Raw genomic sequence first — 57671 nt, forward strand, 5'->3', positions numbered from 1 at the left:
CAGGTCATTGCGGTAAAGGGTAACTTTGATGATGCCCAGACCGGTGTAAAGAAGATATTTAAAAACGATGTTTTTGTAAAGCAGCTTGAGACAAAAGGAACAAAGCTGTCCAGTGCAAACTCCATAAACTGGGGACGTCTTGTTCCGCAGATTGTTTATTATTTCAGTGCTTATGCGGATATGTGCAAAAGCGGAACAATTAAATCAGGTGATACCATAAACTTCACTGTCCCGACAGGAAACTTTGGCAATATTCTTGCCGGTTTCTATGCACGGCAGATGGGCCTGCCGATTGGTCATCTTGTCTGCGCCTCCAATCAGAATAATGTTCTTACTGATTTTCTGCAGACAGGATATTATGACCGCAACCGTCCGTTTGCAAAAACAATTTCGCCGTCAATGGATATCCTGATATCGAGCAATCTTGAACGTCTGCTCTATCATCTTACAGGCGATACTATGCGCGTTAACGGATGGATGGAAATGCTGGCAGCGGATGGACTTTATGATGTAGGAGTTGGAATGCTGCAGCGTGTACAGAACTATTTCTGGGCGGACTGGTCTGATGATGAAAAGACAAAGGAAACCATCAGGGAAGTGTATGATAAGACGCATTATGTGCTTGATCCCCACACTGCGGTCGCATGGGCAGCGGCTGACGCGTACCGCCGCAAGACTGATGATATGCGCCCGATGTTGATTGTTTCTACAGCAAGTCCGTATAAGTTTAATGACAGCGTGCTGGAGGCACTTGGCGAAGCTGCAGAAGGAAAAAATCCTTTTGAACTTCTCGATGCTCTTGAGGCAAAAAATGAAGTCAAAGCTCCGAAAGGACTGACAATGTTAAAGGATGCGAAAGTGCTGCATGAAACATGCTGTGAAAAAGATGGTATGGAGAATGTTGTTTTTGACTTCGCGAAAGGGTAAGCTTTCAGTATTCTGAACACAAAATCATTGAAATCGTTGGATTTTATTCTAAAATTCAACGATTTTTTATTTTTTCAAAAAAAGAAATGAAAAAAATAAATTTTGTTTAGCATGAATTTTTCGTTTGGTGTATAATAGACATTAGTTGCGATTCGATTAGAATTTTCTGTATCGTAAAAATTTTGAAAAAAAGAGGTAGACAATCACATGGCAGACATCGATTTGACACAGTATGGAATTACCGGAACGACAGAGATTTTGTATAATCCGTCATACGAAGCTCTCTTTGATGAGGAAATGCAGCCGGGTCTTACGGGTTATGAAAAAGGTCAGATGACAGAACTGGATGCGGTAAATGTCATGACCGGAGAATTTACGGGCCGCTCACCTAAGGATAAATTCATCGTGGAAGATGATGTATCACGTGATACGGTATGGTGGACCTCTGATGAGTATCCGAACGACAACCATCGTGCAAGTCAGAAGGCGTGGGAAGGCGTTATTGATATTGCAAAGAAAGAGCTCTCCAACAAAAAGCTGTATGTGGTTGACGGCTTCTGCGGAGCAAATAAAGATACGCGTATGGCTGTGCGTTTCATCATGGAGGTTGCATGGCAGGCACATTTCGTCCGCAACATGTTCATTAAACCGACACCGGAGGAAGAAAAGAACTTTAAGCCCGATTTCGTTGTCTACAATGCTTCAAAGGCAAAAGTAACGAATTATAAAGAGCTTGGACTTCGCTCGGAGACAGCGATTGTATTCAATCTCACGAGCCGTGAGCAGGTAATCATCAACACCTGGTACGGCGGAGAAATGAAAAAAGGCATGTTCTCCATGATGAACTATTTCCTTCCGCTCAAGGGCATCGCTGCAATGCACTGCTCCGCAAATACGGACATGGATGGAAAGAATACGGCAATTTTCTTCGGACTTTCCGGAACAGGAAAGACGACACTTTCCACGGATCCGAAACGCAAGCTCGTTGGTGATGATGAGCACGGCTGGGATGATAACGGCGTCTTCAACTTTGAGGGCGGCTGCTACGCAAAGGTTATAAATCTTGATAAGGAATCTGAGCCTGACATTTACAATGCAATCAAACGCAATGCGCTTTTGGAAAATGTTACTGTTTCAGAGGACGGAAAGATTGATTTCGACGATAAGAGTGTCACGGAGAATACACGCGTTTCTTATCCTATCCAGCACATCAACAACATTGTTAAACCGATTTCCTCTGCTCCTGCCGCAAAGAATGTTATCTTCCTTTCGGCTGATGCCTTCGGTGTTCTGCCTCCTGTTTCCGTGCTCACTCCTGAGCAGGCTGAATATTATTTCCTTTCCGGATTCACCGCAAAGGTTGCAGGTACAGAGCGCGGCATTACTGAACCGACTCCGACGTTCTCGGCATGCTTCGGTCAGGCATTCCTTGAGCTTCATCCTACCAAATATGCTGAGGAGCTTGTCAGAAAGATGAAGATAAGCGGAGCCAAGGCATATCTCGTAAACACGGGCTGGAATGGAACAGGAAAGCGTATTTCCATCAAGGATACCCGCGGAATAATTGATGCTATTCTTAATGGTGCTATCACGAAGGCTCCTACGAAGGAACTGCCGATTTTTGGCCTGGAAATTCCGACAGAGCTTGAAGGCGTAGATACAAAGGTTCTTGACCCGCGCGATACATATGCTGACCCGAAGGAATGGGAAGAAAAGGCAGTTACGCTGGCAGGGCTGTTTAACAAGAACTTTGTCAAATACACGACAAATGAAATTGGTAAAGCCCTTGTTGCTGCAGGTCCGAAGCTTTAAGAAAAAGATTCCTTATGAGTAAAAAATTCCCCTGTTCGTTAGATATACTAATGAACAGGGGATTCTTGTTATTCAGCGGCATCTTTGTTTGTTACTGTAAATACATATCCGACCTCCGGGACAGCCGCGAAGTGGAATTTAAAATTATCATGCACAGCGGAGTTGTTTGCGTTTCTGATATCTCCGCCCTGCTTGAAGCCCATCTCGCCGAGCACGGTGTCGCGCATGCGGTTGGCATCTGATGGGTAAAGGGATTCAACGATTACACCGATGGCTGTGAGCATCTTGATGGATTCATCTCTGTTGGTCGGTTTTGCGATAATCTGCAGCTTCGTAACTTCCTTTGAACCCGGGTCAACGCTTCCCGAAAGAAGAATCGATTTATCAAGATTATAGCTGAAGTCTCCGTTTGTGACGTTTTTCATGAGTATGTCCTGCTTTTTTACATTTACGTTGTCGTTAAAGCGCTCATGAAGAAGCGTGTAAGTAATGCCGATGGTTTTTCCTGCAGGGGCAGAGTTCTTGTTTACTGCACTGTTAACGGCGCTGGTCGTTGCGGAATTGCTGCTCATGATCATGCCGACTGTCGTAACGATGAAGATAATTGCAATTGCTGCGATACCGACGGCAAGCCAGCGGCTTTTTTTCTTTTTGGCGATTGTCTCGGGATTATCCTCGTTAACAGGATGATTACAGTGTGGACAGATTTTTTCTGCTACACTTACATCTGCGTTGCAGTATTTACATTTCATTTGTACAAGTCTCCTTTCATAAATCAAATATTATTATAATGCCTGCAATCAAAGTTTGCCATAGGCAAACTTTCCTCTGCGGCATTTCAACGAGGCATGAATTTTGCCGAGTTATAACGCATTCGTTCCGGTTTTGCCAAAGGCAAAACTTCCTCTGTCAGCGTTTCAACGAGGCATGTATTTTGCTGAGTTATAAGACTATTGTGCATAGTTTTCCATAGGCAAAATTTGCATAATAGTCTTATAATATTTTTGTAGATTAATCAGGAGGTGCGCCTATGGCAGATTATATAGATTGTATTCTTGGACGCTCAGGGACAGGAAAAACGCATGAATGCTATGAAGAAATAAGAAAAAGAATTGAGGCTGAGCCGCTTGGAAAACCTCTTATACTTCTTGTGCCGGAGCATAGAACCTATGCCGCGGAAAAGGAGCTTTTGGAGCATCTGACATCAAAGAGCGACATGCGAACGACTGTGACAGGCTTCCGTCGTTTGGCATGGCGTGTTCTGAAGGACAGAAAAAATGCTCTGCTTCCCGGCATAAGCAGACTCGGAAAACGTCTGCTTCTGAAAAAAATTCTGTTAAGAAGGGAAAAGGAGCTTGAGGTGCTTGGACGTGCCGCTGCACAGCGGCGTTTTACCGAGCCATTGGAAGCGCTGTTCGAGGAATTCAAAAGCTATGATGTTTCTCCGGAAAGCCTGCGCAGCGCCGGCAGAGATGACGAAGACAGCATTTTTTCGCAAAAGCTGGAGGAAATTGCACTTCTCTATGAGGAGTATCTGAAGGAAACACAGGGGAAATATCAGGACTCCGATGACCGTATGAAGGAGCTTGCATGTGCGGTTTCAGGTTCATCGCTTTTTGAAGGCGCAGAGGTATGGATTGACGGTTTCCTGTTTTTTAATCCTAATGAACGGATTGTGCTGGGAGAAATTTTTAGGACGGCCAAGGAAGTTCACATCACGTTTGCTTTGGACAGGGATATTCCTTTCCGAACAGAAATCCCTGCATCGGAGCTGTTTTACCGATTGGCAGGTACGCTGCAGAGTGTAAAGGAGATAGCGGCAGGTCTGAAAATTCCCTTTAAGGTCCGTGTTCTGAAGGAAAGCCGCCGATTCAAAAGCAGAGGCCTTAATATCATAGAACAGCGTCTTTTTGATTATGGTACATATAAGCCTGAGAATGGGGACGGAGTGAAGCTTACGGAGGCAGCTACCCGGCGTCTTGAAGCAGAGGCGGCCGTTGCTGATATCGTAAAGCAGTGCCGCGAGCGCGGATGGCGGTGGAATGATTTTGGTATTTTGCTACGGGATGAGGAAAACTATCTGAACATTGTTGAAGAGCTGCTTACGGATTATGATGTTCCTTTCTATACCGACTGGAAGCGGGCGGCTGTGCATCATCCGCTTGCAGAGCTTATACGTTCCGCGCTGGAGTCTGTTACCCAGGGGTGGCGGTATGAAACGGTATTCCGATATGTCAAAACAGGGCTGCTGCCACTGTCTCCGGATAACGCGGACGAGCTCGAAAATTATGTGCTCGCATCAGGTATACGTGGAGAAAAGGCATGGGGTACTGTCTGGACATATCGCCGTAAGCGTGCCGGAGAGAACGAAGATACAGGTATTGAAATACTCGAAAGAATCAATAAGGAACGGGAAGCTGTCTATACCGCACTGCATGAGTTTTCGGAGGAGCTTCGCGGGGCGGAGTGTGTACGTGAGCTTGTAAGGGCTGTCTACGGCCTTTTGGAGCGGCTTCGGGTACGGGAAAGCTTATCTTCCTGGGCTGTTGAGGCCGAAAAGAACGGAGACCTTGATGAGGCCGAAGAGCATCGCAGAATATGGGTATCTGTAATGGAGCTTTTGGATGAGCTTGTTACCATTACAGGGGATGAAAAGCTGAAGCCTGAGGAGTTTTCGGACATTGTATGTGACGGACTTGATACAATGGAGATTGCGCTTGTACCTCCAGGGAATGATGCGGTTACTATTGCCTCGTTTGACCAAAACAGCATTGATAATATCAAAGCAGTTTATATTTTGGGAGCAAATGAAGGCGTTATGCCAAGGCGCAGTGCTGAAAAGGGGATTCTGACGGATGCTGACCGCAGCCGTATTGAAGTGGTTACGTCAGGAAAAATAGAGCTTGCCCCGTCCCGTACACAGGAAAGCGCAAATGAAAATTATCTTTTATATCACGGATTTACGGAAGCACGGGAGTATCTCTGGGTATCGTGGGCTCTTTCTGACAGCGAGGGAAGCGGACTTAACAGAGCTGCTGTCGTAAGAAAGCTGCATTCCATTCTTCTGAATCCTATTGATACAATTCCTCTGGAGGGTGCCGACTGCAGAGATGAGTTTCAGTTTACACAGCCGAAGCGTTCTGTCGGACGGCTGGCATCCGCACTGCGTTCCTATTTCTCGGATGACAATGGGAATCAGGATTGGACGTCAGTATATAATTGGGCAGCAGAGCATGACCCGGAGAGGCTTTCACTGCTGTGCAGAGGCGCAGTGGCGCGGGCCGGGGATGAAGCTATCCCACCGAAGCTTGCTGCAAGAATCTTTGCCGCCCAAAAAAGGATGGAAGGCAGTGTTTCGCAGTTTGAGACCTTCGGTCAGTGTCCATTTAAATATTTCGCCCAGTACGGCCTGCATCTTGAGGAACGCAATGAATTTTCGTTCAGGGCGCTTGATTATGGCAATCTGATGCATAACATAATGTGCAGCTTTGGTGAACGCCTGAGCAGGGAAAACAAAAGCTGGGGTTCTGTTACCCCGGATGAACAGAAACAAATATGCCATGAGCTCATGATGGCAGAGGCACCGATGGTTCAGAATGAGATTTTGTACTCTACTGAGCAGTATAAGAACGTAATGGCACGTATTGAAGAAACCCTGCAGGAGTCCATCGCAAGAGCCGTGGGATTTGCCAAGGCTTCATCGTTTCAGCCCCGTATGTTTGAAAAATCCTTTGGACGTACCGCGCAGGAGGGTTCAGTTATTACATATCCTTTGTCAAATGATATTACGCTGGATATTAAAGGTAAAATTGACCGTATTGATGTAGGGGAGCTTCAAAATCAGGAAACCGGAGAGAATGAGCCGTATTATCTTGTTATCGACTATAAGACAGGAAATGCGGGGCTTTCGATGCTTGATGTATATACAGGACTCAGGCTGCAGCTTCTGACATATGTCATGGCGGCAGGACGCATTCTTGCCGCTAACGGAGAGAAGCGCCGCCCGGCAGGACTCTTTTACTGCTACCTCAAGAATCCGGTGATAGAGATGAAAAACAGAGGAGATACGGTAAAGGCAATGGATGAGCTTGCCGAAAAGCTGCGCTGCTATGGCTGGGTGTTGGAAACACCTGAGCTTATAAAGGCTATTGATAACTCGAACAAATACCTCTGTGTGACGCTCAAGAGTGATGGAAGCTTGGGAAAAGGTAAAAATAATGTAAAGACTGAAGACAATTTGAAGGTCATTCTTGATTATACGGAGGCCTGTCTCAAGAATACTGCAGAATCAATATTAGGTGGAGAGATACGCGTCCGCCCGTACAAGCATAAATCGGAAAATGCGTGTAAATATTGTTCGTATAAAGCAGTGTGCGGATTTGACGTGAAGATTGGAAACAGCTGGCACATTATTGAAGATATGGAAAATGAGGAAATTCTGGAGAAAATGAAGAAATTGGGGAAGAAAGGAGAGGCTGTAGAAAATGACTGATATGAAAAAGAAAAAGGACACACCGTCGCCCGACCAGGATAAGGCGATTCATTTGAACGGTACTTCACTGCTTGTGTCAGCGGCTGCAGGCTCAGGAAAAACCTTTACCCTTGTGGAACGTATCGTGGACAGCATAATAAGCGGCCGGTATAACGTAGATGAACTTCTTGTTGTTACCTTTACAAATGCTGCCGCTTCTGAAATGAAGGAACGCGTGGAGAAAAAGCTTTTGGAGGCTTCAAAAACACACAAGGAGCTTCTTCAGCAGCTTGTCCGTCTTCCAAACGCTTCGATTTCCACATTGCACTCTTTTTGCCAGTCATTAATCCGTCAAAACTTCACACAGCTTGACCTTGATCCGAAATTCAGACTCGGAGGAGAGCAGGAAATCGGACTTATGAAGGAAAGCGTAGTTGAAGAACTTTTTGAGGAAAAATACTCGGAGGGAAACAAGGATTTCCTGAGCTTTGTACAGCAGTACGGCTCAGACCGTGACGATGAAGAGCTTTATGCTATGATTCTTCGCCTTTATGAATTTTCGCGCAGTCAGCCTGAACCTGATAAATGGCTTGACGGGCTGTCGGAGCGTTTTGATGTGAAGGATGACACTTCCTTGAAGGATACACCATGGTATGAAGAAGTGTGCGATGATATCAGACGTGTCTTAAGAGGTGCGGCTGATAAAGCAGAATATCTGGCACAACGTTCCGTTGAAAACGGCTGTGAGCCTTATAAGGAAACACTTGAAGAAGATAAGGCCCGAACGGAAAAGCTCATAGAAATGCTTGAGAACGGAACGTGGGATGAGCTTCAGGCAGGAATCAATGTAAGCTTCCCACGTATAAAAACTATTCGCGGCGGAGATGATGTCGCGAAGAAAGAAATAAAGGACGGACGCGATGAAATAAAGGATGCTTACAAAAAGCTTAAGGAATTCTATTTTTTCGCTTCTGAGGAAGATATTATTGAAGATTTGCGCGCTGTCCGCCCGTTTGCGGAAACCCTGTGCCGCACTGTTAAGGATTTCGGCAAAGCATTTCAGAGAGCAAAGAAGAAAAAATCCATGTTGGATTTCAATGACCTGGAGCATTACGCATTACAGCTTCTATTGGAAAAGGATGCCGCAACCGGACGTTTTACAGGACGTGTGACAGATACCGCGCAAAAGCTCCGACAGAAATATAAAGAGGTCATGGTTGACGAATATCAGGATACTAACGGAGTGCAGGAGGCTATTCTGCAATGTATTCAAAACGGAAGCAACATGTTTGCCGTCGGTGATGTTAAGCAGAGTATCTATAGATTCCGTTTGGCCGACCCTATGCTGTTCCTGAAAAAGCAGGAGGAAGCCTTGAAGCATCCTGATGACATGAAGGCACTTTTTTTGAAGGAAAATTACCGAAGCCGCAAAGAGGTGCTGGGTGTTGTTAACTTTCTTTTCTCGCAGTTCATGATTAAACCCGAAATGGAGCTTGATTATGATGCGGATGCCGCCCTGTATGCGAAAGCGGATTACGGCAATCCACCTGAAAACAGCTTTGACGAGGCTCCGGCAGAGCTGGTTTTGGTTAATATGGACGACAAGAATGATGACGAAGAAGAAGACTTGGAGGGACTGGAGCTTGAGGCGCATGTAATAGCGAAGCGGCTGCTGGAGCTGAAGGAAGAAAACCGTCAGGTGTTTGATAAGGAAACGAAGCAGTACCGCCCGATATGCTGGCGTGATATGGCGGTGCTTATGCGTTCGGTCAGCGGAAAAGCCCAGACAATCGTAGAGGTGCTGAGAAGCCGCGGTGTACCGGCATACGCGTCGCTTGATGCCGGCTATTTTGAGGAAGTCGAAGTACGTCTCATGCTTTCACTGCTGGCTGTTATCGACAACGCTCATCAGGATATTCCGTTGGCGGCGGTGCTTCATTCACCGATAGTCGGAATGGATGCCGCGGAGCTGGCAGAGCTTCGCGCCGGGAGTAATGATGGCGATTTGTATGATGCTCTTGCCGTGTCAGATAATAAGAAGGCTGTCAAATTCCGTGAAAAGCTTGTGGATTGGCGGCGCATATCAAGACGGGCAGGAGTACCGGAGCTTCTTCATACACTGTATCTTGATACCGGATATTACGATTACGTCGGAGCGCAGCCCGGTGGAATCCTGAGACAGGCCAACCTCCGTATGCTCAGCGACCGTGCCTTTGACTACGAGAAAACAAGCTTCCGTGGACTTTTCCGTTTTTTACAGTTCATTCGGAACATGCAGAAACGAAAAACGGACCTTTCCTCTGCGCGAACCCTTGGTGAAAATGAAGATGTTGTCCGTATAATGAGTGTTCACATGAGCAAGGGACTGGAGTTTCCTGTAGTTGTCATTGCCAACATAGGAAAGAAATTTAACACGAAGGATACAAGTGAAACTCTTTTGATGCACAGAGAGCTGGGTATCGGGCCGTACTGCACGCGTACAGACGGGCCTCTCAAATGGCGTTATCCGACATTTGCAAGACAGGCTGTATCGATGAGGCTTATGCGTGAATGCAAGGCCGAGGAAATGCGTATTCTGTATGTTGCAATGACAAGGGCCAGAGAAAAACTCATTATGACAGGAAATGTTGGCGGCCTTGGCAAAAAAGTGTTAAAGTGGTGCCGCGTGCTGCAAAATTCTGATGCTGCAATTCCGGGGTACGTCGTCATGGAAGCGAATAGCTGGCTGGATTGGATTGCACCTGCAGTAATGCGTGATGAGGAATGCGGAGAACGACTCAGAGGATTTGCCGATTATGCCGGCGGTGTGACGGAATTTGGCTATGACAGCGAAAGCCTCGGCACGTTCAGCATGAGTGTGTCAATCACTCCCGCAGTAGCGGACAAGGTAACGGAGCAGGAGCATTCAGCGCCGGAGTGGGAGGAACGCATAAGAAAACAGCTGCCGCTGCCGGAGACGGAGAGCGGAAAAGCAAAAAAATCAATCCTGGACTGGGTATATCCTTTTGCTATAGACACTCCTTCAAAATTTACGGTTACTGAAATCAAGGAACGTGTGCATGCAGTACATAGTGATGAGCAGGAGGAACCGCTGATGCTGCCCGGTATCGTAAATAAGAATGAGGAGCAGGATTTTCCTATGCCGGATTTTATGCGCGAACCATCGGAAAAATCTGCAGATACATTCACCGGAGCGGATTATGGTACACTTATGCACCGTGTGCTTGAAAAAATAAAGGATTATCCGAAAGGAATAGAAAGCGTAGAAAAATCTGTGGATGCTCTGGCGGAGTCAGGGATTTTGACAGAGGAGGAACGGCAGGCCGTTAACATTTCCGCGTTGAATGCCTTCTTTGAATCTGAGATTGGAAAGCGCATGCAAAAAGCAAGAGCGGTTTATCGTGAGCAGTCCTTCAGCATGCTTGTTGATGCATCGCGGTTTGGATACGAAAAGAGCAGGGAATCCGAGAATATGATTTTCCTTCAGGGTGTTGTAGATCTTTTCTTTGAGGAAGATGACGGAAATATCGTTCTCGTTGATTATAAAACCGACAGAAACACAACCCCCGACAGCATACGGGAGCGTTACGCTGTCCAGCTTGCGCTTTATCGTGAAGCTGTTGAACGCAGTACGAAGAAGAAAGTAAAGGAATGCTATATTTACCGTCTGTCCGACCATGATGCTGTAAAGGTAGAGACTGATATACCCGTGCATGTAGATTCGCTATAGTCTTCAACCTTATTGCTGTATAACTTGTTAAACTCGTTGAAACGCTGTCAGAGGAAGTTTTTTCCTTGGCAAAACTCGAACGAATGCGTTATAACTCGTTCTACTCGTTGAAACGCTGTCAGAGGAAGTTTTGCCCTTGGCAAAACTTGAACGAATGCGTTATAATATTACGTGGTTTTAATTTAACAGAATATACGGCAATCAGGTGCAAAAGCTTAATAGGGAAGTCCGGTCCGATTCCGGCGCGGTCCCGCCACTGTATGAAGGAGCATTTTCTGTATGCCACTGGCATGTGCCGGGAAGGCTGAAGATGTGATGAATTTAGCCAGGAGACCTGCCTGATTGCAGCACCGTACTGCGTATGCAGGCGGCCTACGGCTGATAGGCGGGGTGGAAGTGATTCGAGTTTAACGGTATCTCCCTGTCTGTTGACGGACAGGGGGATTTTTTTTGGCGAAGGAACTGCGCGGAGGTTATACAACCGGGGCATGTATGGCTGCGGGAGTTAAGGCAGCGCTTTTGTATGAAAAGGGCGAAAAATGTGATACTCTCGAACTGAAAGCACTTGATGATACAATTTTGACAATTCCCGTTAAGGCTGTAAGACGGACAGAAGAGGGAATATGTGCAGAGATAATTAAGGATGCCGGAGACGACCCGGATATAACGAACGGTGTCTCTGTATTTACAACAGTACGGCATCTGCCACAGGGAAGCGGTTTAGTATTTCGTGCAGGAGAAGGAATCGGCACTGTAACAAAGCCGGGATTATCCGTACCTGTCGGAGAGCCGTCAATCAATCCCGGACCTAGGAAGCTCACCCAAAATGTCGTGGAAGAAGTTTTGGGTGTCGGAGCAGACCTTGAGGTAACAGTTTCTATCCCTGCCGGCAAAGAGCTTTGCAAGCAGACATTGAATCCTGTGCTTGGTGTTGTCGGAGGAATATCTGTTGTCGGTACAACGGGCGTTCTCAGGCCTATGTCAGAGGAAGGGTTCAAAAACTCCCTGGTTCCGCAGATTGATGTGGCACTTGCGGCAGGACTTGATACGCAGGTATTCGTTCCCGGCAAAATCGGAGAGACACTTGCTGTGAAGCATGGCATTCCGAAGGAAGCCATCGTACAGACCAGCAATTTCATCGGATTTATGCTGGAGGCTGCGGCAGAACGCGGAGTCAAGCGTGTTTTGCTGTTTGGACATATAGGAAAACTCGCAAAGGTTGCCGCAGGTGTGTTTTATACACACAACCGTATAGGCGATGCACGGCTTGAAGCTATCGGCGCATACGCGGCAGCGGCAGGAATGCCTGCTGAGGGAATACAAAGAATTTTAAATGCTACCACAACAGAGGATGCATTGACTGTTCTTGAAGAATATAAATATATGCACGTGTGCAATACACTTGCGGAACGTGCCAGCGCCCGCGCTGAACGGTTTATTTTCAACAAGCTGACTGTCGGTACGGTACTTGCTACCATGCAGGGGACGATTCTCGGTATGGATGAGCACGCCAAAGAGATGGGAAGGGATTTTCATTGGGATATAGAATAATAGTGGCAGGTATAGGACCGGGAAATCCCAAATACGTGCTGCCTGCTGCGGCAGAGGTAATAAAAAACGCAGATGTTCTTGTAGGCGGAAGCCGTGCGCTTGCCGATTTTGCAGGAAACGGACAGAAGACAATGGCTATACGGGGAGATATCCCGGCGGTCATGAGCTTTATCCGAGAAAATCTGGAATCATCGGATGTAGTCGTTATGGTCTCAGGCGACCCGGGGTATTATTCCCTGCTGGACGCGCTGCGCCGTGAGTTTCCGGAGGATGTGCTGGAGGTTATTCCCGGAATCAGCTCAGTGCAGTACGCTTTTTCGAAGCTTGCGCTTCCCTGGCATGATGCACTGCTTTTAAGCTTTCACGGACGTGTTCCTGACGATGTATCACTGCGTTATGAGAAGGGAAAGCTTCTGGGGCTTTTAACAGATGCCAAATACAGTTCCAAAACTATACCGGAGGTCCTTATAAAACGCGGTTGGCCAAAGGATGCGCGGCTTGCCATCTGCTCGCGGCTGTCGTATGAGGATGAGGAAATTGTTCGTACGACACTGGGTGAGGCTGCCGATGAAAAGGAACAGACACATTGCATATTGGTGGTGGAAGGATAAATGGCATTTTTAGGCATACCTGATGAAGAATTCATACGCGGCAAGGTTCCTATGACAAAACAGGAAATCCGTGTTCTGACAATGGTAAAGGCGCAGATTTCAAAAAATGATATTGTATGGGATATCGGAGCCGGAACAGGTTCTCTTTCGATAGAGGCGGCAAGGCTCGCCGAAAACGGGCATGTATACGCAATAGAGAGAAATCACGAAGGAATTGAGCTAATAAAGAAAAATGCCGAGAAATTCGGCGTATCGAACTTAACCGTTATTGAAGCGGAGGCACCGGCAGGAATGGAAAATATGCCTGACTGTGATGCCGTAATCATCGGAGGCAGCGGAAAGCAGCTGGACCCGATACTTGATGTCATAAATGCGCATCTTAAGGTTGGCGGAAATATTGTTTTGAACTGCATAACAATACAGACGCTTTCATCTTGTCTGGCGTATATGAGGAGTCATAAGGAAGAATTCAAATATGAAGCAATACAGGTGCAGGTCAATCGACTTGAAGCAGTCGGTCCTTATGATATGGCAAAAGCCATAAATCCAATTTACATAGTAACCTGTAAAAAGATAAAATAGGGGGATTTTTTCATGCAGAAGGTTTCAATCGTAGGCGCGGGTCCTGGAGATCCGGAGCTCATAACTGTCAAAGGACAGCGTCTTTTGAAGGAAGCGGATGTCGTTATTTATGCGGGTTCGCTTGTTAATCCAAGGATTCTTGAGGTCTGCAGGAAGAATGCCGAAATATTTAACTCTGCTTCAATGACTCTGCCGGATGTTGTAAATAAAATTGAAGAATCAGTTAAGGCGGATAAAAAAGTTGTCCGCCTCCACACAGGAGATCCTGCAATCTATGGTGCGATTCAGGAGCAGATGGATGAATTCAAAAAACGCGGTATCGAATACGAAGTAATTCCGGGCGTCAGCTCGTTCCTTGCAACAGCTGCGGCATTGAAGCAGGAATATACGCTTCCTAATATTTCACAGACTGTAATTGTTACGCGCGGCGCAGGCCGCACTCCTGTTCCTGACCGTGAGAGCCTCAAAAGCCTCGCACAGCATCAGGCAACGATGTGCATATTCCTCAGCATCCAGATGCTTGATAAGGTAGTTGAGGAGCTTGAGGCCGGCGGATACCCCGAGGATACACCTATTGCCATTGTACATCGCGCATCCTGGCCTGAGCAGAAAATCGTCCGTGCAACACTCAAGGACGTAGTTGAGAAGGTCAAAGAAGCCGATATACCGCGGCAGGCTATGATTGTTGTAGGGCGTGTTCTTGATACGGAGTATGATTTGTCACGCCTTTATGCGCCTGAGTTTGCGCATATGTTCCGTCAGGCATCAAAATGAGATGCGCTGTTTTTTCTGTTACGTCAAACGGAATAGCTCTTGCTGAAAAGCTGATTAAAGGCTGTCCACGGCACAGCTTTGATGTTTACGTAAAGGAAGGGCGGGAAGCCGGGGAAGGCGTGTTCCGCTACAGTACGCTGAAGGATGCTGTCGCTGAATGCTTTGAAAAATATGATGCGCTGATATTCTTTTCGGCAATTGGGATTGCTGTGCGCATGATTGCGCCGCATTTGGAAAGCAAGCTCAAAGACCCGGCTGTTATCGTTGTTGATGAGGCAGGCAGGCACGCGATAAGTGTGCTTTCAGGTCATGTTGGCGGAGCGAATGAGCTTACAGAGGAAGCTGCGGCGGTTCTTGGGGCAGAGCCTGTAATTACCACGGCGACAGACGTAAATGAAATAAAGGCACCCGATGCATTGGCTTCAAAGCTTGGAATGCGTCCGGTGCCCAAAAGCGAAATACAAACGCTTAACGGTACCCTGGTTGAAGGAAAAGAAATAAAATGGGCAGTTGATACTTTGCTTGAAAATGCTGAATTTTATGAGCAGAAGCTTGAAAAATACGGCATCCATGCGGAGAAAATCTCTGCTGATGAGATTTTTAAGAGTGAAGCTCCCACAGTATTTCTTACTAAGTCGGAAGGAAAGCATAGAAAGGGCCTCTTGTATCTGATACCGCAAAGGCTGATTGCAGGTATAGGCTGCAGGCGCGGTGTGTCTTCTGAGCTGATTCGTGACGCACTGGAAAAAGCGTGCGCGCAAATAGGCCAGGACATTACACGGGTTTCTGAAATTGCGAGTACTGTTGTGAAAAGTGATGAAGCAGGGCTTTTGGAGCTGGCTTCATCGTTAGGGGTAAAAACAGTCTTTTTCGATAATGAAACATTGGAAAAGACAATCAACTATTATAAGCTCCCTCAGTCTGAATTTGTAAAAAAACAGATTGGGGTAGGAAATATATGTGAAGCAGCCGCGCTTTCCGCCGTTAAGGACGGACGGACTGCTTTACCAAAGACTAAATACACGAAAGTGACGGTGGCACTGATATGGGAAAAATAGTAGTAGTAGGTCTTGGACCTGGCAGCATGGAGCAGATGACTCCGCGTGCGTTGAAGGCGATTGAGGAGGCGCAGGTGGTTGCAGGATATACTACATATATCAAACTCATCGAGCCGCTTCTTAAAGATAAAGAGGTTATCGGAACAGGCATGATGCAGGAGGTTGACCGCTGCAAGCTTGCGGTTAAAACTGCTTCAGAGGGCAAGGATACAGCTATGGTATCCTCCGGTGATTCCGGTGTATACGGAATGGCAGGACTTATTCTGGAAATTGCCGAGACATATCCTGAGGAAACTCGTCCGAAGGTTGAAATTATTGCCGGATTATCCGCTGTAAATGCAGCAGCATCTGTACTCGGCGCTCCGCTTATGCACGATTTTGCTGTCATAAGCCTCAGCGACCGTCTTACAGAATGGGACCTTATCTGCAAACGTCTGGACTGTGCTGCGCAGGCTGATTTTGTTATTGCATTGTACAACCCGAAAAGCAAGACGCGCGTAAAGCACATTGAAGAAGCCCGTGAAATCATGCTTCGCTATAAGGCTCCGTCCACACCGGTCGGAATTGTAAAGAACGCGTCACGCCCCGGAGAAGAAAAAATCCTTTCGACACTTGAGAACTTTACGAAGGAAGATATTGACATGTTCTCGATGGTCATTATCGGCAACAGCAAGACATATATCAAGGATAACTGGATGATTACTCCGAGAGGATATCACGTATGATTTTTTTGGCAGCCGGAACACAGGACGGACGTGAGCTCGCCGGCTATCTGCTCAGCAAAGGATATTCAGTAACAGCTTCCGCGGTAAGCTCTTACGGAGGAATGCTTCTGAAAAAATATCCGGGAATTGTAATAAATGATGAGCCGTTGGACGAAGAGGGACTTGTTGAATACATTGGGGAGCATGGTATTAAATTGTTTGTTGATGCCAGTCATCCGTATGCGGCAAATGTTTCTCAAAATGCAATGAATGCCTGCAAAAGGACGCATATTCCATATATCCGCTATGAACGAAAGGCAGTACCGGTGGATTATGATAAGGTATATGCCGTCGACGGCTACGAGGAAGCATCAAAGAAGGCTGCTTCTCTTGGTAAAAACGTGTTCTTAACAACGGGAAGCCGAAATCTGAAAGCATTCGCAGAGTCACCGTATCTGAAGGACTGTGTTTTGACAGTACGGCTGCTTCCGACGGCAAAGGTTATTGCTGAATGTACAGAGCTTGGTTTCTCCCCTAAAAATATCGTAGCGCTGCAGGGGCCGTTTTCAACGGAATTAAACATAGCACTCTACCGTCAGTACGAGGCGGATGTTATTGTTACAAAGAACAGCGGAGAGGTCGGAGGAACCGATACAAAGCTTGAGGCAGCAAAGGCGCTTGGGCTGCCGGTTGTCATGATTGACCGCCCGAAGATTTCTTATGATGAAATTGCGTATACTTTTGAAGATATAGCCGCTTTTGCAGAGAAGCATATCGCAAAGAAATGAGGGATTAGCATGGATTATATTAAACAGCCGATGGAAATCGAGAACCGCAGCATGGAAATAATTGCGCCGCATCTTGAAGGATTGAATCTTGATGAAGCGCAGACAAAGGTTTATTCCCGAATGATTCATGCATCGGGAGATGTTGAATACGCTCCGGTCATTAAAATTCATCCTGATGCTATCAAAGCAACGCAGGAGGCACTGAAAAAAGGCGCCAATATCTACACAGATGTTGAAATGGTCCGTACGGGTATCCATAAGGCATCCTTCAACCGTTATGGCGGAAAGATTGAGTGCCGTGTTTCTGACCCGGAAATCGCAAAGCTTGCAAAGGAAAAGGGCATTACGCGTTCCATGGCTGCAATGCGTTCCTTTGGCAAGGATTTGGATGGCGCAATAATCGCAATCGGAAATGCACCTACAGCACTTTTTGAAGTACTGCGTATGGTGGATGAGGAAGGAATCAAACCTGCCGTCATTATCGGTATTCCTGTTGGGTTTGTAGGCGCAGCGGATTCCAAAGAGCTTCTGGCAAAGAATACTAAAATTCCTTACATTACGGTAGAAGGAACCAAGGGCGGCAGCCCGATTGCCGCATCCGCAATCAATGCCATCATGTATCTGCTGGATAACCGCAGATAATCCAATAAATATTCAACATTCAAAGGGGCAGGCTTCAATGAATACGAAAATTCCACGTATTGTAATTGCTGCAACACAGAGCGGTTCCGGAAAAACCACTATAGTTACGGGACTCCTTGCCGCACTGCGTAACAAAGGACTGAAGGTACAGTCTTACAAAATTGGACCGGATTATATTGACCCCGGATACCATAAACTGGCAAGCGGGAGGCCTGCGCACAACCTTGATACATGGCTTGTATCAAAAGAAAAACTGAATGAAATCTTTCAGAAAACGGCAAAGGACGCTGATATTGTCGTCATAGAGGGAGTAATGGGACTCTACGACGGCGGAAAGAACGGAATAAGCTCGACGGCAGAGATATCCAAGCTCCTTGATGCGCCGGTTTTGCTGGTTATCAACGCAAAGTCCATGGGAGAATCTGCTGCTGCGATAGCCCTCGGTTTTAAGAGCTATGATCCTGAGGTCAATATCAGCGGAGTAATTCTTAACCGTCTTGGCTCAGCGACTCACCGCAGCATGATAGAGGAAGCCCTTGACCGTCTTGATATCCCCGTTTACGGTGCTGTCATGCGCAACGATGCAATGATACTTCCTGAGCGGCATTTGGGCCTTGTTCCTGTAGAGGAAAACCGTAAGGAAAAGGAAACGGTCGAAGAGATTGGAAAGACTATTGCCCGTGAAATAAACATAGAGAAGGTTATAGAGCTGGCAAATTCGGCATCTGAGCTTCCAGGAATTGAGGAATGTGCAGGAGACCGCGGCAGCGATGTCAAAATCGCAGTCGCCCGTGACGACGCATTTTCTTTTTATTATCCTGAAAGCCTTGCAGTGCTCGAAAAATACGGCGCTGAAATCGTGCCCTTCAGTCCGCTTAAGGACAGGGAGCTTCCTGAGTGCGACGGCCTTATTCTTGGTGGCGGATTTCCGGAAATGTTTGCAAAAGAGCTTTACGACAACGAAGGTATGCGTGAGTCGATACGCAGGGCAGCAAAAGACGGGCTGCCGATTTATGCGGAATGCGGCGGATTTATGTATCTCATGAAGCGCATGATAGATTTTGAAAAAAATGCGTATCCTATGCTTGGAATAGTTCCCGGAGAAGTAGAAATGAACCGTAAGCTGCAGACTGTTGGGTATGTCTCGGCAGAAATGCAGCGGGACACAGTGCTCGGTCCAAAGGGAACGGTACTTCACGGACATGAATTTCACTTTTCATCCGAATGTGCCCCGTCGGAGGGAACGAAATATCCGAGAGCATTTACGTTTGTGAGGACAAGAAAAAAAGAACCCTACGACGCAGGATATGCTGAAGGAAATATCCTTGGTTCGTACCTGCATCTTCATTTTGCAGGATGTCCGCAGGCTGCCGAACATTTTGTAAATGTTTGCAGAAAACGTAAAAATCAGGAGGCGTAAAATGGGACAGATTGTGCTTGTCACCGGCGGCGCGCGCAGCGGAAAAAGCAGTTTCGCTGAAAAGTACGCTGCACGGTATGGAAAACACATCGCATACATTGCGACCTCGCAGATTTTTGATGATGAAATGAAATTCCGGGTCAAGCTCCACAGAGAGCGCAGACCGGCTGACTGGAAAACCTTCGAGGCTCCCTTCGATGCGCATGAGGCGCTTAAAGAAGCAGGTAAGGAGCATGACATGATTCTTTTTGACTGCCTTACGATATATGTAAGCAATCTTTTGTGCTCCCTGCCGTCTATTGAGGATTCGGATAAAAACTATGCTCTTGCAAAGGAAAAAATCGGACTTTTGCTTGAGCAGGCAAAAAATAATAACGGAACGACGATTTTTGTGTCAAACGAAGTAGGAAGCGGTATCGTTCCGGAAAATCATCTTGCACGGGAATATCGTGATATAGCAGGCCTTGTTAATCAGATGGCAGCCAAGGCCGCTGACAAGGTTTATCTTGTGTCCTGCGGTATTCCGGTGGATATCAAAAAAATTGCTGAAGTTTGGGAGGAATGAACATGGCGAACTGTATCATGATGCAGGGAACTAGTTCCCATGTTGGTAAAAGTATACTTGTAACGGCACTTTGCCGTATTTTATATCAGGATGGTGTCCATGTTGTACCGTTTAAGGCCCAGAACATGGCATTAAATTCCTACGTAACCCGTGACGGCAAGGAAATGGGACGGGCACAGGTTGCACAGGCAGAGGCCGCAGGCCTCGAACCGATGGTAGAAATGAACCCTGTTCTCCTGAAGCCGACAGGAAATGCCAGCTCACAGATTGTTGTTATGGGACAGCCTGTAGGGAACATGTCCGCAAAGGATTATCACAAGGGATATTCAGTTAAGCTCTTCGGGCATGTCAAAGAAGCACTGGCAAAGCTTCAGGACGAATATGACACCATTGTTATTGAAGGCGCGGGAAGCCCTGCCGAAGTAAATCTTCATGACAATGATATTGTTAACATGCGTGTAGCAAAATATCTGAATGCGCCGGTTTTTCTCATTGCAGATATCGACCGTGGAGGTGCTCTGGCATCTCTTGTCGGAACACTGGAGCTTCTTGAGGATGATGAGCGTGACCTCGTAAAAGGCCTTATCATCAATAAATTCCGCGGTGACGTGACACTTTTGAAGCCAGCGGTAGATTTCCTTGAAAAGAAAACCGGAAAGCCGGTACTTGGTATTATTCCGCATCTTGATAATCTTGGCATAGATGATGAGGATTCTGTATCGCTGGAGGATAAGCCTGAAAAAGAAAAGGCACAGGCTGACCTTCATGTGGCTGTAATGCGCACACCGAAAATCTCGAATTTTACAGATTTTGACGCTATTGCCAGTGAGAAGGATGTATCGCTCCATTATGTAACGGATGTTGAAAACTTTGGACATCCTGACCTCATCATGCTGCCGGGCAGTAAAAATACAACCGAGGACATGCTCTGGCTCCGCTCCAGTGGTCTTGAGGAAAAGATTCGGGAGGCAGTGGAGGCAGGTACTCCTCTTATCGGAATCTGCGGCGGCTATCAGATGCTTGGAAAAGAAATCCGCGACCCGCATCATACAGAATCAGAGCATGACGGAACAACGGGCCTTGGTTTCCTTGACATGGCAACTACATTTATCGAGAGCAAGCTGACATCGCAGGTTACAGCGGACTGCCATGACTGGAACTTTATGGGAACGAAAATTTCTGCGAAAGACCTTCATGGCTATGAAATTCACATGGGTGAGACAGAATTTTTCGGAGACAAGGATGAGCACCCGATAACAATCACTGAACGGCGCGGTGAAAAATGCGCTGTTGAAGAAGGAACGTCCCGTGCCGACGGCATGGTATTCGGAACGTATATTCATGGAATTTTTGACCATGACGAATTCAGACGTGCAATGCTCAACGTACTCAGAGTGAAAAAAGGTCTGGAGCCTCTGGAAAATACGCGCAGCCTCTTTGCTGAGAAGCAGCGCGCATATGATCGTCTGGCTGAGACCGTTCGTGCGAACCTTGATATGGATAAGGTTCGGGAAATACTGGCGGCACAATGAATACTGCAATTTTAGCCTTCGCCATTGACTGCGCAATAGGGGATCCCCGTTCGAGCTTTCATCCGGTTGTCTTAATCGGTAAGCTTATCTCCCTTTTTGAAGCATTTCTGTACCGCGAAGATGATTCCGACAACGTAAAATTCTGCAAGGGTGCAGTCCTCATGCTGTGTGTCCTTATAATATCCTACTGCGCTGCTGATGGGATAATGTATCTGGCAGCGCTTGCACATAACGAATATGTTACGTGGGCTGTAGGCGCATTGCTTCTGAGCTTTACGATTTCACCGAGAACTCTTTCCGAAGCAGGTCATGAGATAAGAGCATACCTTCTTGCAGGAGATCTGGAAAATGCCCGTTTTAAGGTCGGCTGGATCGTGGGACGTGATACGGAAAACCTGACAGTAGGAGAGGTCACACGGGCCACAGTCGAAACAATATCCGAAAACATTGTGGATGGAATCGTTTCTCCGCTTTTCTTCTTTATGCTCGGAGGAGTACCCCTGGCAGTTATGTACCGCGCGGCGAATACAATGGATTCCATGATAGGGTATAAGAATGATAAGTACATGTTCTTTGGACGTGCCGCTGCAAGAGCTGACGACGTATGGAACTATGTTCCTGCACGCATTACCGGAGTGCTTCTGATTTTTGCGGCATTTATCCTGCATATGGACTACCGCAATGCATGGCGGATTATGTGCCGCGATGCCAACAAACATCCCAGCCCGAACGGAGGCTATACGGAATCAACAGTTGCCGGAGCACTTGGAATACAGCTGGGCGGACTTAACTATTATTTCGGAAAACCGTCATTTCGGACCTGTATGGGAGATCCCGTTCATGAGCTTGGCCCACAGCATATTCTTCAGGCTATAAGGCTTATGTATACGACAACGATACTCTTTTTGCTTGTTATGGCTGTTGTGCATTATTGGTATACAGGAGGGCGCTTTTTATGAATATCCTCGATTATGATACCGTAGCCCTTGATGATTCGGATTCGGCGCTTGTCATCATCGACCAGACGAAGCTTCCAAATCAGCTTGAAATTCTTCATTTACACACACAGAAGGAAATCTGGGATGCGATTTACCTTCTGCAGGTCAGAGGCGCTCCGGCAATCGGTGTTGCGGCAGGCTACGGAGTGTATCTGGCAGCAAAAGGAATTGATACAGAGGATTATGCTTTTTTTGAGCAGGAATTCGTAAAGGCATCTGACTATTTGAATTCTTCACGCCCGACAGCGGTAAATCTTTCGTGGGCGCTCAAACGCATGAAGGATGTTGTTATCGCAGGACGCGGAGGCAGTGTAGCTGACGCTAAGCAGAAGCTGTTGGCTGAGGCAAAGGCGATACAGCAGGAGGATATTGATACCTGCAGGCGAATAGGTGAACTCGGGCTGTCACTCGTAAAGCCCGGAGACGGAATCCTTACTCACTGCAATGCGGGACAGCTTGCAACGAGCCGTTACGGAACCGCCACCGCACCAATGTATCTCGGTCATAAACAGGGATATCATTTCAAAATTTATTGTGACGAAACACGTCCGCTGCTGCAGGGAGCAAGACTCACATCGTATGAGCTTTCAAGTGCGGGGCTTGATGTTACTGTGCTGTGTGACGGCATGGCAGCCTCACTCATGAAGCAGGGGAAAATACAGGCTGTTTTCACAGGCTGCGACCGTGTTGCTGCGAACGGTGACGCGGCAAATAAAATTGGTACAATGCCTTTGGCTATAGCCGCAAAATATTTCGGCATACCGTTTTATATATGCGCGCCTTCGTCAACTATCGACATGTCATCGAAAACAGGCAGGGATATAAAAATCGAACAGCGTCCTGCTGAAGAAGTCACAGAGATGTGGTATAAAGAGCGCATGGCACCGAAGGATGTCAAGGTATTCAATCCGGCTTTTGATGTGACAGACGCAGAGCTTATCACTGCAATCATCACCGAAAAAGGTATTCTGCGCGCGCCTTATACGGAATTTATCAAAGCAATATTCAAATGAAATAGCAGCGTGCTTACGCGCTTAAAAAAGTCCCGGTGCTGAGCCGGGATTTTCTTTTGGTTCAATTCTTCCTTTTTACTGTCATTTATCTTATAATAGAAATGGTGTGTCAAGATTGTTTCATATATTTAAGGAGGGCAGAAAGTTTGCCGGCAATTACTTACGAATTAGTTCATCGGGATGAGAAAACAGGTGCGCGTGCAGGTATAATCCATACGCCGCACGGAAGCTTCGAAACCCCGATTTTTATGCCTGTCGGAACACAGGCAAGTGTAAAAGGAATTTCCCCGGATGAACTCAAAGAGCTTCATGCAGGTATCATCCTGAGCAATACATATCATCTTTTCCTTCGTCCCGGAATGGACCTCGTGCGCGAAGCAGGAGGTCTTCATAAATTTATGCACTGGGACCGCGGAATTTTGACGGACAGCGGCGGATTTCAGGTATTCAGCCTCGGCCCGCTCCGTAAGATAACTGAAGAGGGTGTTACATTCCGTTCGCACATTGACGGTTCCAAGCAGTTCCTTTCCCCTGAGGTCTCTATCGCAGTACAGACCGCCTTGGGTTCGGATATCGTCATGGCCTTTGATGAATGTGTGCCGTATCCCGCTGATTTCGAGTATACGAAAAACTCACTTGCCCGGACGCTGCGCTGGGCAGAACGCTGTAAAAACGCAATGACGCGCGAAGACCAGGGACTCTTTGGAATAGTTCAGGGCGGCATGTATCAGGAGCTTCGTCATGAGAGCGTAGACAGGCTTATTGAAATGGATTTGCCGGGATACTCCATCGGTGGACTTTCTGTAGGCGAGCCGAAGGAAATGATGTACGAGGTTCTCTCATATACAGCTGAACGGCTTCCGTCCAACAAGCCGCGTTACCTCATGGGAGTCGGAACTCCTGACTGTCTGGTGGAATCAGTAGAGCGCGGTATTGATATGTTCGACTGCGTATTCCCGACGCGCGTCGCAAGAAACGGCATGGCGATGACCTGGACGGGCAGATTGGTCATGAAAAACAAGGCATTTGAACATGACCACACTGTACTTGAGGATGGCTGCGGCTGCTACGCATGCAGGAACGGATATACGAGAGCCTATATCCGCCATCTTGTCAGGGCGGGCGAGATTTTCGGACTTCGTCTGCTGACACTGCACAACCTCTGGTTCCTGCAGGATTACATGCGCAAAATGCGCAAGGCGATACTTGAGGACCGCTTCACGGAATTTAAAAATGATTTTTTCCGAAATTATGATATGCGTGGGAAAAATTAACAAAAATATACAAAAATATTGTATAATAACTCATTGGATTATAGTTAATTAGATTACATATGTACTGGAGGAATAATTTTGAGTCAGGAAACGTTGGCAATGCTCAGCACGTACGGCCCGCTTGTTGCGGTAATGATTTTGTTCTACTTCATGCTTTACCGTCCGCAGAAGGCCGAGCAGCAGCGCCGTAAGGAAATGCTGGATAATCTCAAGGTCGGAAATGAAGTAATGACAGTCGGCGGTATATACGGTACTATCAGCCGTATGGAGGATAATGTACTCCATCTTGAGATTGCAGACAAGGTTGTCATCAAGATTGCACGCTCTGCGGTAAACACAAACATCACGACGCGTACATCCGCCAAAGCAGGCGTTGACATGCATTCGAATGAGATGAAGGCTGAATGACATCCGGTCTGACTGAAGAAAAACGTATTTTCCGCAAAACTGCGCTTGAAAAACGCAGAGCACTTTCAAATACAGAAAGAACGAATCACAGCAGCATGATACAAAAGCTGCTGTTTGATTTTTCGGTGTTCAGAGAAGCAAAGCGGATATTTGCGTTTGCATCAATGCCCGATGAAGTTCACACAAATGAAATTCTCGCAAAGATGCTTGAGGCAGGAAAGGAAGTATCCATTCCCCTCATAACCGGTCCCCGTAAAATGGAGGCTGCGGCATTTTCGGATATGGCTGACCTTGTTCCGGAAAAATATGGTATTTTGACTGTAAAACCCGAAAAACGGAGAATCCTTGACCCATCGGAACTGGATTTTGTCCTCGTACCGGGGGTCGCCTTTTCAAGGAACGGAATCCGCCTTGGCATGGGCGGAGGGTATTACGATGATTTTCTGAAAAGAGCATCATCTGCGTACCGGCTTGCGGTTGTTTACGGATGTCAGGTGTTTGATACTGTACCGCAGGAGCCGTGGGATGAGCAGGTGGATGCCATACTTACGGAAAAAGGCATCGCTGTTTGTCCGAAACGCCAGAAATAAGTGTGGTGAAAATCGTGGAAGTAAAAATAGGAATTGCCCGTACATCAAAATATGCAATGGATTACTGCGGCGACAGCTGTGATATAGCGGAGCGTCCTCACGGAGGAATATCCGCGGTCATTGCTGACGGGCAGGGAAACGGCCTTGCTGCCCATCATACCAGCAGCTGGGTTGTAAATAAAGCTGTGTCGCTTTTGGCTGACGGAGCCCGCGACGGGGCAGTGGCACGTGCGGTACATGATTACCTCTATGCCATGAAGGATAAAAAAGTCTCATGCACACTGACGGTACTGAGTGCCGACCTTGAGACGGAAACTGTCGTCATAAGCAGAAATTCGAACTGTCCGGTTATAATAAAGACGCCTGAGTACGAAACTGTATATGATGAAGAAGTTGGCCCGATTGGCGTAAACCGTCATATGAAGCCAATGATGTATGAAGTACCCTTTGAGGAAAACATGATGGTGGTCTCCTATACTGACGGAATTGCACAGGCCGGCAGGAAGCGGGGAGGCCCTCAGGCTGATTTTGAAAAAATCATGGCAATAATTCGTGACAATCCTGCCGAAGACGTAGATTACGTTGCAAAAGCGATACTTGAATACGCCTTGGAAATGGATCATGAACAGGCATCTGACGATATGACTGTCGTAGTGATGAGTATTTTGGGGCAGTCACAGTCCGGACCGAAGATAGAGCAGATTTCGGTCACATATCCGTACTGAGGAGACTTGACTATGCGAATTGCTGTCGTGGGAGTCTGTGCATCCGGTAAGACTACTCTGGTTAAAGGTCTCAAGGATGCAGGTTATGATGCATACAATGTTGCCCAGGAGCATTCCGGAATACACAATTTCTGGAATAAGCATCATCCTGATATATTAGTCATGATTGATGCAACGCTTCCTGCAATTAAAAAACGCCGGCTTGTATATTGGGATCAGGAGCGGCTGGATGTTCAGCATAAACGTCTTGCTGACGCAAAGGCCCATGCCAATCTCTTTATACAGACGGATGCATATAATGCGGACGAGGTCCGCGAACAGGTCATTGACTACATAGAGACCTGGAAAAAGAATCAAACGGAAGGGAATGGAAATAGTTGAGGAAACAGGAATTTCTAAAGCTTATCGTATGCGTTGCGGCAATCGTAGGATTGTTTTGCGCATTCGTTTCACCGCTTGCGTATTCCATACGGCAGGGCCTTGACCTGCAGGGCGGTACACACGTTGTGCTTGAAGCAGAGGATACACCGGAGGCTCCGGTTAACCATGATGCGATGGAGCGTGTTCTCCATATCATGGAAAAACGTGTCAATGAGCTTGGTCTGACAGAACCGATGATTCAGCGTCAGGGTGAACGCAGAATTATCATCGAGCTTCCGGGCATAAAAGACCCGGACAAGGCAATTGCGGTTATCGGTAAAACGGCTATGCTCGAATTTAAGGATGAAGAGGGCAACACCGTTCTTACAGGTACAGACCTCAAGGATGCAAAGGAACAGACTGACCAGCAGAATCAGCATCTCGTATCCCTCGACTTCTCTGACGAGGGCGGAAAGAAATTTGCTGAACTCACAACCAAGAATGTAGGACGCCGTATTGCGATTCTTCTTGATGGAGAAGTACTGACCGCTCCGAACGTAAAAGAACCAATAACAGGCGGCAAAGCTGTCATCACAGGACAGCGCTCCCTCGAAGAAGCGCATAACCTTGCTATTCTCCTCCGCAGCGGCGCGCTCCCTGTAAAGGTCAATATCATCGAGACACGCACAGTAGGACCGACACTTGGACAGGACTCCAAGGACAAGAGTGAATTCGCTTTCACAATCGGTATCGGCGCAGTCCTCGTATTCATGCTGCTCTTCTATCGTCTTTCGGGACTCATTGCAGATATCAGCCTTATGGCGTATGTACTGCTGCTCCTTGCGGCGCTCAAATTCCTTGATGCGACGCTTACACTTCCGGGTGTTGCCGGTATCATACTTTCAGTTGGTATGGCCGTCGATGCGAACGTCCTGATATTTGAGCATTTCAAAGAAGAATACAAAAAAGGCTCAACACTCCGTATGTCCATGAACAACGGATTCAAGCGTGCCTTTACAACGATTTTTGACTCAAACCTTACAACGATTATTGCCGCGATGGTGCTGTTTGCATTCGGAACAGGCTCCATCCGCGGATTTGCGATTACCTTGGGACTTGGTGTTGTACTGAGTATGTTTACGGCAATCACACTCTCGAACTTCATGCTGAAAATGCTTGTAGGCTCGAACGTGGTTACGAGCCCGTTCCTCTTGGGTGCGCAGGCACGTGAAAACGGAACGGAGGTGAATAACCGTGCTTGAAAATGCAAAGTTTGATATCGTCGGACGTCGTAAAATCTGGTATCTGATTTCACTCCTTATCATCATTCCGGGTATTTTCTGCATGGTGACAAAGGGCTTCAACTTCGGTATCGACTTCACCGGCGGTACGATTATTGAAATGCGCTTTGATAAACCTGTCGGAATACAGTCAGTCCGCGAGGTAATGGCACAGTATAAGCTGGACAACGCACAGATTCAGCTCTCCGGCGAGTCCTCCAGTGCTCTTGAGGCACGTGATGTCATGATTCGTACGGTTGACCTTGAAGAATCAGAACGTAAGGCTGTCATGGCCTCCATGAAAGAAAAGCTGGGAGACTATCAGATGCTCCGTGAAGAAAAAGTCGGAGCAACCATGGGAACTGAGCTTTTGCTTAACGCTTTGTGGGCAACGCTCCTTTCATGGGCACTCATCGTTGTGTATGTATCCTTCCGTTTCGAGTTCCGCTTCGGTCTCGCGGCGGTGCTTGCATTGATTCATGACGTGCTCATCGTTCTCGCTGCATTCTCCTTCACACAGCGCCAGATTGATTCCTCGTTTGTCGCTGCACTCCTTACGATTGTCGGTTACTCCATCAACGATACAATCGTTATATTTGACCGTATTCGCGAAAACCTGAAGCTTCACTTCCGCCGCGGCGGTGATGTTATCGCGCTTGCAAACCGCAGTATATATCAGACACTTACGCGTTCCATATACACGGTCGTCACGGTTCTCTTCACAACCTTTGCACTCTATTGGTTCGGCGGCGATACGACGAAGGACTTCTCCTTTGCACTGCTCGTCGGCTTCATGAGCGGCTGCTATTCGTCCATATTTATTGCAAGCCCGCTCTGGGCTACCTTCCGTGAATGGGCGGAAAACAAAAAAGCTGCGAAGCGTGCGGCAGAACAGCCGAAAAAAGAAAAAACATCTGACGAAGAAGCTGAGGATGAAGATAACGCTGAGGCTGTCCATGAGGCTCATAAGCCGAAGAAAAACGCAAAAAAGCCTGTAACAGAAAAACCGGTATACAAAAAGAAGAAAAAGACGGCAGAGAAAACTGAGCAGGAAGAACCTGTTGAGACCATGCCGGAAGAATCCAAAGAATAAAATTGAGATCAGCCTGCCCTTTTTGGGCAGGCTGTACTTGTACGGAGAAAAATACCATGGACAAAAAATGGACAATTCGCACACACGATGAAAAGCTTGAGACAGATTTTTCAAAGGAGCTTGGAGTCACCCGTCTCGTAGCAGGAATCTTACTGGAAAGAGGAATCTCGGACACAGAAGAAGCAAAATGCTTTCTTGACCCCGTGAACACACAGCCATTCTATGACCCGTTTCTGCTTCCGGATATGAATCCTGCGGTAGGACGTATCAAACGCGCCATAGAAAACAATGAGCGGATAACAGTGTACGGAGATTATGATGTAGACGGTATATCGGCTGTAACCATACTCATGAGGGGACTGCGACGTCTGGGTGCCGACGTATCATATTACATTCCGAACCGCCACACAGAAGGCTACGGCATACACACAGAAGCATTGGAGAAGATTGCAGCAGAAGGAGCCTCTCTTCTGGTATCCGTTGACTGCGGAATTACATCTGTTGAAGCAGTAGAAGCCATGACAGGAAAGCTGGACATAATCATAACAGACCACCATCTGCCCGAAGGGCCGCTGCCTGAGGCTATCGCTGTAATCGACGCGCATCGTGACGACAGCATATATCCCTATGCAGACCTGTGCGGAGCAGGAGTTGCGTTTAAGCTTTGTCAGGCACTCTTTGCCGAAATGCGTGACGAACCCTATGAAACATATACAAAGGACATAGAAATCGCTGCACTTGGGACGATTGCCGACCTGGTTCCCCTCAAGGGAGAAAATCGCAAAATCACCGCAATAGGACTCACAAAATTTCAGACGACAGAGCTTGTGGGACTGCGCGCCCTGATTGAAGCCGCAGGGTGTAAGGACAAGAAAATAAATGCAGGACACGTAGGCTTCAGTATTGCACCGCGGCTCAATGCCGCAGGCCGTCTCGAAACTGCCTCGAAAGGCGCGGAGCTTCTTCTGACACAGGATGAAACGAAAGCGGCGGAGCTGGCTGCGGAGCTTTCAGGAATAAACAGCGAACGTCAGGGCATAGAGCAGGAAATATTCGAAGCAGCAGAACAAAAACTGGAAAATATCGACATTGAACAGGCTCATGTAATCGTCGTCGCCGGAGAAGACTGGAATCCCGGTGTCATAGGGCTTGCCGCGTCCAAGCTCACAGAAAAATATTACCGTCCCTCTATCGTAATCGGCATAAAAGACGGAGTAGGAAAAGGCTCCTGCCGCAGTATCGACGGCTTCCACATATTTGAAGCACTTTCTGCATGCAAGGATGACCTGATACAGTTCGGAGGACACGCAATGGCGGCAGGTCTGACAGTAGACGCTGACAAAATAGATGACCTTCGTGAAAGCCTTGAAAAATGGGCCCGTGAGAATATCAGGGAAGAAGTCTATCAGCCTGTACTGAAGCTTGAAGCAGAGCTTCCTGTAGGCAAAATCGACTTTGAACTCATGAAAGAACTGGAAAAGCTGGAACCCTACGGCATGGGAAATCCAAGGCCTCTTTTTGCTGACTTCAACGTAACAGCGGAGCAGGCAAGAAGCATGGGAAAAGACGGAAAGCACCTGATGATGATATTTCCGGGGAATTTCCGTGCTATCATGTGGAATCACGGCGAAGATGTACCGATGCTCCAAAGCGGCGCTGTAGACATAGCCTACGTCCCTGAAATCAATGAATGGAATGGAAACCAGTCTATAGAAGCCAGACTATCCGAGCTGCGTGAGACAGAAAGCCGAAGAATCAACCCAACAAGAGAAATACTGGCAGGAGTCTATCGCGTAATGCGCAGCCGCGCCGATGCAGAGCAAACCGTACACGGAACAGAAATGCAGCTCGCAGCCGCCTGCGGTGTTTCCACATACACCTATCGCCTTGCAGTCAGGATATTCGAAGAGCTTGGACTGATGCAGACAAAGGAAGATGGAGTATACGTCCCCGCATCACCTGAAAAACGCTCCCTCAAAGACTCCGAGACCTTCAGACGCTGCAGCGGAAAATAAATAAAATGTCGCTTTCAAAGAGACCTTTCGTCAATAAAAAAATGCTAATATAAAAACAGATAGATATAAGGTGATTATTTTGGAGGATTACAAAGAAAAGCTTATAGAATCCCTTCGGGATTACATGCGCAGAAATTATATTGAGATGCCAAGCATCCACTATTCTATTTCTATTGAAGAACCTCCACAGGCGCATGATGAAAATGAACTTGATGAAATCTGGTTAAAAGAACACTCCAAAACGCAATGTATCCGATTACGCTTAAAGGCTTTTTTAAGCCGGAAAAAAATAGTCTCATTCGGTGATAAGCTGCAGGAATGGATGGATAGAAAAGGACTTACTGGTGTTGAACTGTATAAGGCGGTACATATGGATAGGCGATTGTTTTCTAAAATCCTTACGGAGCAATTTTATCATCCAAGTAAAAATACGGCAGTACTTCTTGCACTGGCGATGCGGTTAACATCAAGTGAGGCACTGGAATTTGTGCAAATGGCCGGTTACTATCTGTCAAAAGAAGATAAACGGGACCTGATTATAAGTTTTTGTTTTGAAGAGCAGGTTTATGATGTGATGATTGTCGATGAGCTATTACACATGTATGATTGCAGCCCCTTGATGCAATAGGAAAAATAGAATTAATGAGAAAGGCAGGCGGTTATTATGCTGAATATTGCATTTCAGTATGACGTTTACTCAAAAGAATGGGTAGTATGCAAAGATGAAGTCTGCCTTTATGAGGATATCGAGAAGATTCCATGTGCTGTTTTGATTCCCCATGCTCCAAAGAGCATGATATATGTAACTGTACAGCCGGTAGGGCAGAAGTCTTTCGTTAAGGAACTTGAGAATGGCGAGAAAGCTGATATCAAGCATGTGCTGACGGCAGCAGCAGAGGAAAAGGATTATCTCTATAAGCCTCCGTATATTGAGGTGAACGGAGAATATGCTTTCAGGTGGCGTATTTTTCAATCAACGGCCGGGGGTGCAATTAACATTGCTTGCGATATCGCATCGGTGATAATTCGCCAAAATGGTGATTTTTTGAAAAAATGGTGTACATGGAAAACTGTTTCATGTGTTGCTAATCAAAAAAAGGATATAATTCTTTTTAAAAATTTAGATACAGCCTATAGTAAGGATTTGTACGACATAAGGCGTATGGATCAACAACCGAAATTACGCATACCGGATATTGTGGCTGGCACGGCAATCGAAGCAATGCGTGACGGAACCGGGGTGTTGGAAGGAATTCGGCCAAGTGTATTGAGCTGTACATCCGGTTGGGAAAAAATACTTGCTTATTTTGAACATCCATTTGATGTAAATATTTATTATTTAAAAAATTTTATCGGAGATGCTTTTGATGAATTATTTCCAAGGAATTGCAGAGATAATTTCAGACCTCTTTGTGATTATCTTGAGATAAGAAAACCACCTAAAAGCCTTCGTAAAGCGCATACGTTCTATCCATACGCTGTTGTTTGGTTTTGCATTTTTCGTCAATGGGGGATTCATGACATAAATCTGATACAGAGGTTCTTCTCATTTCAAAAATGGAATAAAAACAGGAGCCTGGAACCTTTTCATTACTTCCCTAAAGAAAAATATGTTGGGCTGTTTAATTATTATGCAAAGGAAAATTGGAAGAGATTCGAATATTTTTGCAAATGGCTGATTGAAAGAATCGGAGAAAAAAGATTTATGCAGTGGTTCTATCAGACAGTAAAAGAAGACAGCATTGGTCAAATGGCCAAGGATTGTCTTCGGATGTTCTATGGGCACGCGGATGACATATCGGAAGAACTGCGTGAATTAATAGCACGTGAGAAGCTTTCGAACAGAGTACATAACGCGCTTTGTTCCGAGACTGCTTTTTTGAAAAGGCAAAAATACGAACGCATACTGTATGAGGATGCAATGGCAAAATTGGAATGCAATCTCAACGATTATGAATTTCGTCTTACACACAGTACGCAAACAATAGTTCAGCTTGGAATGATATTCAGTAATTGTGTCGCCGGATATTGCGATGATGCAATCAATAAAAGATGTGCAATCGCCTATGTACGGCAGGGTGACAGATACGTGGCATGTATAGAGCTGATAAACCGGCATGGTAAATTACATATTAAGCAGGCGCTTGGTAAATATAATGAGTATTTGGATGAGACGGACCGGTTTTTCTGTCGGTATTGGGCGAACCTGTTCAAAATGACATATGAGGAAAAATATCTCGGAGCTAAAGAAAGAGACATAATCATTCCGGATGTAAAATATGAAAGGATTTCACATCAAAAAGGAATAGATGAGATGTATTTGAAAGAGCTGCAGGAAATACCTAAGAAGAAAATTGTCAGAGGGTATTACGAAATACTCTGGAAAGAGCTAAAGAATGTAACCAAAAAAAGGCTGAATGAACCTCCATGGATGCATTTCACAGATGAGTATGCCAGGTTGATGTACCTTTATCCTGAGGCACAACGTATTTATGAAGCCGCTTTTGACGGAAACATGGAAGCAGCTTATGTACTGGGGCAAATCTACATGGACGACATAGGTGTTCCACACGATTATTCACTTGCCAAAAAATGGATGAAGACAGCGAAAAGTGCAGGACACCCTAATGCGTGGCGTGTGCTGAAATCAATCCAATTAATTGCGCATATGACAAATGATGATATGGATGAATATGAAAGAAGGCTTGCGAAAGCAATACTGAGGCTGAGGCAAAAATCAATTATTGAAGATGGGAATCAAAAGCTGAATTTGCTCGATAATGCCGGGTAATGTATCGGTCATAGCCCCAATCTTCATAAATAAAATATATATAAGGAGGAATGGTTATAATGAAAAAGTTTAGTATCTTTTTTGTCGTGTGCTTTACTGTTTTGATTACGTCAATTTGTTCGGCTAATTTTGGATTTGGAAAAGAAAAAATAGGGATTTTAACCTAACCCGCGAGAAGTCCTCCACCTCTTAGGTGGGGGATGAAGGCGGGTATGGCGAATTTACGTAAGTAATTGATCCATACAATTGCTTTTTGTCTTATTGGGTAGTATAATCAGTCGTAAAAGAGAAAGGACTTATTATACTATGGAATTAGATAACAATAACCATTCAGTGTTCTTACTCTGTTATCATCTGGTTTTGGTAGTGAAGTATCGTCGCAAGGTATTCTCTGACCGAATGAGCCAATATGCTAAAGATATTTTTGTTCGCATTGGCTCATCATACAACATTACGTTGGAGGAATGGAATCACGACCAAGACCATGTGCATATCATGTTCCGTGCTCATCCTAATACAGAGCTGTCGAAATTCATCAATGCTTATAAAAGTGCCAGCTCTAGGCTAATCAAAAAAGATTTTCCAGAGGTTAGGCGCAAGCTGTGGAAAGAAATGTTTTGGTCGAGAAGTTATTGCCTGTTGACAACAGGCGGTGCTCCTATTGAGACAATTAGGAAATACATAGAAAATCAAGGCAGGTGATTATAGTGAATAAGGCATACCGATACAGACTCTACCCAACAACTGAACAAAAAATTATGTTTGCTAAGACTTTCGGCTGTGCCAGATTCATCTATAACAAGATGCTTGGTGACCGCCTTGACTACTACAAAGAGACAGGCAAGAAGCTGAACAACACTCCCGCACAATACAAATCTGAATTTCCTTGGCTAAAGGAAGTAGACAGCTTGGCTCTTGCAAATGCTCAGCTAAACCTGAATAAGGCTTACAACAACTTTTGGAATAATCGCAGGCACTTTGGAAAACCACGCTTAAAGTCTAAGAAAACGGGGCATTGTTCGTACTCTACGAACAATCAGAAAGGCTCTGTCCGATTAGATGGTAATAAGGTAAAACTGCCGAAAGTTGGTTGGGTAAAATTATGCCTGCATCGCCCGCTGATGGAAAATAGCACTATTAAGACTGTAACCATAAGCAGGACACCAACAGGAAAATACTACATCAGTATTCTTGTAGAGTATGAAAACCAAATACTCCCCATAATACCGAAGAACTTTCTTGGGCTGGACTTTGCTATGCACGGTTTGTATGTTGCTTCCGATGAGGATGATGCGGACTATCCAAATTTCTTGAGGAAAGCCGAGAAAAGATTAGCCAAAGCACAAAGAAAACTTTCTAAGCGGCAAAAGGGAAGTCATAACCGAGACAAACAAAGGTTGCGTGTAGCTAAGTTTCATGAAAAAATTGCCAACCAACGCCATGACTTCCTTCATAAAAAAGCCCGCTACTTGGTAGACCGCTATGACGCCATAGGCATAGAAGATATTAGTGTCAAAGCTATGGCGAAGCATAAGAAAGGCGGAAAATTCAGCTTTGGTAAATCCGTAGCCGACAATGGCTGGAACATGTTCACAAATATACTGGAGTACAAGCTTGCATGGCAGGGCAAACAACTTATAAAGATAGACAAGTGGTATCCAAGCAGTCAATTATGCCATATTTGCGGCTATCAAAATGACGAAACTAAAAACTTGTCTGTGAGAGAATGGGATTGTCCCGCTTGTGGCAGTCACCATAACCGCGATAAAAACGCTGCAATAAATATTCGAGAAGAAGCTAGACGAATATCTGCCTAACTAATCTCGTAAAATACCGTGGGTCGCACGGGAATCTACGCCTGTGGAGAGAGTGTAAGTCGCTGCAACTCTTCGGAGTCGGTGGTGCTGTTCTCGTGGAAGCAGGAAGCTCCCGCCTCTATAGGCGGGGGTACGTTCACTAAAGATATGCGAGATATAGGGAAATACATGACAGATGTAATAGTTAATCACAAGTTCATATCCAAGCAGCAAAACAATCGGTAGTATAAAATAACATGCAAGATAAAAAGCAAGAAAATATGCAAGTATACGGGCTGTGGAAAATGTAAAAATGGCCTTCTTTTATGGAAGGCAAAAAAGCATTTTTCGCAGCCCCTTTTTTGTATACGAAAACAACAAAAAATTTACTGAACCCAAAGCAAAACTGCATACGGCAAAAGGCATAAGTGATATAATCTAAATCATAAGTAAACTCTAATATGTAAGAAAATACGTAAGATAATACGCAAGATAATGCGTAAGATAATATGCAAGAAGATACAGGAAGATACAAGGAAAAGTTTGTAAGAATATAGCGTGCAGAGCTAAACGCCGAAATCCAAAATGGATTTCGGCGTTTTTATGTGCGTGAAGAATTTACTATTATTACTTGGATTTTTATTCAAAAAGGTGTAATGAAAAAACATAGGGAGTTATAAGATAAATTTAAATTGATCAGCGAGAAAGGAAAGTATGTTTGAAAATGCAAATACAAAAAAATATGGCTTTGAATAATATTCATTGTTTTATGTATAATGCTGTGCTACCATTGAGCATGGATAGGTGTATTGTTAAAGGAACAATAAAAAATTAAGCTTTTGTTTATATAGTGTTAAAATCGATTTGTCTAAAGGGCTTCACTGTGTGTCGCAAATTTAATTTACAAAATTTTGCATTGAACTAAATGAGATGCAATTAAGGTGATTTTGCGAGATTGAGATGCTTGGTTAAATGAGGTGTTTCTATGTCGATTTATCCTTCAATGCCGCAAGCAAATTTGCTGTTGCAATCATTACGATCAGTTGGATATTCTGAAGAAACTGCTGTTGCAGATATTGTGGATAATGCTATTTCGGCAGATGCAGACAAAATTGTTATCAATTTTGATTGGGCTAATAAATGTATTTCCGTCGTAGATAATGGTTATGGCATGGAAGAAGCAGAGTTGTATAAAAATATGCAGATTGGTTCATCAGATCCAACTCAAATGAGATCAAGTAAAGACCTTGGTCGTTTTGGAATGGGAATGAAAACGGCAGCATTCTCATTGGGTAGAAAAGTTTCTGTGATAACGAGTAAGAATAACAAAATTAGCAATGCATCTTGGGATTTAGATAAGGTTGAACAAATAGGATGGAATCTAGTTATTGATGATGAAGGTACCTATGATTCATTTTTAAATAATTTCCGGGATCATGGAACAGCAGTAGTAATTAGTGTACTTGACAATCTTGTTAATGAGTCTGATTTAACTAAGTCAAAAAAACATTTTTACTCAGTTATTCAAAAAGTTGCAGAACATCTTAGGTTAGTATTTCATAGGTTTATATCAGAAGACGGACTGAAAATATATGTAAATAGTGAACAAGAACTTAGTGCATGGGATCCGTTTATAACGAAAAATCCGGCAACGCAGGAACTGGCAGACGAAGAAGTATGGGATCCTCAGTATCGCACATGTACAAATATACAGCCATATGTTTTACCGCATAAGACAAAATTTTCATCGGATGAAGAATATGAGGAAGCTGCAGGGATTAAAGGATGGAACAGACACCAAGGCATATACATATATAGAAACAGAAGGCTTATTATTTACGGAACTTGGTTTGATATTATCAGGAAAGAACCAGCATTTAATTTAGCCAGAATCAAAATTGATATTTCTTCGGACGCTGATGAGGATTGGAAAATTGATATAAAGAAATCAAGAGCCTCTTTACCGATTTATCTGCGAGATAGAATTATTTCCGCTATAGATGATTGTACAACGAGATCTACCAAAGTTTTTAATTCAAGGGGGGCATATTCGAAGGGACCTGTGACACCAAATTTAGATTTTGTGTGGGAGCAGACACGAAATAATGGTAATTATTTTTTTAGGATAAACAAGAAACATCCCTTGCTGAATTCAATAAGAGCGGAATTAGATGATGATGGACGAAATAGATTAAAAGCATATTTGTGTTTGATTGAAAATTTTGCCCCTTTTATGAGGAATGGCATTGTCAATACATTAAATACTGGAGAAGCGAAGAAAGATGATTTCCAGAGACAAAAGGATTTAACAGACATTAAAAGTTATGCAACTGTCTTTAAAAGAAACGGTTTTTCGAAAGAAGAAATAATCGAAACGCTTGAAGGTATGGCATCTTACTACTATCTCGTTGATGAGATAGAGAAAATTGTGGGTGAAATAAATGATTAATGATATCGGAAATAAAGATAGATATGAGCAGAACCTTTATCGGGCAGCTGTTTTGCGATGTATAAAATTAGTAAAAGATGATAATGAGGATATTAAAAACGCAGTTGAGGAAGTTGCGGTTGAATTTTCCAGGCTTGTAAAAGATGTCAATAATCTTAAGAATTTTCTGTATCAGGAAGTAACTCAAGAGGGCAGTACGCATCCTGTTATTATGACAGAAAATGTACGTCAAAGAGATTGGTGGAATAATCGAAAAAAATCAAACGATATTCCCATGGGCTATGTTATCAGGTATTTTGATTATTTATCAGCGAAACCTGGTTGGAGTGAGATGTCTATAAAAGATCTCGATGTTTCTACAGATGAGGTAATGAATGCACTTGCTAACCCAACGTTAAAGAAAGCTGACGAACGACGTGGATTGGTATATGGAGATGTTCAGTCTGGAAAAACGGCACACTATATTGGATTGATAAACAAAGCATACTCAGCAGGATATAAAATTATTATTGTGCTTACAGGTATGCAGAATAGTCTTCGTAGTCAGACTCAGGCACGTGTCGATGAAGAAGTGTTGGGATATGAAACAAGTAATGAAATATCTTTTGAAGAACAGCTAAAGCAAAACGTCATTGGTGTTGGAACTGTTATCCCCAATGCCGATGTTGGACCTTTACAGTCAATAACCAATAGAGATGAAAAAGGTGATTTTAATAAAAAACTGTCTACTGGTTCGTTTATGCCGCCGTTTATTATAATAACCAAAAAAGTAAGTTCAGTACTTAAGTATATAATTAGCAGTTTATCAAAGAATACTATAACAAAAGTAATAAATGGCAAGAAAATAATACCTGCTTCATACCCTGCGTTAATTATTGATGATGAGGCAGATCAGGCATCAATAAATACGAAAGATGTGGAAAAAACTGATAATCCTTCAACAATAAATGGTCTGATTCGTAAATTGTTGAATTTATTTGAGTGTAAATCATATGTTGGATATACTGCGACACCATTTGCCAATATTTTTATCCCATATAGAACAGATGATGATATTTATGGAAAGGATTTGTTTCCTAAGGATTTTATTGCGAAAGCACCAAGACCGGAACTATATGTTGGGGCACGAGAATTTTTCGGACTTGGAGAAGAAGAAATTAAGCCGATGCCACTTATGCGCATGATTTCTGCCGGACAGAGCTTTCTTTCGCAAGGAACTAAGAAAGATGACTATGTAGGAGAATTGCCAAGCGAACTTAAGGAAGCAATAAAATTTTTCTTTATTTCAACAGCTATTCGTAATTTAAGAGGTCAAAGAAACAAACCTAATACAATGCTGATTCATATTGTTAGATTTGTTGATCAACAAAAAACAATAAAGAAGAAAATTGATAAATATGTTCGTGAAGAAATTTTTAATTTTATATCATATGGAGATGGTGAAATAAGAAAGGCTTTTGAAAACATTTATTTCTCCGATTTTGTTCCTACAACAAAAGAGATTAGAGTTTGTTTCTCAAAGTATTCTCAGGGATGCAATGAAATAGATTTTGATAGCATATGGAAAGAGATAACTCGGTTAGTCAGTGCGAAGGAATTAAAAATTTGGGCGATAAATGGAAAATCTGATGATAGCCTAATCTATAAAAACTATAAAGATCAGCCGTTTAATGTTATAGCAATTGGCGGTGATAAATTATCCAGAGGCTTGACGCTGGAAGGATTAACAATTAGTTATTTTACCAGAGCAGCATCTGCTATGGACACATTATTGCAGATGGGCAGATGGTTTGGTTATAGACCAGCATATTTGGATGTTTGCCGCATTTTTACCACACAGGATTTGTTTAATAAATTTAAGATTATTTCATATTCTGTAGCTAATTTATCGGCTCAATTTGATGATATGAATACACTTAAGTCTGATCCAGAACATTTTGGTTTGAAAGTGGCCACGAATCCGGAAATACTTATTTCAGCTAGAAATAAAGTCAGAACAGGGGCGGATTATCAGGCGGATTTCAGCAATCATCTCACTCAGACACGATTAATTGATGCTGATCCAGAAATCATTGAAGAGAATTATCAGACTGTTAATAATTTCTTGTCATCATTAGATTCGAATAGGTTCAGTATGGGGGATTCTGCTGGTTTATCCAAATATATCCCATCAGACACTAAAACGGGGAAGACATATTGGATAGGTGTTCCTGGGGCTCTGGTAGCGGATTTTTTTGATAAATACCATACATCCAAAACAGCGACTAAAGCGAGCAGTCGGCATATTGCAGATTATATTCGCGAGATGCAAAAATATAATGGACTGACAGATTGGACAGTTTGCTTGTGCGGAACAGATAAAAATAATACTCCGACATTAATAGCTACAGAATCTAAATTTGGTCCTATCAAGGTAAATGGAATAGTTCGTAACCGCAGTGCAATGAATGAAAAGAATAAAGAAATAGAGGAAGCAACTGGAACTACCAGAGATTTACATGCGTTGATATCTGGAGGCGATGAGGAACTGGATTATACAGCAGATCAGCATGACCTCGCTAAAAACGAAAAAGAAAATCTTAAAAAGAAAACTAGAGATAATCAGTTTATTGCACGGGAAGTAAGAAGAGTGGTTCGTACTTTTGATCATGGTTTTTTGTTGCTTTATCCGATTGAGTGGGCTGCAGAAGATTTGAAAGCATATGATAATAAGGCTCCGTACGGATTTGCGGTTGTTTTTCCGGATAGACAGGGCAAAGGCAATCTTAAGTCGTACAAATTAAATGAAGTTGCCATGGAGTTGGATGATTATGAATAAAACCAACGAAATTTATCAGTCACTATTAAATGATTTGAAAACCAATAATTATAAAATCGATAGTAATTTATATCGTAAATATGTGTGTGCAAGTGGTGAAGGCATAGTATATTCTGTCTCTGTTAGGGAACGGATGAGAACAGTATCTATCCCCATTGTGAAGGAAAATAAAGGAATAAAGTATCCTATGTGGAAAGGTGTTGAAATATCATTTGTTACGCTTCCTGAATATTCTGGTGAGTCACAGATTTATGTTCAGTTAAAGCAGATGCCTGCAACAGAAGCTTATATTTTTGAAATTATAGTTGAAGATATAAGAAAGGCTCTGGCAGAAGAAAAGCATATTACAGATTTTGCTAATACAACGTATAGTATTTTAAAAAAATGGAAAGATTTTTTTAGTGCAGGAAAAATTCCAATTTTAAGCGAAGCAAGTGCTCAGGGATTATATGGCGAATTGCTTTTTTTAAAAGAGCTAATCGAAGAAAGTGGGACTACGGTTGTTAATTCATGGGCAGGGATTAATAACGAAACACATGATTTTTATATCGGGAAAAATGCGGTTGAGGTAAAAACGACTGTAACACAAGCACCATATATGGCACATATAAGTAGTGAATATCAGTTGGATGATAATGATGTAAATGGAAGACTTTTCTTGAGAATGTATGTTTTTCGCAAAGACTCTAATGGTGGAGAAAAATTGCCAGATTTAATACTTAAAATTAGGGAGATGTTGAGAAATGATAATAGTTCTTTAGATATTTTTAATAATAAGCTAGCAAAAGCTGGATATCTGGATATAACAGCAAGCTATTATACGACAGGGTATACGAAAAGAGAGACTTATTCTTTTGAAGTAAAAAAAGGATTTCCAAGAGTTATTAGGGAGCAGCTTGTTAAGGGAATCTATGATTTGGAATACAGTGTTTCGGCATCACACTGTATGGAGTTTGCGATTGACGCAAGAGAACTAATTGAGGCATTAAAGAGGTAATATCTGATGGATCAAAAACTGCAACAATTCTATAATGAGTTCAATGATGAAGTAAAGCAGTATATGGTGAATCATGAAAAAACAACAATAAATTATGCCTTTAAGGAGGTGTTTTTGTCGTACTTAGCTGAACATGAGGTTTCAACACTTGCGGATACAAATATTTTGGAATTTAAAAAAGAATCGGAAAATATCAAGATGGATGGGTATTCATATAACGACTATTTCCATTCATTAACCATATTAGTGAGCAAATTTAATCCCAAACAAACTCCAGATATGCTTTGGAAAAAAGATATTGACAAATACGTGAAAAAGGCAGTTAAGTTTTTAAAAACCTGTGACACGGATGTATTCGAAGAACTAGAACCTACAAGCGATGGATATCAAGCATTTGAAGCAATTCGAGCTATTTCTAGAGAAATAGAAAATGTAAATGTTGTATTTATTACAAATGATTTGGCAAAAAATTATGTGCCTGATGATATGAAGTATCGGCAGATTCCGATAAAATTTGATGTTTATGATATTGAGCGGCTGTATCATATAATTCTGTCCGGAGATACGGAATACAAGCCTTTGGTTATTAGATTTAAATCTAAATATAAGCAGACACTGAAAATGATAAAGGTTCCTTGTGAGAATTCTGTTTATGATTGTTATGTAGGAGTGATTCCAGGAGAGTTACTAGCAAATATATATAAAGATGAGGGACAGGATTTAATACAAAAAAATGTTCGTTCATACTTACAGGCAACTGGTAAAGTAAATAAAGGGATTAAAACTTCATTAGCATATGAGCCGGAAATGTTTATGGCATACAACAATGGAATATCTACGATTGCGGAATCTATTGAAATTGAAGATGACAAATCAGATTCGTTGGTCGTGCGTATAAAAGAAGTTACAGGCTGGCAGATTGTTAACGGTGGACAGACTACTGCGTCGATTTATAATGCTTTACAAAACAAACTTGACCTCGAACAAGTTTATGTACAAGTGAAACTTTCTGTGATAAAAGACAGTGAAAAATCTGTTGATATTGCAGCTAATATTTCTAAATATGCAAACAGTCAAAACAAAATAAACATGTCTGATTTTAATGCAAATGACGAATATCATATAAAAATGGAGCAGATTTCAAGGCGTACATTTATCCCTGTCGAGCGTGGAAAAGAAACAGAGCAGTGGTTCTATGAGAGAGCCCGAGGTCAATATATGGTCGAACTTAATAGACAGCCAACGGCAACGGCTAAGAAAAATTTTAAAGAACGGATTCCTAAAAAAAGGTGTGTTTCTAAAACGGTAGCCGCAAAATGTATGATGGCCTATATGGGCTATCCACATTATGTGAGCAAAGGATTAGAAACGAACTTTGTGATTTTTTCGGATATGATAAAAAAAGGAGATATCCCAGAGCCATCGCAGCATTCATATATAGATATGATAGCAAAAGTTATTTTATTTCAAGTGTGCGATAAAATAGTGGCTGGATTGAATTTTGGCGGATATAAGGCGCAAATCAATTACTATACCATCGCGTTAGTAGGTAAATATTGCGATAAATTTTTGGACGTAGATTATATATGGAAAAATCAAATGATCACACCTAATTTAGCTCAAACGATAGAAGAATTAGCTATGAAGGTATGGACACACTTTCAAAATCCGTTGATTAAAGGAATAAATGTAACTCAATGGTGCAAGAAAGAGGAATGTTGGGAATTATTGAAATCTAGATATGAAAATGATGAATTATAAAAATGCGAAGGTAGATATGGATAAGTTAAAAGTCATAGATTTGTTTGCTGGAGCTGGTGGACTAAGTTTGGGATTCAGACAAACGGGAAAATTTGAAATCAAGGCAGCTGTAGAAAAAAATGCTAATGCTAGAATAACGTATAAGAATAATTTCAACGAAGTTGAGCTGTATGAAGATATTACAGATGTAGATTTTACAAGGTTTAATGAAAAATATGGAAAAATAGATGTTGTGATAGGAGGCCCTCCTTGTCAAGGATTTAGTAATGCCAATAGGCAGCATAATCAAGCTATTAATTTAAATAATAAATTGGTGAAAGAATATATTCGTGCGATACTGCAGATTCAGCCCGAAGCGTTTGTTATGGAAAATGTTGGCATGCTGAAATCAGATGTGCATCGTTTCTACATTGAAAAAATGGACGAGTCCAATGTTGAGAAATATCATATACCGACTAAAGCGGATTGTATCTATTTATTGGATGAAAAATGGAAGTTTGAAGGTGTTTTAGAGCTTCTGAGAAACGAAGCAGATGTAAAAAACAATCTCTGGAAGGAGGATTTGTTTAGAAAAATTAACATAATTTATAAGGCGAGAAATAATAAAGAAAAAATGGAAAAGGCATTAAATAGGTACTTGAACCAAATAAAAAAGTTGCTTGTCAAAAGAACTGAGCTGCCCAACCAGCATGTAAATCAAATAAGCGAAAAAGTATTTTATATGTTGGAGCAATATACATATAAAGACGCCTTAGAAGAATTTATTTCAGCGTTAGAGGAAGCATTAGCAATACAAAAAATGTTAATATATGCTGAAGAGATTTATGTTAATGGAATACGAGAAGTGTTTGATGACTGTAAAAATATTGTTGCAAATGTTAAATCATGTGCTGTTTATGATTATTTAATCTCGGTATTGGGAGCAAATGACAATGGGTATGCTATTAACAATGGGATACTTGCCGCAGTTGAATATGGTATTCCTCAGAAACGAAGACGTTTCGTAATCATTGGTATTAAGAAAAAGTATACTAATATTGTAGAAATGCCAGTACCAGATGAAAATGTTACCATGACAAATGTTTACGATGCATTAGCAGATTTAAAGAATGTTCCAGTACACTATTCTGTTGAGGATGATGAGAATGGTTCAAGAATTTCTTATAAAGATCTTGCAAGTGTTAATAAACTTTTAGAGTTAAGAAGTAAAACTGGACAAGTATACAATCATATAGTGCCGAGAACGCGAGAAACAGCCCTTCGCAGGTTTCGGGCAATCAAACCAGGTGAAAATTTTCATGCGCTGTCAAAAGAAATGAAAGAAGACACTTATACTAATGTTGAAAGAACGCAAAATACTGTATATTGCCGATTAAAGTATGAGGAACCATCTGGGACAGTTATTAATGTTAGGAAGTCTATGTGGATTCACCCTGAATTAGACAGAGCTGTTTCAATTAGAGAAGCGGCTCGTTTGCAAACATTTCCAGATTCATTCAGGTTTTATGGACCTAAGGATTCTGAATATCAACAAGTTGGAAATGCTGTTCCACCAATGCTTGCACGGATAATAGCAAAAAAAATACTTGACTATATTGATTAAATTGAATATCTCAATCATGTGTGTTGCTGAAATTCTGTGCTTTTTAGTTGTATTGCATATAATTGATTGAATTGGCTGGCCAATGTAAATTGGTTTGATTACTGTAAGCAAGTGGTAAGAGGTGCTGCCATGGATGATATGACTCCCGAACAACGCAGGAAGAATATGCAGCATATTCGGTCAAAAGATACATCTATCGAAATAAAGCTGCGAACCGCGTTGTGGCATAAAGGGATCCGATATCGAAAAAACTACAAGGGCTTAATTGGAAAACCCGATATTGTTATTACAAAATATAAAATTGCGGTTTTCTGTGACAGTTCGTTTTGGCACGGAAAAGATTTTGATAAAAAGAAGCCCGTTGCTACTAACAGCGAGTATTGGAGCGCTAAAATTAGACGCAATATAAAGCGTGATGATGAAGTTACTCAGTTGTTGAATGCGAATGGATGGACTGTGCTTCGCTTTTGGGATGAGGACATAAATAAACATTTGAATGAATGCGTTAAGACCGTGGAAGAAGCAATTCTTGATGTTACCGTACAAGGTATATGATTTTTGAGGAATACTTTATCCGATTTTGCGCGGTGTGTCTAGTTAAAATAGGCATCTTAGAAATGATGAAAGTCTTTCTAAGGTGCTTTTGTTTTGCAGTTTTCAACGATAATGCAACGATTCTGAAATCGTTTGTACTTTGGAATAGAATGGTGTTTCGAATTGACATCTAAATCATTAGGTATGTTCACGCCAAATGGATAAGTAAAATTGCGCCAAATGCATAATTAAAATTAAGCCAAATGGATAAGTGAAATTGCGCCAAATGGATAAGTTGTGCTATAATTGCCCTAAATGGAGGGATTGTCATGGCAAAGAAGTATATGCCAAGACTGGCAGATAAGCTGTTGGCGATGCACTTGGCCAGTAAAGGTGCTGTGCTTGTCAGAGGCGCAAAATGGTGTGGAAAAACTACTACTGCGCTGCAGGCAGCACAGAGTGTTATTTTTATGCAGGATCCTGATAATAAGGCGCAATATTTGGAGCTGTCTGTATTAAAGCCGTCACGGTTATTGCAGGGGGATACACCTCATTTGATAGATGAATGGCAGATTGCACCACAGCTGTGGGATGCTGTTCGTTTTGCTGTCGATCAGAGGGGGGCATTTGGTCAGTTCATTATGACAGGCTCAGCTGTGCCACCTGATACTTCACAGGTAACTCATACGGGAACCGGGCGTATTGCTAATTTGACTATGCGTCCTATGACGTTGTATGAATCAGGTGAATCATCCGGAGAGGTGTCACTGAAAGCACTGTTTGAAAATGCGCATGATGTTGACGGTGAAAATGAGTTAGATATTGATGATATAGCTTATTTAATATGCCGTGGTGGATGGCCTCAGGCTTTGGGGTGTCCTAAGGATATAGCTTTGCGTCAGGCTATTGATTATTTTGATACAGTTGTGGAAGGTGATATTTCCCGCGTTGATGGAAAAAAACGCAGCGGTGATTATACTAAAAGACTGCTTCGGGCGTATGCGCGTGCTGTGGGTTCACAGGCAAGTATCAATTCTTTGGCATCAGATATGGCGGTAAATGAGGAAACGACTCTTTCGAGTGTTACTGTAAGTGATTATATAAATGCATTAAAACAAATATATGTGATTGAAAATTCGCTGGCTTGGAATCCAAATTTGCGTTCTAAGGCAGCTATACGCACGTCAGACACAAGGTATTTTGTCGACCCGTCTATTGGTGCGGCTGCTTTGGGAATAGGACCAAATGATTTAATTAATGATTTGAATACTATGGGGTTGTTTTTTGAAAATATGTGCATAAGGGAGCTACGGACTTATGCAGAGGTTCTTGATGGACAGGTGTATCATTATCGTGATAAAAACGGGTTGGAATGTGATGCGGTCATTCATCTGAGAAATGGTGAATATGGTCTTATTGAAATAAAGCTTGGCGGTGAGGACGCTGTGGATAAAGGGGCTTCTACTTTAGCTGCTCTTGCTGAGAGTATTGATACAACACGTATGAAATCCCCCGCATTTTGTATGGTATTAACTGGGATGGGCAAATTCGCATATAAGCGGAAGGATGGAATTTTTGTTGTTCCTGTAGGGTGCTTGCGTGACTGATTAGTGCAAGCATGCGTCAAATTTGAAAGAGGAGTGCATTATGGAGAAATTGGATGACAGGTTGAGGGCGGTTGCTTCGTTTGTGCCTGCAGGGGCGCGTGTGGCGGATGTAGGCTCTGACCATGCTTATTTGGCGATGTATCTTTTTACTGATGGCGGCGCGGATTTCGTAATAGCTACGGATAAAAACGAGGGACCGTGTGAGGCGGCGCGGGCGACTTTGCGTTCAGCAGGTCTTTTGGAGAAGATTCCCGTCCGCTGTGGTGACGGACTCATGGCTTTGGAGCCCGGTGAGGTGGATTATGTTTGTATTGCGGGTATGGGCGGCGAGCTTATTGCGCATATCCTGAATGCGGCACCGTCTGTGTTCGGAAGGTTGAAACGGGTGGTTTTGCAGCCGATGAATGATGCGCCGATGCTTCGCGCGTGGCTTTATAAGAACGGCTGGCATGTCGCAGATGAGAGCCTGGCCGAGGTGGACGGACGGCTTTATGAAATAATTGCGGCGGAGCCGGGTACAGAGGCTGTGCCTGAGCCTGTGCTGCTTGAGCTGGGGCCTGTGCTGTGCAGCAGGAAGCCTGAGCTGTATACAAGGCATGTGGAGGAACGGATTGCGAAGTATCAGCGTATTCTGGATGGGCTTAGGAGAAGCGGTCATCCTGATATTGAGCGGATTCGTGAGATAGGTGCGAAAATCAGGGAGATGGAGGGAAAACAATGGTGAAGTGTCAGGTAGTCATGGATGCCATGGAGAGGCTGGCTCCAAAAAAATTAGCTGAAGACTGGGATAATCCTGGGCTGTTGGTTGGCAGTCCTTCACAGGAGGTAAATAAGGTTCTTGTCTGCCTTGATGTGCGGGATGATGTTATCGACCGCGCGGTTGAGGGCGGTTATGATATGATTGTTTCTCATCATCCTTTGATTTTCAGGTCGATGAAGAAGATTCGTACTGATTTGCCTGACGGAAGGAAGCTGGCAAGGCTTTTGAAGCATGATATTGCTGTTTTTGCGGCGCATACGAATCTGGATATTGCCCGGGGCGGAGTTAATGATGTGCTGGCGGAAAGGTGCGGTCTTGGCGAACTGCAGCCTTTTGATACAACGGGGGAAGAGAAGCTGGTGAAGCTGGCTGTGTATGTTCCGAGGGATTATGCGGATGCTGTGCGTGATGCGATTTTTTCTGCAGGGGCAGGTCATATCGGGAATTACAGCGAGTGCAGTTTTAATGTTGATGGAAAGGGTACATTCAAGCCTCTTGAGGGGACTCATCCTTTTATCGGGACAGAGGGTACACGCGAGGCTGTGGATGAGGTGCGTATAGAGACGATTTTCCCTTCGATGCTTCAGGGGAAGGTTGTGCGGGAGCTGGTAAAGGCTCATCCGTACGAGGAGCCTGCGTATGATTTGTATCCGCTGGCAAATAAGGGAGCTGTGTATAGTCTGGGAAGGATTGGCTCTGTGGAAGCTCCTGTAACTTTGGATGTTTTTGCGGCACGGGTGAAGGAGGGCCTTGGGGCTGATTCGATTCGTGTTGTGAGGGCAGGTGAGCGTCTGATAAAGAAGGCCGCGCTCTGCAGCGGAAGCGGTGCGGAGTTTATTGAGAAGGCGGCTTTTATGGGTTGTGATGTTTATATTACCGGGGATGTGCGTTATCATGATGCGCAGCGTGCTGTTGAGCTGGGTATTCATGTGGTTGATGCCGGGCATTTTCCAACGGAGCAGCCTGTTGTGCCTGTGGTGGCCGGGTATCTTCGTGATGAGCTTGGGAAGGTGCGCGGAGGAAAGGATGTAGAGGTTGCTGCAGATGATATGCTGAAGGATTTTTTTAGTTTTATGTAATTTTTGTTGCCGTATTTTAACGAAGGCGCTATAATTTATACTTGCGAGTATGAAAGGCAATCGCTGGTGTCCTTGAGGCACTTGAGGAAAGTCCGGGCTCCACAGGGCAGCGTGCTGGATAACGTCCAGCAAGGGTGACCTTCGGGAAAGTGTCATAGAAAAGAAAACCGCCGGGCAACCGGTAAGGGTGGAAAGGTGCGGTAAGAGCGCACCAGCAGTCAGGTGACTGGCTGGCTTGATAAACCCCACGCGGAGCAAGACCAAATAGGGAAGGGATGATGCGGCCCGCGGAACCTTCCGGGTTGAGTCGCTTGAGCTTGCAGGTAACTGTAAGTCCAGATAAATGATTGCTGCCGCTTTGCGGTACAGAACTCGGCTTATTGAGTACTCGCACGATTTTTACAGCTGTCTGTTTTTGCAGGCAGCTTTTTTGTTTTTGGGGCATGATGATATGATTTGTTGATTATAGTCTGATGCGATATTTATTATTCCTTGATTTTCTACGCAAACAGGTATGTCCATGTGTAAATTTTTTTCTCAAAAAGCAGGAATTTTATTCAATAAAGGCGTATAATATATATCGTGAGTTTGGATTGTGCATTTTTATGATGCATAAATCCCATATAAAGCCGAGTCCAGCTCAGGAGCGGGGGAACCAAGTTTTTGGGGTGAATGTTGTTTTTTCTTTGTTGAATTGACATGGGTGGTCTTCTCTACCCTAACCCGGCAGCTAACCTCGTAGGCGAATAGAGAGAGGAGTGGCTTTTTGAGTAAAGCAGTACGTATTCTTTTTGTTTCGTTGCTTTGCATGTGCTGCTTTTCCGTGGTGAGTGCAGAGTCATTCAGCGTGGGAGATCAGGGGAATGATGTCGCTGAGATTCAGGGTGCTCTGGCTGATCTGGGGTTTGATGTGGTCGCCGATGGTGACTATGGCCCGGGTACAGTCGCTGCAGTTAAGGAATTTCAGGCCTCACATGGGATGGAGGTAGACGGCCAGGTCGGACCTTCTACTTACTCGGCTTTGCTGGGTAAGAGTATGCCGGAGGTAAGCCGCGGATCCAATTATTACTACCGTCGTATCGTTCAGACGGCGATGGAGTATATTGGTGTACCGTACGTGTTCGGAGGGACTTCTCCAAGCGGTTTTGACTGCTCGGGTTATGTCCGTTATGTTTTTGCTCATGCAGGTATTTATCTGCCGCGCATGGCTGACGAACAGTACGAGGTCGGAACTCCTGTTGCGATGAGCAATCTTCGCACGGGCGATTTGGTTTTCTTTTCAACGTATGATTACGGAGCATCTCATGTTGGCATCTATCTGAGCAACGGAAACTTCATCAACGCTTCATCGAGCCGCGGCGTTGCAATTGACTCACTGTACAGTGAGTATTGGGGCGGCTGCTACATCGGTGCGCGTCGGGTAATGTAAATTTTCGGGAGGCTGTTTCGGCCTCCTCTTTTTTTATGTTGGCGTATTGCAGGATATATAAGCTTTTCGTAGAATATTTATATAGATTTACGATAACGGAGGTTGCGTGATGATAAGGAAAGGTATTATTTTGGCCGGCGGGTCGGGTACCAGGCTGTATCCTTTGACCAAGGTTGTGTCAAAGCAGCTTATGCCTGTGTATGATAAGCCAATGATTTATTACCCTCTTTCGACTTTGATGCTTGCAGGTATTGATGATATTCTGGTTATTACTACTCCCCGTGACAGTCAGAGCTTTCGTGAGCTTTTGGGAGACGGCAGTCAGTGGGGGATTTCGATTTCCTATGAGGTTCAGCCGAGTCCTGACGGACTGGCGCAGGCTTTTTTGATTGGCGAGAGGTTCATAGACGGAGAGGGCTGCGCGCTTGTTCTCGGTGATAATATTTTTTATGGTTCTGATTTGGCTGTGGCTATGCAGAACGCAGCGTCGAAGGATGACGGTGCAACGGTTTTCGCGTATTATGTTGCGGATCCTGAGCGGTATGGCGTTGTTGAGTTTGACAAGGACGGAAAGGCTTTGAGTCTTGAGGAAAAGCCTGAAAATCCGCGGTCCAATTATGCGGTTACAGGTCTTTATTTCTACGATTCGGATATTGTGGAGGTTGCCCGTTCCGTGAAGCCGTCTGCCAGAGGCGAGCTTGAGATTACTGATGTTAATAAGACGTATCTTGAGGCAGGTAAGCTCCGTGTGGAGAAGATGCGCCGCGGTTACGCCTGGCTTGATACGGGTACTCATGAGTCGCTGATGCAGGCGGCAGGGTTTGTCCAGACGATTCAGGCCCGCCAGGGACTTAAAATCGCATGTGTAGAAGAGATTGCATACCGTATGGGACGAATCAGCGCAGAGCAGGTACAGAAGCTGGCTGAGCCGCTGAAGAAGAATGAATACGGTCAGTATTTGATGCAGATGATTAGTGAAAAGGGATATTGAGGGGGACGTCGTTTTGAATATAGAAGAGACAAGCTTAAAGGGTGTTTATGTGATTACTCCTCAGGTTTTTGGAGATGCCCGTGGCTGGTTTATGGAGAGCTGGTCACAGCGCAAAATGGAGGAAGCAGGTATTTTTGTTGATTTTGTTCAGGATAATCATTCTTTTTCCGCGCAGAAGGGGACTCTCCGGGGACTTCATTATCAGCTGAATCCCATGAGTCAGGCTAAGCTTATCCGCTGCACCCGGGGAGAGCTGCTTGATGTTGCTGTGGATATCCGCAAGGGTTCGCCTCAGTACGGAAAGTGGGTCAGTGTAAGGCTTTCCGCTGAGAATAAAAAGCAGATTTTTATACCCCGCGGTTTTGCGCACGGGTTTATTACGCTGACGGATAATGTGGAGGTTCAGTATAAGGCGGATAATTATTACGCGCCTGAATGCGATGGAAATATCCGCTGGAATGATCCGCAGATTGGTATTGACTGGGAGCTTGAGCCGATTATTTTGTCGGATAAGGATGAGAAGGCACCGCTTCTGAGTGAGAGAACGAATTTGAATTTTGTCTATGAGGAGGCAAAAGAATGAATATTGTTGTCACAGGCGGAGCAGGGTTCATAGGAAGTAATTTTGTATATTATGAGCTGGAGCATCATCCTGAGGATACTATTATCTGCTATGATGCGCTGACGTATGCCGGGAATCTTGAAACACTTCAGGAAGCAGAGAAAAATCCGAAATTCAGGTTTATTCATGCGGATATAGCTGACCGTCAGGCTGTCTACGATATGTTTGAGAAAGAGAAGCCTGATATTATCGTGAATTTTGCGGCGGAGAGCCATGTTGACCGCTCTATTGAGAATCCTGAGCAGTTTTTGAAAACGAATTTCATGGGTACGGGCGTTCTTCTGGATGCGTGCAGGAAGTACGGGATACAGAGGTATCATCAGGTTTCTACTGATGAGGTGTATGGCGATTTGCCTCTGGACCGTCCTGATTTGTTTTTTACGGAGACAACGAATCTGCACACCTCCAGTCCGTATTCTGCATCGAAGGCATCGGCGGATTTGCTTGTGATGTCGTATCACAGGACGTACGGGGTTCCTGCAAGTATATCCAGATGCTCGAACAATTACGGGCCGTTTCATTTCCCGGAGAAGCTGATTCCGCTGATGATTATCAATGCGCTCAATGACAAGAAGCTGCCGGTTTACGGCACAGGTGAAAATGTGCGTGACTGGCTCTATGTAGAGGATCACTGCTCTGCTATTGATTTGATTCTTCGCAAGGGAAAGGCCGGAGATTTGTTTAATATCGGCGGACACAATGAGAAGCAGAATATTGAGGTTGTGAAAATCATTCTGAAGGCTCTCGGGAAACCTGAGTCCCTGATTGAGTATGTCGCCGACAGAAAAGGTCATGACCGCCGCTATGCGATTGACCCTACTAAGATTCGTGAGGCGCTCGGGTGGGAGCCTGAAACCCGTTTTGAGACAGGAATACAAAAGACGATAGAATGGTATCTGACGCATAAGGACTGGTGGCAGCATATCATCAGCGGCGAGTATATGCAGTATTATGACCGTATGTACGGAAACCGTGGCAAGGCATAAGCGTTAATCGGGTGGAAGGATTGATTTTGTTTTGACTGTGCAAAAGGGCGATGGAGTACATCATCGGCGGCCTCATTATTCAGGAAAGTATCCGCGTAATTTTGCTGAAAAATATAAGGAGCTTAATCCTGAGAAATACGGGGATGAGATAGAAAAGATAATTCAAAAGGGAAGCACTCCTGCAGGCATGCACATTCCTATTATGGTAAATGAGATTTTGGATGTTCTGCGGATACAGCCGGGAATGCAGGGCTTTGATGCGACACTGGGCTATGGAGGGCACACGCAGCGTATGCTGGAGTGTCTGCATGGTAAAGGTCATCTTTATGCGGGCGATGTTGACCCCATTGAGATAAAGAAAACTACTCAGCGTCTGCAGGCTCTGGGCTATGGTGATGAAATTCTGACTGTAAAGCAGATGAATTTTTCTGAGCTTTATTTGCTTGCTGAGCAGGTGGGAAAGTTTGATTTTATTCTGGCTGACCTTGGTGTATCGTCCATGCAGATAGACAATCCCGAGAGGGGCTTTTCGTATAAAACGGATGGGCCTCTGGATTTGCGTTTGAATCCTGAAAAGGGGCAGTCGGCAGCAGAGTATCTTGAAGGACTGGAGCAGGATGAGATAGCGGCGGTTCTTGAGGAAAATTCGGATGAGCCTTATGCGGATGCGATTGCGAAGCAGATTATCCGCGAGGAAAAGCGCGGAAGGATTGAAACTACGCGCGGGCTGTATGAGGTCGTTGAGAAGGCACTCATACAGGCAAAGGTGCCGAAGGCAGAGCTGCGTGATGCTGTAAAGAAGTCATGTGCAAGGACATTTCAGGCTCTTCGGATAGAGGTCAATCAGGAGTTTGAAGTGCTGTATGATTTTTTGGCGCATCTGCCTGAGGTTTTGAATCCCGGAGGACGGGCTGCGATACTGACTTTTCATTCCGGCGAGGACCGCATGGTGAAGCAGGCATTCCGTGAACACTATAGGGAGGGACTGTACAGCGATTATTCAAAGCAGGTGATACGTCCCTCAAAGGAAGAATGCTTCCAAAATCCCCGGGCACATTCTACTAAACTGCGGTGGGCAGAAAAGTCGTGAACGCAGGTATTGCATTTGTCGGATAATCCATATATACTATGAAGCGTAGATTTTCGGGGGCGTAGCTCAGCTGGGAGAGCGCCTGCATGGCATGCAGGAGGTCAGGGGTTCGATCCCCCTCGTCTCCACCATGAAATTATAATCCCGCAAGCCTTTACTGATAAGGTTTGCGGGATTTTTGCATTTTGAGGTAAGTGGGCGCAATTGTCCCGAAACAGGATTACTTTTTGCAATTTGGGAGCAGTTTGGGCGCAGTTTTTTTGCTTTATGATAAAATAAATGAACGTGACATAAATATATTTTCTTTTTTACTGTAATCATCGTTTTTGTTGCGTTTTCTTATTACTTTACTTATAATTATAGGCGTGTAAAGACAGCACGGTAATTGACATGGGAAAGGATGTATGTCGGTTGGAAGAAAAGCTCAAACTTTATGGCTTTAATAATCTGACGAAATCTTTGAGTTTCAATATATATGATATTTGCTATGCAAAGTCGCAGCGTGAACAAAGGGATTATATCAAGTATATTGATTCCCAGTACAACTCTGAGCGATTAACAAAGATTCTTTCGCGTGTCACTGAAATGATTGGCGCAAAGATATTAAATATTGCAAAGCAGGATTATGACCCTCAGGGCGCCAGCGTAACGCTTCTTATTGCTGAAGAGGCTGCTGTTACCAAGGGGACAAAGCTTCCGAAGCCTATGAGGGATGCTGTTGTTGCACATCTTGATAAGAGTCATGTAACGGTGCATACGTATCCTGAATATCATCCTGATACGAGTATAGCTACCTTTCGTGTAGATATTGATGTAGCAACATGCGGAACTATTACTCCGCTGAAAACGTTGGATTACCTTATCAGTAATTTTGATTCGGATATCATAACAATGGATTACCGTGTACGCGGTTTTACCCGCGATATTACAGGCAGGAAGCTGTTTATGGATCACGAGATGAGGTCTATTCAGGACTACATAAAGAAAGAGACGCTTGATGTTTATGATGCTATGGATATCAATATTTATCAGGCAAATCTTTTCCATACACGTATGCTCATAAAAGAGCTGGATTTGAAGAATTATCTGTTTAATACGGATATTTATGAGATTCCTCCGAAGACACGACTTGCAATCCACGACAGTCTTCGCAGGGAAATGATTGAGATTTTCAGTGGACGGAATGTTTATTGATGCAAAATAAAATCGGGCTGCAGGGGTTATTCGTGCGTGAATAATCCCTACAGGCAATAAAGGAGACATTTGAGCAGGGAATGAAAAATCTTTCTCAGGAGAGTGCGCCGATTCTTGAGGCGTTGGAAAAAATGAAGAGGCTGCGTCTTGTTCCGTTTGATGTACCGGGACATAAGCGCGGCAGGGGAAATCCGGAGTTAACAGAGTTTTTGGGCGAGAAGTGTCTTTCGGTTGATGTGAATTCAATGAAGATGCTTGATAATCTGTGCCATCCGGTTTCTGTTATCAGGGAAGCGGAGCAGCTTGCCGCCGAAGCATTTGGCGCAGCGCACGCTTTTTTTATGATTGGCGGAACTACTTCGGCTGTACAGACTATGATTCTGACGGCGTGTAAGCGCGGCGATAAGATAATTATGCCGCGAAATGTCCACCGAAGCGCAATCAATGCGCTGATTCTCTGTGGAGCAACGCCGATATATATTGATCCTGAAATGGATAAATCTCTGGGTATATCCTTGGGAATGAGCTACCGCGCAGTCGAGGAGGCAGTGAAGGCGAATCCCGATGCCAAGGCGATTTTGGTTAATAATCCTACATATTACGGGATATGCTCCAATGTTGAGGCTTTGGCAAAGCTTGCACATGAGCACGGTATGCTTCTTTTGGCAGATGAAGCGCATGGAACGCATTTTTATTTCCACGATAAGCTTCCTGCCGGAGCAATGACTGTCGGTGCAGATATGGCGGCGCTTTCAATGCATAAGTCGGGAGGCTCTTTGACGCAGAGTTCTATGCTTCTTATTGGACCGAATGTGTCTGAGGGCTATGTGCATCAGATTATAAATCTGACACAGACGACAAGCGGTTCGTATCTTTTGATGGCAAGTCTTGATATTTCCAGAAGAAACCTTGCTCTCCGGGGAAAAGAAATTTTTGACAAGGTAATAGAGATGGTTGAATACGCCCGTGAGGAGATTAATGCCATCGGTGATTATTATGCGTATTCACGGGAGCTGGTAAACGGCGATTCGATTTATGATTTTGATATTACGAAGCTGTCGATTTTTACAAGGTCTGTCGGCCTCGCAGGTATAGAGGTATATGACCTTTTGCGGGATGAGTATGATATTCAGACGGAGTTTGGAGATATAGCAAATATTTTAGCGTATATATCTGTCGGTGACCGTCCCAAGGATATTGAGCGTCTTGTTGCGGCTCTTTCCGAAATCCGGAGAAATTACCGCAAGGACCGTTCAGGTATGCTTGAGGCGGAATATATAAATCCGCAGGTATGCTGTCCGCCGCAGGAGGCTTTCTACGCTCCGAAGCGTTCGCTTCCGATTGCTGATACAGCAGGAAAGGTTTGCAGCGAGTTCGTTATGTGTTATCCTCCGGGAATACCTATTCTTGCTCCGGGAGAGCTGATAACGCCGCAGATTTTGGAATATATACGTTACGCCAAGAAGAAGGGCTGCTCTATGACAGGGCCTGAAGATATGGATATTGAACACCTGAATGTTATGGAAGGAAGCGGTAAATAATGGATTTATGGTTTACCGAGAATCACACGGAGAATGTCCGTTTTTCGATTAAGGTCGATAAGCAGTTATATACCGGACAGAGCGAGTTTCAAAGAATTGATATTTTTGATTCGGAGGAATTCGGCAGGGTGCTGGCGCTTGACGGGTATGTGATGCTGACTGAAAAGGACGAGTTCATGTATCATGAGATGATTGTTCATGTGCCTATGTGTGTTCATCCGAATCCGCGTAAGATTCTTGTTATCGGGGGCGGTGACGGAGGAACTGTCCGCGAGCTGGTAAAGTATTCGTCAGTTGAGTCTGTTGACCTGGTTGAGATTGATGAGGAGGTCGTAACGGCATGTAAGGAGTATCTGCCGCAGACAGCAGGCATGCTGGAGGATCCGCGTGTTAATACGCATTTTGAGGATGGCCTGAAGTTCATCCGTCATCATGAAAATGAGTATGACCTGATTATAGTGGATTCTACAGACCCCTTCGGTCCGGGGGAAGGACTGTTTACCAGAGAGTTCTACGGCAACTGTTATAAGGCGCTAACGGATGACGGAATAATGGTTAATCAGCATGAGAGCCCGTTTTATGCAAACGATGCTTATGCGATGCAGAGAGCACATAAGCAGATTGTTAATTCATTCCCTATAGCAAGGGTTTATCAGGCACATATTCCGACGTATCCTTCGGGGCATTGGCTCTTTGGGTT

Annotated in this window: 46 protein-coding genes, 1 tRNA gene, 1 other RNA gene, 1 pseudogene and 2 riboswitches (2 of these 51 cut by a window edge); of the genes and pseudogenes, 48 read left to right on the forward strand and 1 reads right to left on the reverse strand. The window is 44.2% G+C overall.

The window, feature by feature from the left end; all coding sequences use genetic code 11:
- Together thrC and pckA are read left to right on the forward strand one after the other, a co-directional pair.
- Positions 1-927: the 3' portion of a threonine synthase gene (gene thrC / locus BUA83_RS04610; RefSeq protein WP_072935010.1), read on the forward strand. Its footprint begins 579 nt before the window's first position; 927 of the gene's 1506 nt are visible here — the last part of the coding sequence; the start codon falls outside the window, past its left edge; it ends in the stop codon at positions 925-927.
- A 207-nt stretch (positions 928-1134) separates the two neighbouring features.
- A complete protein-coding gene (gene pckA, locus BUA83_RS04615; protein WP_072935011.1) occupies positions 1135-2739 on the forward strand; it encodes a phosphoenolpyruvate carboxykinase (ATP) in 1605 nt (534 codons plus the stop codon).
- Positions 2740-2807: 68 nt separating this feature from the next.
- Here pckA and BUA83_RS04620 read toward each other — a convergent pair whose 3' ends face one another.
- Entirely contained in the window at positions 2808-3491 is a 684-nt protein-coding gene (locus tag BUA83_RS04620; protein ID WP_072935012.1) for a hypothetical protein, read from the reverse strand.
- A gap of 278 nt (positions 3492-3769) precedes the next feature.
- On the opposite strand from BUA83_RS04620, the gene BUA83_RS04625 reads away from it, so the two are divergent.
- From BUA83_RS04625 to speE, 46 genes and pseudogenes are all read left to right on the forward strand, one after another.
- A complete protein-coding gene (locus BUA83_RS04625) occupies positions 3770-7231 on the forward strand; it encodes a PD-(D/E)XK nuclease family protein (protein ID WP_072935013.1) in 3462 nt (1153 codons plus the stop codon).
- Positions 7224-10940, forward strand: coding sequence for a helicase-exonuclease AddAB subunit AddA (addA, locus tag BUA83_RS04630; RefSeq protein WP_072935014.1), 3717 nt, complete (start codon positions 7224-7226; stop codon positions 10938-10940). The genes BUA83_RS04625 and addA overlap by 8 nt, the downstream gene beginning before the upstream one ends.
- A gap of 186 nt (positions 10941-11126) precedes the next feature.
- Positions 11127-11296: riboswitch (cobalamin riboswitch) on the forward strand.
- A 94-nt stretch (positions 11297-11390) separates the two neighbouring features.
- Complete coding sequence (cbiD, locus tag BUA83_RS04635; RefSeq protein WP_072935015.1) at positions 11391-12491, forward strand: cobalt-precorrin-5B (C(1))-methyltransferase CbiD; 1101 nt, start codon at positions 11391-11393, stop codon at positions 12489-12491.
- The gene (cbiE, locus tag BUA83_RS04640; RefSeq protein WP_072935016.1) at positions 12476-13102 is read left to right on the forward strand and encodes a precorrin-6y C5,15-methyltransferase (decarboxylating) subunit CbiE; all 627 of its coding nucleotides are present in this window, start codon (positions 12476-12478) and stop codon (positions 13100-13102) included. Before cbiD ends, cbiE begins: the two co-directional genes overlap by 16 nt.
- Positions 13103-13684 (forward strand): precorrin-6Y C5,15-methyltransferase (decarboxylating) subunit CbiT, encoded by a 582-nt coding sequence (gene cbiT, locus BUA83_RS04645; RefSeq protein ID WP_072935017.1) that lies wholly within the window; start codon positions 13103-13105, stop codon positions 13682-13684. It abuts the gene before it with no gap.
- A 12-nt stretch (positions 13685-13696) separates the two neighbouring features.
- Positions 13697-14458, forward strand: coding sequence for a precorrin-4 C(11)-methyltransferase (gene cobM, locus BUA83_RS04650; RefSeq protein WP_072935018.1), 762 nt, complete (start codon positions 13697-13699; stop codon positions 14456-14458).
- Positions 14455-15516, forward strand: a complete 1062-nt coding sequence (locus tag BUA83_RS04655) for a cobalt-precorrin 5A hydrolase (RefSeq protein ID WP_072935019.1) — start codon at positions 14455-14457, stop codon at positions 15514-15516. The genes cobM and BUA83_RS04655 overlap by 4 nt, the downstream gene beginning before the upstream one ends.
- The gene (gene cobJ, locus BUA83_RS04660; RefSeq protein ID WP_072935020.1) at positions 15504-16241 is read left to right on the forward strand and encodes a precorrin-3B C(17)-methyltransferase; all 738 of its coding nucleotides are present in this window, start codon (positions 15504-15506) and stop codon (positions 16239-16241) included. Before BUA83_RS04655 ends, cobJ begins: the two co-directional genes overlap by 13 nt.
- Positions 16238-17008, forward strand: a complete 771-nt coding sequence (locus tag BUA83_RS04665) for a cobalt-precorrin-6A reductase (protein WP_072935021.1) — start codon at positions 16238-16240, stop codon at positions 17006-17008. The genes cobJ and BUA83_RS04665 overlap by 4 nt, the downstream gene beginning before the upstream one ends.
- 9 nt (positions 17009-17017) lie before the next feature.
- Positions 17018-17650, forward strand: coding sequence for a precorrin-8X methylmutase (locus BUA83_RS04670; protein ID WP_072935022.1), 633 nt, complete (start codon positions 17018-17020; stop codon positions 17648-17650).
- Positions 17651-17687: 37 nt separating this feature from the next.
- Positions 17688-19070, forward strand: coding sequence for a cobyrinic acid a,c-diamide synthase CobB (locus BUA83_RS04675; RefSeq protein ID WP_072935023.1), 1383 nt, complete (start codon positions 17688-17690; stop codon positions 19068-19070).
- A 1-nt stretch (position 19071) separates the two neighbouring features.
- On the forward strand, positions 19072-19635 hold the full coding sequence (gene cobU / locus BUA83_RS04680) for a bifunctional adenosylcobinamide kinase/adenosylcobinamide-phosphate guanylyltransferase (RefSeq protein WP_072935024.1): 564 nt from the start codon (positions 19072-19074) through the stop codon (positions 19633-19635).
- 2 nt (positions 19636-19637) lie between these two features.
- Positions 19638-21167, forward strand: a complete 1530-nt coding sequence (locus tag BUA83_RS04685) for a cobyric acid synthase (RefSeq protein WP_072935025.1) — start codon at positions 19638-19640, stop codon at positions 21165-21167.
- The gene (gene cbiB, locus BUA83_RS04690) at positions 21164-22126 is read left to right on the forward strand and encodes an adenosylcobinamide-phosphate synthase CbiB (protein ID WP_072935026.1); all 963 of its coding nucleotides are present in this window, start codon (positions 21164-21166) and stop codon (positions 22124-22126) included. The genes BUA83_RS04685 and cbiB overlap by 4 nt, the downstream gene beginning before the upstream one ends.
- Entirely contained in the window at positions 22123-23178 is a 1056-nt protein-coding gene (mtnA, locus tag BUA83_RS04695) for an S-methyl-5-thioribose-1-phosphate isomerase (protein ID WP_072935027.1), read from the forward strand. Before cbiB ends, mtnA begins: the two co-directional genes overlap by 4 nt.
- A gap of 146 nt (positions 23179-23324) precedes the next feature.
- Entirely contained in the window at positions 23325-24452 is a 1128-nt protein-coding gene (gene tgt, locus BUA83_RS04700; RefSeq protein WP_072935028.1) for a tRNA guanosine(34) transglycosylase Tgt, read from the forward strand.
- Positions 24453-24530: 78 nt separating this feature from the next.
- Positions 24531-24860, forward strand: coding sequence for a preprotein translocase subunit YajC (gene yajC / locus BUA83_RS04705; protein ID WP_234988249.1), 330 nt, complete (start codon positions 24531-24533; stop codon positions 24858-24860).
- A complete protein-coding gene (locus BUA83_RS04710; RefSeq protein ID WP_072935029.1) occupies positions 24857-25450 on the forward strand; it encodes a 5-formyltetrahydrofolate cyclo-ligase in 594 nt (197 codons plus the stop codon). The genes yajC and BUA83_RS04710 overlap by 4 nt, the downstream gene beginning before the upstream one ends.
- Positions 25451-25464: 14 nt before the next feature.
- Positions 25465-26175 carry a PP2C family protein-serine/threonine phosphatase gene (locus tag BUA83_RS04715; protein ID WP_072935092.1) on the forward strand — a complete coding sequence of 237 codons (711 nt, stop codon included), beginning with the start codon at positions 25465-25467 and terminating at the stop codon, positions 26173-26175.
- Positions 26176-26187: 12 nt separating this feature from the next.
- Positions 26188-26556 (forward strand): hypothetical protein, encoded by a 369-nt coding sequence (locus BUA83_RS04720; protein WP_072935030.1) that lies wholly within the window; start codon positions 26188-26190, stop codon positions 26554-26556.
- Entirely contained in the window at positions 26553-27797 is a 1245-nt protein-coding gene (gene secD / locus BUA83_RS04725) for a protein translocase subunit SecD (protein WP_072935031.1), read from the forward strand. Before BUA83_RS04720 ends, secD begins: the two co-directional genes overlap by 4 nt.
- Positions 27790-28704 (forward strand): annotated as a pseudogene (gene secF, locus BUA83_RS04730) (protein translocase subunit SecF); the annotation flags it as partial. The gene secD and the pseudogene secF, both read left to right, overlap by 8 nt.
- 260 nt (positions 28705-28964) lie before the next feature.
- Positions 28965-30923, forward strand: a complete 1959-nt coding sequence (recJ, locus tag BUA83_RS04735; RefSeq protein WP_072935032.1) for a single-stranded-DNA-specific exonuclease RecJ — start codon at positions 28965-28967, stop codon at positions 30921-30923.
- Positions 30924-31002: 79 nt separating this feature from the next.
- Positions 31003-31551, forward strand: a complete 549-nt coding sequence (locus BUA83_RS04740; protein WP_072935033.1) for a helix-turn-helix domain-containing protein — start codon at positions 31003-31005, stop codon at positions 31549-31551.
- A 165-nt stretch (positions 31552-31716) separates the two neighbouring features.
- A complete protein-coding gene (locus BUA83_RS04745) occupies positions 31717-33714 on the forward strand; it encodes a PcfJ domain-containing protein (RefSeq protein WP_234988251.1) in 1998 nt (665 codons plus the stop codon).
- 306 nt (positions 33715-34020) lie between these two features.
- Positions 34021-34416: an IS200/IS605 family transposase gene (tnpA, locus tag BUA83_RS04750; RefSeq protein ID WP_072935035.1), complete on the forward strand. Its 396-nt coding sequence runs from the start codon at positions 34021-34023 to the stop codon at positions 34414-34416.
- 5 nt (positions 34417-34421) lie between these two features.
- The gene (locus BUA83_RS04755; RefSeq protein ID WP_234988253.1) at positions 34422-35531 is read left to right on the forward strand and encodes a transposase; all 1110 of its coding nucleotides are present in this window, start codon (positions 34422-34424) and stop codon (positions 35529-35531) included.
- A 964-nt stretch (positions 35532-36495) separates the two neighbouring features.
- Positions 36496-37959: an ATP-binding protein gene (locus tag BUA83_RS04760; RefSeq protein ID WP_072935036.1), complete on the forward strand. Its 1464-nt coding sequence runs from the start codon at positions 36496-36498 to the stop codon at positions 37957-37959.
- The gene (locus BUA83_RS04765) at positions 37952-40777 is read left to right on the forward strand and encodes a Z1 domain-containing protein (RefSeq protein WP_094756463.1); all 2826 of its coding nucleotides are present in this window, start codon (positions 37952-37954) and stop codon (positions 40775-40777) included. Before BUA83_RS04760 ends, BUA83_RS04765 begins: the two co-directional genes overlap by 8 nt.
- The gene (locus BUA83_RS04770; RefSeq protein ID WP_072935037.1) at positions 40770-41774 is read left to right on the forward strand and encodes a PD-(D/E)XK motif protein; all 1005 of its coding nucleotides are present in this window, start codon (positions 40770-40772) and stop codon (positions 41772-41774) included. Before BUA83_RS04765 ends, BUA83_RS04770 begins: the two co-directional genes overlap by 8 nt.
- Before the next feature lie 6 nt (positions 41775-41780).
- Positions 41781-43535 (forward strand): AIPR family protein, encoded by a 1755-nt coding sequence (locus BUA83_RS04775; RefSeq protein WP_200795976.1) that lies wholly within the window; start codon positions 41781-41783, stop codon positions 43533-43535.
- A gap of 16 nt (positions 43536-43551) precedes the next feature.
- The gene (locus BUA83_RS04780; protein ID WP_072935095.1) at positions 43552-45138 is read left to right on the forward strand and encodes a DNA cytosine methyltransferase; all 1587 of its coding nucleotides are present in this window, start codon (positions 43552-43554) and stop codon (positions 45136-45138) included.
- A gap of 129 nt (positions 45139-45267) precedes the next feature.
- Positions 45268-45693 (forward strand): very short patch repair endonuclease, encoded by a 426-nt coding sequence (locus BUA83_RS04785; RefSeq protein WP_072935039.1) that lies wholly within the window; start codon positions 45268-45270, stop codon positions 45691-45693.
- A gap of 308 nt (positions 45694-46001) precedes the next feature.
- On the forward strand, positions 46002-47279 hold the full coding sequence (locus tag BUA83_RS04790; RefSeq protein ID WP_072935040.1) for an ATP-binding protein: 1278 nt from the start codon (positions 46002-46004) through the stop codon (positions 47277-47279).
- 40 nt (positions 47280-47319) lie between these two features.
- Entirely contained in the window at positions 47320-48003 is a 684-nt protein-coding gene (locus tag BUA83_RS04795) for a tRNA (adenine(22)-N(1))-methyltransferase (RefSeq protein ID WP_072935041.1), read from the forward strand.
- A complete protein-coding gene (locus BUA83_RS04800) occupies positions 47997-49118 on the forward strand; it encodes a Nif3-like dinuclear metal center hexameric protein (protein WP_072935042.1) in 1122 nt (373 codons plus the stop codon). Before BUA83_RS04795 ends, BUA83_RS04800 begins: the two co-directional genes overlap by 7 nt.
- Positions 49119-49162: 44 nt before the next feature.
- Positions 49163-49513: RNase P RNA component class A (gene rnpB, locus BUA83_RS04805), an RNA gene on the forward strand.
- 222 nt (positions 49514-49735) lie between these two features.
- A riboswitch (cyclic di-AMP (ydaO/yuaA leader) is annotated at positions 49736-49879 on the forward strand.
- A 47-nt stretch (positions 49880-49926) separates the two neighbouring features.
- A complete protein-coding gene (locus tag BUA83_RS04810; RefSeq protein ID WP_407695183.1) occupies positions 49927-50547 on the forward strand; it encodes a C40 family peptidase in 621 nt (206 codons plus the stop codon).
- Positions 50548-50656: 109 nt separating this feature from the next.
- The gene (rfbA, locus tag BUA83_RS04815; protein ID WP_072935044.1) at positions 50657-51538 is read left to right on the forward strand and encodes a glucose-1-phosphate thymidylyltransferase RfbA; all 882 of its coding nucleotides are present in this window, start codon (positions 50657-50659) and stop codon (positions 51536-51538) included.
- A 13-nt stretch (positions 51539-51551) separates the two neighbouring features.
- Complete coding sequence (gene rfbC, locus BUA83_RS04820; protein ID WP_072935045.1) at positions 51552-52121, forward strand: dTDP-4-dehydrorhamnose 3,5-epimerase; 570 nt, start codon at positions 51552-51554, stop codon at positions 52119-52121.
- Positions 52118-53146: a dTDP-glucose 4,6-dehydratase gene (rfbB, locus tag BUA83_RS04825; protein ID WP_072935046.1), complete on the forward strand. Its 1029-nt coding sequence runs from the start codon at positions 52118-52120 to the stop codon at positions 53144-53146. Before rfbC ends, rfbB begins: the two co-directional genes overlap by 4 nt.
- Before the next feature lie 37 nt (positions 53147-53183).
- Positions 53184-54236 (forward strand): 16S rRNA (cytosine(1402)-N(4))-methyltransferase RsmH, encoded by a 1053-nt coding sequence (gene rsmH, locus BUA83_RS04830; RefSeq protein ID WP_072935096.1) that lies wholly within the window; start codon positions 53184-53186, stop codon positions 54234-54236.
- A 55-nt stretch (positions 54237-54291) separates the two neighbouring features.
- A tRNA-Ala gene (locus tag BUA83_RS04835) sits at positions 54292-54367 on the forward strand.
- 280 nt (positions 54368-54647) lie between these two features.
- On the forward strand, positions 54648-55430 hold the full coding sequence (gene speD, locus BUA83_RS04840; protein WP_072935047.1) for an adenosylmethionine decarboxylase: 783 nt from the start codon (positions 54648-54650) through the stop codon (positions 55428-55430).
- Between the two features lie 80 nt (positions 55431-55510).
- Positions 55511-56971: an aminotransferase class I/II-fold pyridoxal phosphate-dependent enzyme gene (locus BUA83_RS04845; RefSeq protein ID WP_072935048.1), complete on the forward strand. Its 1461-nt coding sequence runs from the start codon at positions 55511-55513 to the stop codon at positions 56969-56971.
- A protein-coding gene (gene speE / locus BUA83_RS04850; protein ID WP_072935097.1) for a polyamine aminopropyltransferase crosses the window boundary here: on the forward strand, positions 56971-57671 show its 5' portion. 151 nt of this gene lie beyond the right edge of the window; only the first 701 of its 852 coding nucleotides appear in the window; it begins with the start codon at positions 56971-56973; its stop codon lies off the right edge, out of view. Before BUA83_RS04845 ends, speE begins: the two co-directional genes overlap by 1 nt.

Origin of the sequence: Schwartzia succinivorans DSM 10502 (assembly GCF_900129225.1) — a bacterium.
Taxonomy (GTDB): domain Bacteria; phylum Bacillota; class Negativicutes; order Selenomonadales; family Selenomonadaceae; genus Schwartzia; species Schwartzia succinivorans.

Coding starts and splice junctions, on each gene's coding strand:
- BUA83_RS04785 (WP_072935039.1), top strand. CDS start 45,268: ATGGATGATATGACTCCCGAACAACGCAGGAAGAATATGCAGCATATT.
- BUA83_RS04720 (WP_072935030.1), top strand. CDS start 26,188: ATGCGAATTGCTGTCGTGGGAGTCTGTGCATCCGGTAAGACTACTCTG.
- cbiT (WP_072935017.1), top strand. CDS start 13,103: ATGGCATTTTTAGGCATACCTGATGAAGAATTCATACGCGGCAAGGTT.
- mtnA (WP_072935027.1), top strand. CDS start 22,123: ATGAATATCCTCGATTATGATACCGTAGCCCTTGATGATTCGGATTCG.
- rfbB (WP_072935046.1), top strand. CDS start 52,118: ATGAATATTGTTGTCACAGGCGGAGCAGGGTTCATAGGAAGTAATTTT.
- BUA83_RS04800 (WP_072935042.1), top strand. CDS start 47,997: ATGGTGAAGTGTCAGGTAGTCATGGATGCCATGGAGAGGCTGGCTCCA.
- BUA83_RS04685 (WP_072935025.1), top strand. CDS start 19,638: ATGGCGAACTGTATCATGATGCAGGGAACTAGTTCCCATGTTGGTAAA.
- BUA83_RS04765 (WP_094756463.1), top strand. CDS start 37,952: ATGATTAATGATATCGGAAATAAAGATAGATATGAGCAGAACCTTTAT.
- cobJ (WP_072935020.1), top strand. CDS start 15,504: ATGGGAAAAATAGTAGTAGTAGGTCTTGGACCTGGCAGCATGGAGCAG.
- BUA83_RS04675 (WP_072935023.1), top strand. CDS start 17,688: ATGAATACGAAAATTCCACGTATTGTAATTGCTGCAACACAGAGCGGT.
- BUA83_RS04710 (WP_072935029.1), top strand. CDS start 24,857: ATGACATCCGGTCTGACTGAAGAAAAACGTATTTTCCGCAAAACTGCG.
- BUA83_RS04620 (WP_072935012.1), bottom strand. CDS start 3,491: ATGAAATGTAAATACTGCAACGCAGATGTAAGTGTAGCAGAAAAAATC.
- BUA83_RS04845 (WP_072935048.1), top strand. CDS start 55,511: ATGAAAAATCTTTCTCAGGAGAGTGCGCCGATTCTTGAGGCGTTGGAA.
- BUA83_RS04780 (WP_072935095.1), top strand. CDS start 43,552: ATGGATAAGTTAAAAGTCATAGATTTGTTTGCTGGAGCTGGTGGACTA.
- pckA (WP_072935011.1), top strand. CDS start 1,135: ATGGCAGACATCGATTTGACACAGTATGGAATTACCGGAACGACAGAG.
- BUA83_RS04795 (WP_072935041.1), top strand. CDS start 47,320: ATGGAGAAATTGGATGACAGGTTGAGGGCGGTTGCTTCGTTTGTGCCT.
- BUA83_RS04760 (WP_072935036.1), top strand. CDS start 36,496: ATGTCGATTTATCCTTCAATGCCGCAAGCAAATTTGCTGTTGCAATCA.
- rfbA (WP_072935044.1), top strand. CDS start 50,657: ATGATAAGGAAAGGTATTATTTTGGCCGGCGGGTCGGGTACCAGGCTG.
- BUA83_RS04775 (WP_200795976.1), top strand. CDS start 41,781: ATGGATCAAAAACTGCAACAATTCTATAATGAGTTCAATGATGAAGTA.
- BUA83_RS04670 (WP_072935022.1), top strand. CDS start 17,018: ATGGATTATATTAAACAGCCGATGGAAATCGAGAACCGCAGCATGGAA.
- BUA83_RS04745 (WP_234988251.1), top strand. CDS start 31,717: ATGATATATGTAACTGTACAGCCGGTAGGGCAGAAGTCTTTCGTTAAG.
- BUA83_RS04810 (WP_407695183.1), top strand. CDS start 49,927: ATGTGCTGCTTTTCCGTGGTGAGTGCAGAGTCATTCAGCGTGGGAGAT.
- BUA83_RS04770 (WP_072935037.1), top strand. CDS start 40,770: ATGAATAAAACCAACGAAATTTATCAGTCACTATTAAATGATTTGAAA.
- BUA83_RS04790 (WP_072935040.1), top strand. CDS start 46,002: ATGGCAAAGAAGTATATGCCAAGACTGGCAGATAAGCTGTTGGCGATG.
- addA (WP_072935014.1), top strand. CDS start 7,224: ATGACTGATATGAAAAAGAAAAAGGACACACCGTCGCCCGACCAGGAT.
- cbiB (WP_072935026.1), top strand. CDS start 21,164: ATGAATACTGCAATTTTAGCCTTCGCCATTGACTGCGCAATAGGGGAT.
- BUA83_RS04655 (WP_072935019.1), top strand. CDS start 14,455: ATGAGATGCGCTGTTTTTTCTGTTACGTCAAACGGAATAGCTCTTGCT.
- cobU (WP_072935024.1), top strand. CDS start 19,072: ATGGGACAGATTGTGCTTGTCACCGGCGGCGCGCGCAGCGGAAAAAGC.
- cobM (WP_072935018.1), top strand. CDS start 13,697: ATGCAGAAGGTTTCAATCGTAGGCGCGGGTCCTGGAGATCCGGAGCTC.
- tnpA (WP_072935035.1), top strand. CDS start 34,021: ATGGAATTAGATAACAATAACCATTCAGTGTTCTTACTCTGTTATCAT.
- recJ (WP_072935032.1), top strand. CDS start 28,965: ATGGACAAAAAATGGACAATTCGCACACACGATGAAAAGCTTGAGACA.
- BUA83_RS04665 (WP_072935021.1), top strand. CDS start 16,238: ATGATTTTTTTGGCAGCCGGAACACAGGACGGACGTGAGCTCGCCGGC.
- BUA83_RS04625 (WP_072935013.1), top strand. CDS start 3,770: ATGGCAGATTATATAGATTGTATTCTTGGACGCTCAGGGACAGGAAAA.